This is a genomic window from Prochlorococcus sp. MIT 1306, from assembly GCF_047304515.1.
GTDB lineage: Bacteria > Cyanobacteriota > Cyanobacteriia > PCC-6307 > Cyanobiaceae > Prochlorococcus > Prochlorococcus marinus_D.
The window spans coordinates 1-57,671 of sequence record NZ_CP138959.1 but is presented as its reverse complement, the minus strand read 5'-3'; the positions used below and the strand labels follow the sequence as shown (position 1 = coordinate 57,671).

At 50.5% G+C, this 57,671-nt stretch carries 47 protein-coding genes, 2 tRNA genes, 3 rRNA genes and 1 pseudogene (1 of these 53 running past the window's edge); 32 read left to right on the top strand and 21 right to left on the bottom strand.

Annotated elements, in window-relative coordinates; genetic code table 11:
- Positions 1-998, bottom strand: partial view of a Fe-S cluster assembly protein SufB gene (gene sufB / locus SIB74_RS00265; RefSeq protein ID WP_063395261.1) — the 5' portion only. The gene continues 445 nt to the left of window position 1, outside the view; 998 of the gene's 1,443 nt are visible here — the first part of the coding sequence; the start codon lies at positions 996-998; the stop codon falls past the left edge of the window.
- A 377-nt stretch (positions 999-1,375) separates the two neighbouring features.
- On the opposite strand from sufB, the gene sufR reads away from it, so the two are divergent.
- The 10 genes and pseudogenes from sufR to SIB74_RS00215 all read left to right on the top strand — a co-directional run bounded on the left by sufR (position 1,376) and on the right by SIB74_RS00215 (position 13,916).
- On the top strand, positions 1,376-2,023 hold the full coding sequence (gene sufR, locus SIB74_RS00260) for an iron-sulfur cluster biosynthesis transcriptional regulator SufR (protein ID WP_063395263.1): 648 nt from the start codon (positions 1,376-1,378) through the stop codon (positions 2,021-2,023).
- A gap of 508 nt (positions 2,024-2,531) precedes the next feature.
- Complete coding sequence (locus SIB74_RS00255; protein ID WP_063395264.1) at positions 2,532-3,629, top strand: DUF4912 domain-containing protein; 1,098 nt, start codon at positions 2,532-2,534, stop codon at positions 3,627-3,629.
- A 16-nt stretch (positions 3,630-3,645) separates the two neighbouring features.
- Positions 3,646-3,822, top strand: a complete 177-nt coding sequence (locus SIB74_RS00250; RefSeq protein WP_197463256.1) for a hypothetical protein — start codon at positions 3,646-3,648, stop codon at positions 3,820-3,822.
- Positions 3,823-3,901: 79 nt separating this feature from the next.
- Positions 3,902-5,281 (top strand): phospholipase D-like domain-containing protein, encoded by a 1,380-nt coding sequence (locus SIB74_RS00245; RefSeq protein WP_063395265.1) that lies wholly within the window; start codon positions 3,902-3,904, stop codon positions 5,279-5,281.
- Positions 5,282-5,332: 51 nt separating this feature from the next.
- A complete protein-coding gene (locus tag SIB74_RS00240; protein ID WP_197463257.1) occupies positions 5,333-7,195 on the top strand; it encodes a tetratricopeptide repeat protein in 1,863 nt (620 codons plus the stop codon).
- A 225-nt stretch (positions 7,196-7,420) separates the two neighbouring features.
- Positions 7,421-7,873 (top strand): hypothetical protein, encoded by a 453-nt coding sequence (locus SIB74_RS00235; RefSeq protein ID WP_063395268.1) that lies wholly within the window; start codon positions 7,421-7,423, stop codon positions 7,871-7,873.
- A gap of 288 nt (positions 7,874-8,161) precedes the next feature.
- Entirely contained in the window at positions 8,162-10,402 is a 2,241-nt protein-coding gene (locus tag SIB74_RS00230; RefSeq protein WP_074159111.1) for a class I SAM-dependent methyltransferase, read from the top strand.
- Positions 10,403-10,728: 326 nt separating this feature from the next.
- A pseudogene (locus SIB74_RS00225) lies at positions 10,729-10,971 on the top strand (phospholipase D-like domain-containing protein); the annotation flags it as partial.
- Positions 10,972-11,064: 93 nt separating this feature from the next.
- Positions 11,065-13,191: a tetratricopeptide repeat protein gene (locus tag SIB74_RS00220; RefSeq protein WP_413681757.1), complete on the top strand. Its 2,127-nt coding sequence runs from the start codon at positions 11,065-11,067 to the stop codon at positions 13,189-13,191.
- A 317-nt stretch (positions 13,192-13,508) separates the two neighbouring features.
- Positions 13,509-13,916: a hypothetical protein gene (locus tag SIB74_RS00215; protein ID WP_063395272.1), complete on the top strand. Its 408-nt coding sequence runs from the start codon at positions 13,509-13,511 to the stop codon at positions 13,914-13,916.
- 173 nt (positions 13,917-14,089) lie between these two features.
- Here the strand turns inward: SIB74_RS00215 and SIB74_RS00210 are convergent, their stop codons facing one another.
- Positions 14,090-14,464, bottom strand: a complete 375-nt coding sequence (locus SIB74_RS00210) for a hypothetical protein (protein ID WP_063395273.1) — start codon at positions 14,462-14,464, stop codon at positions 14,090-14,092.
- 113 nt (positions 14,465-14,577) lie between these two features.
- Here SIB74_RS00210 and SIB74_RS00205 point away from each other — a divergent pair, with 113 nt between their 5' ends.
- Entirely contained in the window at positions 14,578-16,236 is a 1,659-nt protein-coding gene (locus SIB74_RS00205; protein ID WP_063395274.1) for an alpha-D-glucose phosphate-specific phosphoglucomutase, read from the top strand.
- Positions 16,237-16,238: 2 nt separating this feature from the next.
- Here the strand turns inward: SIB74_RS00205 and SIB74_RS00200 are convergent, their stop codons facing one another.
- Genes SIB74_RS00200 through SIB74_RS00190 form a run of 3 tightly spaced genes read right to left on the bottom strand, consistent with a single transcriptional unit; the run spans position 16,239 to position 21,102 of the window.
- Positions 16,239-16,523 (bottom strand): hypothetical protein, encoded by a 285-nt coding sequence (locus tag SIB74_RS00200; RefSeq protein ID WP_063395275.1) that lies wholly within the window; start codon positions 16,521-16,523, stop codon positions 16,239-16,241.
- Between the two features lie 4 nt (positions 16,524-16,527).
- Complete coding sequence (locus SIB74_RS00195; protein ID WP_063395276.1) at positions 16,528-19,965, bottom strand: efflux RND transporter permease subunit; 3,438 nt, start codon at positions 19,963-19,965, stop codon at positions 16,528-16,530.
- 9 nt (positions 19,966-19,974) lie between these two features.
- Entirely contained in the window at positions 19,975-21,102 is a 1,128-nt protein-coding gene (locus tag SIB74_RS00190; protein ID WP_063395277.1) for an efflux RND transporter periplasmic adaptor subunit, read from the bottom strand.
- 51 nt (positions 21,103-21,153) lie between these two features.
- Here SIB74_RS00190 and SIB74_RS00185 point away from each other — a divergent pair, with 51 nt between their 5' ends.
- Complete coding sequence (locus SIB74_RS00185; RefSeq protein ID WP_063395278.1) at positions 21,154-23,361, top strand: AAA family ATPase; 2,208 nt, start codon at positions 21,154-21,156, stop codon at positions 23,359-23,361.
- Positions 23,362-23,444: 83 nt separating this feature from the next.
- On the opposite strand, the gene SIB74_RS00180 is transcribed toward SIB74_RS00185, so the two are convergent.
- The 3 genes from SIB74_RS00180 to SIB74_RS00170 form a co-directional block, all read right to left on the bottom strand.
- Positions 23,445-24,128 (bottom strand): protein phosphatase, encoded by a 684-nt coding sequence (locus SIB74_RS00180; protein ID WP_231906000.1) that lies wholly within the window; start codon positions 24,126-24,128, stop codon positions 23,445-23,447.
- Positions 24,129-24,328: 200 nt separating this feature from the next.
- A complete protein-coding gene (locus SIB74_RS00175) occupies positions 24,329-24,832 on the bottom strand; it encodes a hypothetical protein (protein WP_063395279.1) in 504 nt (167 codons plus the stop codon).
- A 20-nt stretch (positions 24,833-24,852) separates the two neighbouring features.
- Entirely contained in the window at positions 24,853-25,506 is a 654-nt protein-coding gene (locus SIB74_RS00170) for a 4'-phosphopantetheinyl transferase family protein (RefSeq protein WP_063395280.1), read from the bottom strand.
- A gap of 2 nt (positions 25,507-25,508) precedes the next feature.
- Here SIB74_RS00170 and bcp point away from each other — a divergent pair, with 2 nt between their 5' ends.
- Positions 25,509-25,976 carry a thioredoxin-dependent thiol peroxidase gene (gene bcp, locus SIB74_RS00165; RefSeq protein ID WP_063395281.1) on the top strand — a complete coding sequence of 156 codons (468 nt, stop codon included), beginning with the start codon at positions 25,509-25,511 and terminating at the stop codon, positions 25,974-25,976.
- Here the strand turns inward: bcp and SIB74_RS00160 are convergent.
- A complete protein-coding gene (locus tag SIB74_RS00160; RefSeq protein ID WP_156486055.1) occupies positions 25,954-26,640 on the bottom strand; it encodes a type III pantothenate kinase in 687 nt (228 codons plus the stop codon). The two genes, bcp and SIB74_RS00160, sit on opposite strands and share 23 nt — an antisense overlap.
- Positions 26,641-26,850: 210 nt before the next feature.
- Here SIB74_RS00160 and SIB74_RS00155 point away from each other — a divergent pair, with 210 nt between their 5' ends.
- A complete protein-coding gene (locus SIB74_RS00155) occupies positions 26,851-28,224 on the top strand; it encodes a S1C family serine protease (RefSeq protein ID WP_082818446.1) in 1,374 nt (457 codons plus the stop codon).
- Between the two features lie 408 nt (positions 28,225-28,632).
- Here the strand turns inward: SIB74_RS00155 and SIB74_RS00150 are convergent, their stop codons facing one another.
- Positions 28,633-29,433, bottom strand: a complete 801-nt coding sequence (locus tag SIB74_RS00150; protein ID WP_063395283.1) for a phosphoadenylyl-sulfate reductase — start codon at positions 29,431-29,433, stop codon at positions 28,633-28,635.
- Between the two features lie 72 nt (positions 29,434-29,505).
- Here SIB74_RS00150 and SIB74_RS00145 point away from each other — a divergent pair, with 72 nt between their 5' ends.
- The 6 genes from SIB74_RS00145 (at position 29,506) to SIB74_RS00120 (ending at position 37,554) form a co-directional block, all read left to right on the top strand.
- Positions 29,506-30,675 (top strand): NAD(P)/FAD-dependent oxidoreductase, encoded by a 1,170-nt coding sequence (locus tag SIB74_RS00145; protein ID WP_063395284.1) that lies wholly within the window; start codon positions 29,506-29,508, stop codon positions 30,673-30,675.
- Complete coding sequence (gene hflX / locus SIB74_RS00140; protein WP_063395285.1) at positions 30,672-32,348, top strand: GTPase HflX; 1,677 nt, start codon at positions 30,672-30,674, stop codon at positions 32,346-32,348. Before SIB74_RS00145 ends, hflX begins: the two co-directional genes overlap by 4 nt.
- Before the next feature lie 2 nt (positions 32,349-32,350).
- Positions 32,351-34,171, top strand: a complete 1,821-nt coding sequence (locus SIB74_RS00135) for an SLC13 family permease (protein ID WP_063395286.1) — start codon at positions 32,351-32,353, stop codon at positions 34,169-34,171.
- Positions 34,172-34,276: 105 nt separating this feature from the next.
- Positions 34,277-35,680, top strand: coding sequence for a TrkH family potassium uptake protein (locus SIB74_RS00130; RefSeq protein ID WP_063395287.1), 1,404 nt, complete (start codon positions 34,277-34,279; stop codon positions 35,678-35,680).
- Positions 35,681-35,704: 24 nt separating this feature from the next.
- The gene (locus tag SIB74_RS00125) at positions 35,705-36,409 is read left to right on the top strand and encodes a potassium channel family protein (protein WP_011824937.1); all 705 of its coding nucleotides are present in this window, start codon (positions 35,705-35,707) and stop codon (positions 36,407-36,409) included.
- Positions 36,410-36,414: 5 nt separating this feature from the next.
- The gene (locus tag SIB74_RS00120) at positions 36,415-37,554 is read left to right on the top strand and encodes an anhydro-N-acetylmuramic acid kinase (RefSeq protein ID WP_063395288.1); all 1,140 of its coding nucleotides are present in this window, start codon (positions 36,415-36,417) and stop codon (positions 37,552-37,554) included.
- 42 nt (positions 37,555-37,596) lie between these two features.
- On the opposite strand, the gene SIB74_RS00115 is transcribed toward SIB74_RS00120, so the two are convergent.
- Complete coding sequence (locus SIB74_RS00115; protein ID WP_011130998.1) at positions 37,597-37,896, bottom strand: ribbon-helix-helix domain-containing protein; 300 nt, start codon at positions 37,894-37,896, stop codon at positions 37,597-37,599.
- A gap of 208 nt (positions 37,897-38,104) precedes the next feature.
- On the opposite strand from SIB74_RS00115, the gene SIB74_RS00110 reads away from it, so the two are divergent.
- A complete protein-coding gene (locus SIB74_RS00110) occupies positions 38,105-38,464 on the top strand; it encodes a hypothetical protein (protein WP_063395289.1) in 360 nt (119 codons plus the stop codon).
- A 61-nt stretch (positions 38,465-38,525) separates the two neighbouring features.
- Complete coding sequence (locus SIB74_RS00105) at positions 38,526-38,756, top strand: hypothetical protein (protein ID WP_063395311.1); 231 nt, start codon at positions 38,526-38,528, stop codon at positions 38,754-38,756.
- On the opposite strand, the gene SIB74_RS00100 is transcribed toward SIB74_RS00105, so the two are convergent.
- A complete protein-coding gene (locus SIB74_RS00100; protein WP_041374665.1) occupies positions 38,734-38,928 on the bottom strand; it encodes a hypothetical protein in 195 nt (64 codons plus the stop codon). The genes SIB74_RS00105 and SIB74_RS00100 overlap by 23 nt on opposite strands.
- Positions 38,929-39,007: 79 nt before the next feature.
- Here SIB74_RS00100 and SIB74_RS00095 point away from each other — a divergent pair, with 79 nt between their 5' ends.
- Together SIB74_RS00095 and SIB74_RS00090 are read left to right on the top strand one after the other, a co-directional pair.
- A complete protein-coding gene (locus SIB74_RS00095) occupies positions 39,008-40,732 on the top strand; it encodes an ATP-binding cassette domain-containing protein (RefSeq protein ID WP_063395290.1) in 1,725 nt (574 codons plus the stop codon).
- A 116-nt stretch (positions 40,733-40,848) separates the two neighbouring features.
- The gene (locus tag SIB74_RS00090) at positions 40,849-41,037 is read left to right on the top strand and encodes a hypothetical protein (RefSeq protein WP_074159112.1); all 189 of its coding nucleotides are present in this window, start codon (positions 40,849-40,851) and stop codon (positions 41,035-41,037) included.
- Between the two features lie 124 nt (positions 41,038-41,161).
- Here the strand turns inward: SIB74_RS00090 and SIB74_RS00085 are convergent, their stop codons facing one another.
- Positions 41,162-42,349, bottom strand: coding sequence for a trypsin-like peptidase domain-containing protein (locus SIB74_RS00085; RefSeq protein ID WP_063395292.1), 1,188 nt, complete (start codon positions 42,347-42,349; stop codon positions 41,162-41,164).
- A 330-nt stretch (positions 42,350-42,679) separates the two neighbouring features.
- Between SIB74_RS00085 and SIB74_RS00080 the strand changes: the two genes are divergently transcribed.
- The 8 genes from SIB74_RS00080 (at position 42,680) to SIB74_RS00045 (ending at position 49,758) form a co-directional block, all read left to right on the top strand.
- Positions 42,680-42,955, top strand: coding sequence for a DUF2973 domain-containing protein (locus SIB74_RS00080; protein WP_036911701.1), 276 nt, complete (start codon positions 42,680-42,682; stop codon positions 42,953-42,955).
- 57 nt (positions 42,956-43,012) lie between these two features.
- Entirely contained in the window at positions 43,013-43,396 is a 384-nt protein-coding gene (locus tag SIB74_RS00075; protein WP_036911765.1) for a hypothetical protein, read from the top strand.
- Positions 43,397-43,608: 212 nt separating this feature from the next.
- Positions 43,609-46,167, top strand: coding sequence for an ATP-dependent helicase HrpB (gene hrpB, locus SIB74_RS00070; RefSeq protein ID WP_063395294.1), 2,559 nt, complete (start codon positions 43,609-43,611; stop codon positions 46,165-46,167).
- A gap of 108 nt (positions 46,168-46,275) precedes the next feature.
- The gene (locus SIB74_RS00065; RefSeq protein WP_011824923.1) at positions 46,276-46,422 is read left to right on the top strand and encodes a high light inducible protein; all 147 of its coding nucleotides are present in this window, start codon (positions 46,276-46,278) and stop codon (positions 46,420-46,422) included.
- A 116-nt stretch (positions 46,423-46,538) separates the two neighbouring features.
- The gene (locus tag SIB74_RS00060; protein WP_041374662.1) at positions 46,539-46,724 is read left to right on the top strand and encodes a hypothetical protein; all 186 of its coding nucleotides are present in this window, start codon (positions 46,539-46,541) and stop codon (positions 46,722-46,724) included.
- Complete coding sequence (gene xseA / locus SIB74_RS00055; protein WP_063395295.1) at positions 46,714-47,871, top strand: exodeoxyribonuclease VII large subunit; 1,158 nt, start codon at positions 46,714-46,716, stop codon at positions 47,869-47,871. The genes SIB74_RS00060 and xseA overlap by 11 nt, the downstream gene beginning before the upstream one ends.
- Entirely contained in the window at positions 47,868-48,200 is a 333-nt protein-coding gene (xseB, locus tag SIB74_RS00050) for an exodeoxyribonuclease VII small subunit (RefSeq protein WP_063395296.1), read from the top strand. The genes xseA and xseB overlap by 4 nt, the downstream gene beginning before the upstream one ends.
- A 1,198-nt stretch (positions 48,201-49,398) precedes the next feature.
- A complete protein-coding gene (locus SIB74_RS00045; RefSeq protein ID WP_011131010.1) occupies positions 49,399-49,758 on the top strand; it encodes a DUF2834 domain-containing protein in 360 nt (119 codons plus the stop codon).
- 105 nt (positions 49,759-49,863) lie between these two features.
- Here the strand turns inward: SIB74_RS00045 and SIB74_RS00040 are convergent, their stop codons facing one another.
- The 8 genes from SIB74_RS00040 to SIB74_RS00005 all read right to left on the bottom strand — a co-directional run bounded on the left by SIB74_RS00040 (position 49,864) and on the right by SIB74_RS00005 (position 57,057).
- Entirely contained in the window at positions 49,864-50,220 is a 357-nt protein-coding gene (locus SIB74_RS00040) for a hypothetical protein (protein WP_063395299.1), read from the bottom strand.
- Position 50,221: 1 nt separating this feature from the next.
- Positions 50,222-50,458, bottom strand: a complete 237-nt coding sequence (locus SIB74_RS00035; protein WP_011131012.1) for a hypothetical protein — start codon at positions 50,456-50,458, stop codon at positions 50,222-50,224.
- A gap of 60 nt (positions 50,459-50,518) precedes the next feature.
- A complete protein-coding gene (locus tag SIB74_RS00030) occupies positions 50,519-51,463 on the bottom strand; it encodes a YihY/virulence factor BrkB family protein (RefSeq protein WP_063395300.1) in 945 nt (314 codons plus the stop codon).
- Between the two features lie 178 nt (positions 51,464-51,641).
- Positions 51,642-51,758 (bottom strand): 5S ribosomal RNA (gene rrf / locus SIB74_RS00025).
- 107 nt (positions 51,759-51,865) lie between these two features.
- Positions 51,866-54,742, bottom strand: a 23S ribosomal RNA gene (locus SIB74_RS00020).
- A 490-nt stretch (positions 54,743-55,232) separates the two neighbouring features.
- Positions 55,233-55,305, bottom strand: a tRNA-Ala gene (locus tag SIB74_RS00015).
- 9 nt (positions 55,306-55,314) lie between these two features.
- A tRNA-Ile gene (locus SIB74_RS00010) sits at positions 55,315-55,388 on the bottom strand.
- A 184-nt stretch (positions 55,389-55,572) separates the two neighbouring features.
- Positions 55,573-57,057, bottom strand: a 16S ribosomal RNA gene (locus tag SIB74_RS00005).
- Together the 16S, 23S and 5S rRNA genes with 2 tRNA genes alongside form the textbook arrangement of a ribosomal RNA operon.
- Positions 57,058-57,671 lie beyond the last annotated feature (614 nt).

Sequence of the window (57,671 nt, the reverse complement as noted above, 5' to 3'; positions counted from 1 at the left end):
AGAGCAACCGAATAAAATTCACCTACGGAATCAGCACCTTGCAAGATACAACTTGGATACTTCCAAGTAATCGCTGAACCTGTTTCTACTTGTGACCAGCTAATTTTACTGCGCTCGCCACAGCAATGCCCCCGCTTGGTGACAAAGTTGTAAATACCTCCAACGCCATTCTCATCACCGGCATACCAGTTTTGTACCGTGGAATACTTGATCGAAGCATCATCAAGTGCCACCAACTCCACAACAGCAGCATGGAGTGTATTGGTATCAAACATCGGAGCTGTACAACCCTCCAGATAGCTCACAGACGCCCCCTCTTCTGCAACAATCAAAGTCCGCTCAAATTGTCCAATATCGCCAGAATTAATACGAAAATAAGAAGATAATTCCATCGGGCATTCCACACCCCTAGGAATAAAAACAAAAGAGCCATCGCTGAAAACAGCTGAGTTCAACGCTGCAAAATAATTATCATTCGAAGGCACAACTGTGCCTAGGTATCTGCGAACCAATTCTGGATACTCATTCACAGCATCAGTAATCGAACAAAAGACCACTCCATGCTCAGCAAGCTTTTCTTTATAGGTGGTTGCAATCGAAACGCTATCAAATACTGCATCAACAGCCACATTTGACAAGCGTTTTTGTTCACTAAGTGGAATACCAAGCTTATCAAAAGTTTCCAACAAAGTAGGATCGACCTCATCAAGGCTATTTTTTTTCTCCTTCTGTTTAGGTGCCGCGTAGTAAACAATATCTTGATAATCTATCGGTGGATAACCAAGGCCTGCCCAATCAGGCGTTTGCAATTTAAGCCAGTGTCGATAGGCCCTGATCCGAAAATCAAGCAGGAACTGCGGCTCATTTTTCTTCTCCGAAATCAAGCGAACCACATCTTCATCAAGACCCTTAGGGATCTTTTCAGTTTCAATGTCAGTTACGAACCCATACTTATAAGGCTCTGAAACAAGCTGCCCAACGTGGCTTTGGCTGGTCATAATTGATAGCCGATCAGAAGGGAGTGAAGGTTTTGAAACCCTCTAGACAAAGGCCTTTGCTTGTGAAATATGGAAGACCGCATCTGGCATGACATCGAGAAGAAGGATGGGCCGATCAACGTAGGCACGACGACATGAATAAACAAGAAGCCGTTGAAGGCTCTCAGAAGAAACGAAACCTATAGGTTTCGTTTCTTCTGAGAGCCTAAGGCAAAAGGCCTTGAGGTGACTGGCCGCTTGGTGAAGCACTGTTCAAGACTCAACCAGATTGTGTCCATAGGATTGCAGCTTGAACCCTGCGTTGAACCTGATCTAACGCAACCTATGCCGCCACCTTCTGTTTCTGCGTGGCATGGTTATAGGAGCACTGACTATCCATGACCACAGAGGCGCAGGCACCTACCCGCGAAGCAACCCTCACTCTGCTATTGCGGCAGGGTGAGAGTAGTGCGGCAAACCTGGCTGCATCGTTGGGCATCTCAGTCCAAGCAATGCGACGCCATCTACGCAGCCTCGAAGACGATGGTCTGGTCGAGGCCAGCCCAACTCCCACAGGCCCAGGGCGTCCCTCGAACCTCTGGCAATTGACAGAGCAGGGACACCATCACTTCCCTGATGGCAGTGAGAATTTCGCCCTCGGCTTGATGGAGTCCATGAAAGCCGCCCTGTCTCCCGAGACATTTACATCACTACTAAGTCAACAAGCACTCAAAAAAGCCAACCTCTACCGCCATCAGCTCGGCTCAGGGTCAATCCAGGATCGCCTTGAGAAGCTGGTGGAATTACGTCGCCAAGAGGGCTATGCAACGGAATGGCAGCCAGCCCCAGATGGTATTGGCTGGTTCATCAAAGACTTTCACTGTTCCCTGCAAAGAATTGCAGAGGAGTATCCATCGGTTTGCGAGCAGGAATTACTGCTCATGAGACAAACATTCCCCGACTGCTTGATTGATCGAGTGAACTGGCGTCTGGAATACGGCAATTGCTGCGGCTTCCAAATCAAGCCAACTCAAGGTCATGACTGACCAGGAGACGTAATTAGGTGCATCCTCTCAGCCTGGAAGTCCCTTGGGCAGATCCAAGCCAGGCTCAATCAATCCGCGACAGCAAAACCTGCAAGCTGCACCTTTGCCTTCCTGATCGAGGTTTAGACCACTGCCATCGGCAGTGCCTCAGGTCATATCTTCTACCAATCCCGTGGAGGCAGACCAGCGGAGTCCTTGCCCTGGATGCACTCACAACTACCCTATGCATCTCATTAGGGGGCGGGAACGCCCCCTAATGAGATGCATAGCAAAGGTGCATTTCGCAGCATTGAGCTCTGATCCATCCCTGCTCGAGAACAGATCAACAGAAGGTCCCATTCACTGCGAAGAGCAAACCTGAATTTTTTATTTGTAGGTGCGCTCAATTGGGCATCACCTGCAGATCCCAGTGCGGTCAGTAGATGCTGACCACCAGAGTTCTAACCACCCGTAAACGACCAATTGCCCACAGAATGTGATCCCAAACAAAAACGGAGTGTTTTTAGACGTGACCCAAGCCTTATCTTCTATGGCACGTCTCACCATCCGTCAGCTCCGCCAAGTCGCCAGCGATTTGGGTGTAACCCTTTACAGCCGAAAGACCAAGGAACAATTGCTCATCGCTATTACTGTTCGTCAGGAAAAGGAAGAAAGCAGCCGACAGGGGCGAGAAGCTGAACTCAATTCCCCATCCAGACTCAAGTCCGATACTCGAGTGGTTTTCCTACCCCGAGATCCTCAATGGGCTTATGTCTTCTGGGAAATCTCCGAAACTGATCGCAAGCGAGCCCTATCGAAAGGAGCCAACCGGCTCTGCCTACGTTTAACCGACGTAACCGGCATCGATGACGACAAAGCACATCCCCACACACTCCAGGAAGTCTCTGTAGACAGCCACAGCAACGAATGGTACCTACCTGTTCCAATGTCTGATAGGGACTATCGAGTTGAACTCGGCTATCGCGTCGGTACTCTCTGGATGTCCCTGGCCTTTTCCTCTATAGCCAAGGTCCCAACACTTCACCCCAGCGAGCAAATCCTCGATCAGTTTGTTCCCTTCAGCCTTGAGGGCATCACAAGCAGTCCTGCTCCCACCGCTACACAAGCACCACAGCTAGAGGATGATCCCATTGGCGACACGATTGATAGCGGGCTACATGAGCGGCTCTATCAGAGCGCAACACAACACTTCCGCAGCAGCAGGGTCGGGTCGGAAGTCTTCCAAGAACACAACAGCTTGAATAGCGATCAACGTGGCCTGAACGATTCAGGCATCGGCCTTTGGGCCAGTGGTCGTAATGAGTCCGGACTGGGTGGAGTACCACCACGCCCAAAAACCTTCTGGCTTATTGCCGACGCTGAGCTGATGATCTACGGCGCAACAGATCCTTCTGCCCGCCTAACCATCGGTGGCGAAGACATTCCTCTCTCCAATGATGGAACCTTCCGAATCCAAGTTCCCTTCCGCGACGGAGAACAGGTCTATGCGATTGAGGCCACTGCGGCCGACGGTGAGCAGAAACGCAATATCACCTTGAACTTCCAACGGAGAACACCCACCGATAACACAAACCCAGAAGACCAGGCAGTCGCAGAATGGTTTTAAATGAGCTCCCCAGATCATGACGACGTTGCGTAGGTTTGTCGCCATCACTCCACTCGCTGGGGCGATCATCCTCCCTCTCGTTGTACCCCTCAGCATGGCCCGTCTTGGTGTCGGTGCAGGAGTCCTCATGACGCTGATGGTGTCAACTATCTGGTTCGTAACCATGCTGCGCACCGCAGAAATGCCCCACTAACAAACTGGGGCGAAATCAAGGTGGAACCCTATTAGCGGCTGGTTGAGGTCAAAAGGTGTGCAAACAAGCCTGGAAGTGGATGCTCCCCATACTTCTAGGGTGTGCAAGTTGCAGCGAAGTTGGATCTGTAAAGGACAATGCCCCTACGGAACTGCCCTTACCTGAATGGATCCAGGCGGTTTTCAACCATCGCGATGCTGCGCGATACCGCAGTCCTATTAATGATCAATGGCGCAACGGCGACAACCTTGAGAAGTTCATCATCACTGCCATAGAAAAAGCGCAGCAAGAGATTCTTGTGGCCGTGCAAGAACTCAGCTTGCCTGGAATAGCAGACGCACTCGTCGCAGCCAAGCAACGGGGCGTGACCGTGCAAATGGTGATCGAAAACAGCTTTAGCCAGCCCTGGGGTGATCTACATGAAGCAGATCTGTCCCTTCATGAACGCCGTCGAGTGGCCAATCTAAAGATGTTGGCAGATCGTAATCACGACGGGGAGCTAAGCCCCACAGAACGCTATCGCGGCGATGCGATGCAAATCCTCAGGCGTCATCAAATCCCTTGGATTGATGACAGCGAAGACGGCAGCAAAGGCAGCGGGCTTATGCATCACAAATTCTTGGTTATCGATAATCAAATAGTGATTACTGGAAGTGCAAACTTCAGCAATTCAGGCATACATGGAGATCCCGCAGCGATACAAACGCGCGGCAATGTCAACCACTTGCTGAGCTTTAACAGTACAGAACTAGCTGAACTATTCAAAAAGGAGTTCCTTTTGATGTGGGGCGATGGTCCGGGGGGTTCAAAAGACAGCCTGTTTGGGTTAGCTAAAAACGCGCCTGGCATTCAAACTGCAAAGGTTGGTGACACCCGAATTGAAGTGCTCTTCGCTCCACACGCGAAACGAAAAAAGATGAACGGCCTGAAATTCATTGCCAAGCAAATAGAAACATCAAAACAAAACATCGATATGGCCTTATTCATCTTTTCTGCACAAGGTTTAGTTAACAAGCTACGGGAGCAGGTGCAAAACGGTGTGAAGGTACGATTAATCGCTGACCCTGGCTTTGCCAGCCGTTCCTATTCAGAAGTACTGGACTTATTAGCTGTTGCCCTTCCAGATCACCATTGCAAAATAGAAGCAGGTAATAACCCATTTGATTCACCTCTTCAGGGTGTAGGTACGCCACGTCTCGCTCGAGGTGACAAGCTGCATCACAAGTTCGCGGTGATCGACAACAAAAAAGTAATCACAGGCTCATTCAATTGGAGTCCTGCTGCAGCTCACACCAACGATGAAACGCTGCTTGTGATTCATTCACCCCAACTTGCCAAACACTTCACCCTTGAGATGAATCGTCTCTGGCGTGGTGCTGAACTTGGGATCACTGCTCGGATAGAGCGCAAGCTGGAACAGCAGCGAATCAAGTGCGGGAGTGGGGTGGAGAGAAGGTGAAACCGGCTGGATCCATGGCATAAAGTCATGAGAGATCATTGCAAAAACCAAGTGGCTGGTTTTGGCGAACAAAAAGAAAAGAAGGAAAACCAACGCTTAAATAAAAGCGAGTCAAGAGGAGAAGCGCTTCACAAAGAAGCAGTAAATTTCCACATGCAAGGAGATATCAAAAATGCCGAAATTCTTTACCGGCAAGCAATCAAAATCGGATTCTTACATGAAGCTATATTTTCAAACTTAGGGGTCATTTGTAAAAACAGTGATAGACAAGAAGAAGCAATTACCCTATATGAAAAAGCAATAGAAATAAGACCTGATCACCCAGATGCCTATAGCAATCTGGGGAATTTGCACAAAGAGCTCGGAAACCTTGATCAAGCTCTCACCTCAACCCTCAAATCTCTAGAGCTCAAGCCCGACAACCCCGATGCACTCATCAACCTGGGCGGCATCTACAAAGAACTCGGAACCCTTGATCAAGCTCTCACCTCAACCCTCAAATCTCTAGAGCTCAAGCCTGATAACCCCACGGCACTCATCAACCTGGGCGGCATCTACCAAGATCTCGGCAACCTTGATCAAGCTCTTGCCTCCACCCTCAAATCTCTAGAGCTCAAACCAGACAACCCCACTGCCCACATGAACTTGGGCGGCATCTACCAAGAGCTCAACAAGCTTAATCAAGCTCTTGCCTCCACCCTCAAATCTCTAGAGCTAAAACCCAATAACCCCGATGCACTCATGAACCTGGGCAGCCTATACAAAGATCTCGGCAAACCTGAGCAAGCTCTTACCTCCACCCTTAAATCCCTAGAGCTCAAACCCAATAACCACACTGCCTACATCAACCTAGGAGTTATCTACCAAGATCTCGGCAACCTCGATCAAGCACTTGCTTCCACCCTCAAATCTCTAGAGCTCAAGCCCGGCAACCCCGATGCACACATCAACCTGGGCGGCATCTACAAAGATCTCGGCAACTTTGATCAAGCTCTTTATTTTTTAAGGGAAGCAGAAAAAAACGACGAGGTGAAAGCGAAAGCTTCAATACTTTTAGCCCAAACTTATTACTCTATAGGGCTATATAGAGAAGGCGTAAAAGCCTTAAGTGAAACCCAGAGCAAAGCAGGAAAAGGCCTTCTTCTTGCACTTTACCTGTGCCTCGAAAAGAAAGTTGAATTCAATTTATGCGCAAAAGAATTAATAGCCAAAAATTGGTACACCCAAACAAGCATCGCAGCGATAGACCATGCCAATATTTTATACAATCAAACCCTAGACAATGGGCTTAAAGGAAGCACCTTCGATTCTATAGTGAACCAGAGAATCAATAAGCATGAATTCTCGGATACACTCCTCGAGGGAATAATCATGCATCTTTCAGCCAAGATAATTCAACCACAGCACCAAGGGCTTCTAGTCAACGGGTCGCAAACATCTGGGAATATACTTGATATACCAAAGAAGCCTTTCATAGAATTAAAAAAACTCTTAATAAAAAAAATTGATGACTACAATCAATCATGCAGCATAAACACTGACAAAGATTTTAAGGCTAATTGGGGAAAAAATATGTACATCTTGAGAGGATGGGCGATCGTAATGGGAAAAGGCGGAAACCTTAAGTCTCATAATCATGAGCTTGGGTGGCTTACCGGAACCTTTTATTTGCAAATGCCAGAAAGAGAAGCCAACTCAAAAGAAGGGGCAATTGAATTCAGCCATCAAGGCCCAAAATACCCTCAAGGAAATTCGTCATTCGATACAAGAGTAATCCGACCTGAAGTCCGAGACTTAAACATCTTCTCCTCCTCTCTTTTTCACAGGACCCTGCCCTTTCAATCCAAAACGCAAAGAATCTGTATTGCATTTGACCTCCAGAAAAATGAAAAGCTTTGGGTTGACTTTAATTAGCATCCGTCAACACATTCAAGAGCTATTTTGATGCTCAAATATGTTACTTCAAAAAATGCGACATCTAACACAACAACCTCTGGGTAATCAAGTAAATTTTCTCTACTAACTCTTTTTTGCTCCCACCGCGCATTAGGTATTTCCCTGCAGGAAAGGCCCAAAAGTACCCTCATCCTAATTTGGTGTAGGGCAATACCAAACGCGAGATGATTCAACAATTCAGGCATGTATGGAGATCCCGCAGCGATACAAACGCGCGGCAATGTCAACCACTTGCTGAGCTTTAACAGTAGAGACCTAGCTGAACTATTCAAAAAGGAGTTCCTTTTGATGCGGGGCGATGGTCAGGGAGATGCAAAAGACAGCCTGTTTGGTTTAGCTAAAAACGTTCCTGGCATTCAAACTGCAAAGGTTGGTAGCACCCGAATTGAAGTGCTCTTCGGTCCACACGCGAAACGACAAAAGATGAACGGCCTGCAATTCATTGCCAAGCAAATAGAGGCATCAAAACAAAACATAGCCTTGTTTATCTTTTCTTCACAAGGCTTAGTTGACAAGCTACGCGAGCAGGTGCAAAGCGGTGTGAAGATACGATTAATTGCCGACGCTGGATTTGCCAGCCGTTCCTATTCAGAAGTTCTGGACTTATTAGCTGTTGAACTTCCAGATCATCATTGAAAGCTTGAAGTAGGCAATAAATCATTCGCAGCCCCTTTAGAAGGGGTAGGTGCAGCGAGACATCCGGCAGAGAAAAGCTGCTTTTGATTCATTCACCCCAACTTGCCAAACACTTCACCCGTGAAATGAATCGTCTGTGGCGTGGTGCTCAACTTGGAATCACGGCTCGGATGCAGCGCAAGCTGGAACAGCAACAGGCGAGTTGTGGGAGCGGCGAGCAGATGGAATGAGAAGAGGGGTTTTGAAAGCCTGAGCGCAACTTAATATGCTGAAAAGATCCAACGGCTAATGGCAGGTTTTGGGAAGCCTAAACAGAATCGAAAGATCAAACGCAAAGAGAGCTCATCAAAAATAGAAGAAGCAATAAGGCAATCACTCGTTGCATACCAACAGGGAGACCTTAGAAGCGCAAAGTCTCTGCTGGAAAAGACAATAGAAGCGCGACAAGAGAATAGCTTTGCGCTAGGGTTTCTAGCAACAATTGAAAGAGCGTTAGGCAATAACGAAAGAGCCTCACAACTTTTCGAAAAATCAATAGATATTGATCAAAACAACCCAGATATTCTCCACAACTATTCTGCTTTATTGCAAGAGAAAGACCCAATAAAAGCGGTCAAGATATCAGACAAAGCGCTAGAGATCTCTCCCGAAAACAGCAGCTATCTCGAGAGGAATGGATATTTAAAATGGAAGGCAGGGGATCTAGATAATGCACTTAAAGCGACAATAAAAGCTATAGAGTTCAAGCCAGATCTCATCGATGCCCACATCAACCTAGGTGCCATCTATAAAGATCTTGGCAACCTTGATCAAGCCCTTGATTCCACCCTTAAGACCCTCGAGCTCAAGCCTAATAACCCCGATGCCCTAATGAACCTGGGCTGGATATACAAAGATCTTGGCAACCTTGATCAAGCCCTTGATTCCACTCTCAAATCACTCAAGTTCAAACCAGACAACCCCACAGCACTGAGCAATCTAAACGTATTTATCGACCAGCTAACTCTCAGTAAAAGCAATGCGCAGAATCTCACAGAAGCATACGAATTACTGATTAATTTAGATAATATCTCACACCGAAAACTATCCAATATTTTTACTCAAGCATTCCTTCCAGCCATCCAAGAGGCTGCCAAATCTGATCCCATCATCTCAGCAGACAATAATGCTCTCAGCAATCTTGCTGCGGATTGGCGGCTAAAAAAATCCCTTACATTATTAATTCCGCCTCATCAAGCTATTGAAAACTTCCTCACACGATTAAGAAAAGAACTTTTAATACTAGCAGCCAATCAGCAAGAAATTCCAAAAAGCCTAAGCGCACTCACGGAAGTTTTAGCCATACAATGCTTCCTCAATGAATATATTTATGTGCAATCACCAGAAGAAGAAGGACTAGTCACTAGGCTCATTCAACACTCAAACGAAAACGAAGATGCGTTCAGCGAATACCTCGCCATCATTGCCTGCTACATCCCTATACATCAACTAAATCTTAACCAAGAATGGTTGAAGCATTATCCAACAAACAACCAGGGAAGAAAGACACTCATTCAGATTCAACTGGAGGAGCCACAAAAAGAAGAAAGCATAAAAGCCTCAATACAAAAGAATTTGGAGATTGCCAACGCAGTTTCATTAAAGGTCCAGGACATGTATGAGGAAAATCCATACCCTCGCTATCGCTATGCAGACCATACCGTAAAGTCACTAGAGAAAAAAATATCAGAATCCATTAGAATTGAATCAACCAAGCATAATCTTCCATTCCCAGAAGAGTTGACTACAGATCATTCATGCCCAAAAGGTCTGATTGCTGGCTGCGGGACAGGATCTCAGGTTATCTCAGCAAGCCGGTACAAGAATGCCTTGATCACCGCAATTGATCTCAGTTCTAAAAGCTTGGCATATGCTATGAGGAAGGCAGAAGAATATGGAATGGAAAATATTAGTTTTAAAATGATAGATCTTATAGATATTGCCAAGCTAAACGAGAATTTTGACATCATTGAATGCAGTGGTGTGCTTCATCACATGGCCGAGCCTGAGAAAGGGCTCTCAGAATTAAATGCACAACTTAAACCTGGTGGCTACATCAAGCTTGGTTTATATAGCGAAGTAGCCAGGCAGGACATTGTCAAAGCTCGACATCAAGTCAAGCAGCTAGGGTTGAAAAGTACAGCAGATGGCATCAGAGAGTTTCGCAAAAAAGTTCTACAAGGCGAATTCAAAGAACTTACAAATCTGCCGAGCCTTGGAGCTGACTTTTACTCACTCTCCGAATGCCGCGATCTCTGCTTTCACGTGCAAGAGCATCGATTCACAACAGAATCACTTCAAAAACTTCTACATCGCCAAGGATTGATTTTCTGTGGCTTCTTGCTGCCTGAGTCAATTCGCAAGACTTACCAAAAACAATATCCTACCGATACTGACATGACATCTCTTGAAAGCTGGGGTGAATTTGAGAAGCAACATCCATCAACCTTTAAAGGGATGTACCAGTTCTGGGCACAAAAACCTGCTTGAGATTATCCCTCTTGAACTTGCTCATAAAACTCTAGAGCTTTGTTGAGCGGATTATCCCTAAGAACCCAAGCACCTGGATTCTAATCAGGTGCTACATAAACAAAAAATCCTCTGCTATAAGCGCAACAAATCTAAGTGGGGAAATGCGCTAAACACTCCAGTTGATTCCTGCGGCAGCTCCCAGCAAAAAAGTTCCGATAGGAATCAGGTATCGACTCTTCTACAACACCCAGATCAGCCTCAAGAATTGGGCTGGCTCATCAAGCGGCTCAAGTGCCCTGAGTATCCCTGAGAACCCAGTCTGAGCATTCCTTCTCAAGCATCAGCACCACAAGTTTGCGGTGATCGACAACAAAAAAATAATCACAGACTCATTCAATTGGAGTCCTGCTGCAGCTCACACAAACGATGAAGTGCTGCTGTTGATTCATTCACCCCAACTTGCCAAACACTTCACCCGTGAAATGAATCGTCTCTGGCGTGTTGCTCAACTTGGAATCACGACTCGTATGCAGCGCAAGCTGGAACGGCAACAGGCGAGGTGTGGGAGCTGTATGAAGAGTGAATAAGCAAAGCCTGTGATTGATCTCAGGTGACTTGAGAGGCTCTGAGAGTGGCTGCGAAATCTCTGTAACCTTGTAAGTCGTATGGAGTCTGAAGGAGTGGCTGATCTGGCAACCATCAAGCAACTCACTTTCGCTGGTCGTCATCAGGAATGCCTACATGCATGCCAGGAAGCACTTAGAGAAGCTCCTGAAGAGCCTCTCTTTTACAAGCATGCGGGAAAGTCATTATTGGCTTTAGGTCAGGTGGAGCAAGCACGGCACTACCTGGTCAAAGCCCATCATCTTGATAAAAAAGACCCTGAAACAGTCAAAGACATTGGGAACTGCCTTAACGCAGTCCATAACTACGAAGAAGCAATCAAGTCATATAAGCATGCGCTTTCCATTGACCCTAATTACTCACCAGCCCTTAATAATCTTGCTATCTATGCCCGGCAGTCAGGACAGATAAAAGAGTCAATTGAACTATTCAACAAAGCGATCAGGTCTCAGCCAGAGTTTTTAGCAGCTTATTTAAATATCTCTGGAAGCTTTAGAGAGTTAGGTCAACTAGACAAAGCACTAACGGCAACACTAAAAGCAATTGAATTAAAGCCTGACCATGTAGATGCTCATATCAATCTTGGCACCATTCTCCAAGAGCAAGGACAACTAGATCAAGCTCTAGCAGCAACACTAAAAGCAATTGAATTAAAGCCTGACCATGTAGATGCTCATATCAATCTTGGCAGCATCCTCATAAGGCAAGGACAACTCGACCAAGCTCTAGCAGCAACACAAAAAGCCGTTGAACTCAACCCCAACTATGCAGATGCTCATATGAATCTTGGCAGCATCCTCATAAGGCAAGGACAACTCGACCAAGCTCTAACAGCAACACAAAAAGCCGTTGAACTCAACCCCAACTATGCAGATGCTCATATGAATCTTGGTGGCATTCTCCTAAAACAAGGAGAACTCGACCAAGCTCTAACAGCAACACTAAAGGCAATTGAGCTAAATCCTAATCTTGCGAATGCCCATATGCATCTTGGCAGCATCCTCATAAGGCAAAGACAACTCGACCAAGCTCTAACAGCAACACAAAAAGCCGTTGAACTCAACCCAAATCATACTGATGCTTACACCCTGCTAGGAATGATCCACGAGATGAAAGGAGATTTGCGAAAAGGCAAGGATCTATTCAATAAATCTTTGGAACTTAATCCATCTAATCTATGGTCATCTTATGAAATGTCAAAAAATCTTGAATCCACTGATGAGGCAATCTCCATTTTGAGCTTAATAAAGCGTGTGCCCATGATGAATCGGTCCTCAAACGATATCATTTGGTTTGGACTCGCAAGCTCTAATTGCCATCACAGGCTCAAGGATTATGGAAATAGTGCAAAATATCTTGTAGAAGCTAATAATGTCAAGATAAAATTATTCCCATCAGCCAAGAGTGAGCTGATTTCCTTGACAAAGGAACTGCTTGGGGAAGTCAATGAGCAATCCTTTGCTAGCTCAAGCTCTGGTGAAGGAAGAATATTTATTGTAGGGATTCCTCGTTGTGGCTCAACATTAACAGAGTCAATTCTTAGCATTAATCCATTAGCGTTAGGCCTTGGAGAGACAGGCGCATTGCCCCAGGCGGCGAATGAATTAAGATCTCACAATCAGAATTTGACCCCTAAAACACTAGAAGGTCTATACTTGAATATACTGAATATTTCCTTAACAGCAGACAGCATAACCCTCGACAAGAATCTTTATAATTACATGCATGCGGGAATTGTTGCATGTAACATGCCAGCAGCAAAGATCATTCACTGCCGGCGAAACCCACTTGACAATATTCTCTCGCTGTATAGATCCAATCTTCAAGGGAATAACTATACATGCTCGCTTGAAGATTCGGCAGAAGTATTGATTAGCCAAGAGCAAGCAATGCTACATTACAAGCGTCTATTCCCTGCTAGCATATATACCCTCAACTATAAGGATTTAGCCAATCATCCGCGGGATGAAATCCAGAGATTGCTTTTATGGTTAGGATGGGAATGGGATGAATGCTATCTTGAACCAAACAAGAGCACTCGGACTATTCACACTGCTAGTGTTATTCAAGCTCGCCAGCCAATTAACAATAAATCAGTTGGGGCCTGGAAAAATTACGCAGAGATGCTGGAGCCTGCAAGAAGAATTCTGATTGAAAGTGGATTGTTTGATGATGAGATCTAGTCAGATATTTTGTAACAGAAGAGAATTGCAGATTGTCCTTTGTTCAGTCTGATTTTTAGCAATTTTTTGCTTGCCTAAATCTTCTCTCGCCTAACTCTAATCAGTAGCCTAGGCAGACGATGATTCAATTCTTCTAGTCAAGTATTTAAAAAATTAATCTGTCTCACAATTACCCATCAAAGACTTCCTATTAGAAAGAAAGATTTTGGCCGCCTGTCCCAAATTCAAGAAAACTTCCTGGCTGGTCACGTTGCAAGATCAGTTCACCGATCGCAAAGCCTGAGCCACAATCAGCTCATCCAGGGCAGAATGCCACCATGAGCCCGCTCAAAATCCATCCGGCCTTGGCCATACTCGGCCTGTTTGTCATTTCTGCACCTGCTGCACGCAGCGAGGTGGAATACATTCCGTTCCCAACCAGAGAGGAGCTGCGCAGCATCCAGCTTCAGGCCTATGCCTGCTCTCGAGACAATGATGCGGAAGCCTGCAGCAGCACCCGAGAATTGATCGATCCTTTACTAGACCACCCCCGTTTGCCATCCTCTTGCAAGGATGTCGTCTGGGATTTGCTTCAGGTGGCCAACAAGGTCCCTAAAAACAGCTTCCAGCGCAGGGATGCCATCGATCAGCCCGCTAAACGACTCTCCATCATTTGCATCAATCCAGCAAAACAAACAACTCCTAAGCCTTCCCAACAAGGTGGCCTAGCCCCCCAACAAAGCTGAACCAGTAATGCATGCATCAAGCAATTGATGTGAAGATCATCATGATCACCTACTACCTCAATGAAATGCGAATCTGCTGGCCTGTTTCAGGCTGTTTAAGAGCAACCCCAAATCCTGAACATCCAGGAGATGGCTCCCAGTCATGAACCTGAAGTCATACCTAAGCTCAACAATCAAGGTTCGATAGAATCAGTGTCGAGTAAATCCAACAATGTCTCTGCTGTCGTCGTCATCTGAGCAAGACTGAACTCTCCTTCTTGAGAGGCAACTTGAGCCGCCAATTTGCACAATGAGGACGACCGACCTGTTGCGCTGCAGCTCATGGTGAGATCGAGCAGGGCATTTGTTAGCTTTCCGCGCAGGCAGCTTTCACTGCCGGACCTCACAATCACAGCCTCAGCAGCTGAACGCGTGACCTGTTCGGCTTGCGGATAAGGGATCTGACGAATTCCTTTAAACGCCATCGACGGAGTTGTTAAAAACAGCATGGCACCAGCCAAAGCCAGCCCATAGGCTTGGCGGCCCATTCCCCAACAACTGAGCTGCATCTCAGCTCCTCTCAATGATCTTTGCGAACACTAGCCGCGAGAACTGGAGGGGGCCAAAACAGAATCGATGATTGCGTTTGATTAGGTTCGATTAAGAACTGCCTTCGTCTCTGATGACCATCTCGGCCCAGACGGGACCCACACAGCGCCAGGTACATCTGAACACACCCTTCAACGACCAAAAACCAGGGACCTCCGGCCTACGCAAAAGCAGCAAGCAATTCGAACAAACCAATTACCTGGAGAGCTTCATTGAAGCAATCTTCCAAACCCTTCCTGGCGTTGAGGGGGGGACTCTGATCTTGGGGGGAGATGGTCGCTACGGCAATCAGCGCGCCATTGATGTGATCCTGCGTATGGGTGCTGCTCATCGCCTAAGCCGAGTGATCACCACCACAAACGGCATTCTCTCCACGCCGGCAGCATCCCATCTCATCCGTGCCAATAAGGCCATCGGAGGAATCATCCTTTCCGCGAGCCACAACCAAGGCGGTCCAGATGGCGACTTCGGCGTCAAAGTCAACGGTGCCAATGGTGGTCCAGCGGCCGAATCACTCACAAACGCGATCTACGCATGTAGCCAAGCTTTAGAGAGATACAGCCTTGTCGATGCAGACGTAATCCCACTTGAAACCCCCGGCCACCATGCCATCGGTGCCATGGCTGTAGATGTGATCGACGGCGTTGAAGACTATGTAGAGCTAATGCAGAAGTTGTTCGACTTCGAGCGCATCAAGGACCTCATCACAACCGACTTCCCAGTCGTGTTTGATGCCATGCATGCTGTCACTGGTCCCTATGCACAACGGCTACTGGAAGGACTTCTCGGTGCCCCAACTGGCACTGTGCGCAACGGAGTTCCGCTTGAGGATTTTGGTGGAGGCCACCCAGATCCCAACCTCACCTACGCCGCTGAACTGGCAGACCTCCTCCTCAATGGCAAGGCCTACAGCTTCGGTGCCGCCTGCGATGGTGATGGCGACCGCAACATGATCCTGGGCAGAGGTTGCTTCGTTAACCCAAGTGACAGCCTTGCAATCCTGGCTGCTAATGCCAACGTTGCACCGGCATATGCCGATGGGCTTGCTGGTGTGGCCCGCTCCATGCCCACGAGCGCCGCAGTGGATGTTGTGGCCAAAGAACTCAATATCGACTGTTTTGAAACTCCCACCGGGTGGAAGTTTTTCGGCAACCTGCTTGATGCAGGTCGAATCACCCTCTGTGGTGAAGAAAGCTTCGGCACTGGCAGCAACCACGTGCGTGAGAAGGATGGACTATGGGCAGTGCTCTTCTGGCTACAGATCCTGGCAGCGCGACGGTGCAGCGTCGCTGATGTGATGACACAGCATTGGAGTCGTTTTGGACGCCATTACTACTCCCGTCATGACTACGAGGCGATTGCTAGTAAAAATGCTCATGGTCTTTACGACCGGTTGGAGAGCATGCTTCCTCGACTAATCGGTCAACCATTCGCCGGGCGCCAAGTGAGCCAGGCGGACAATTTTAGATATAGCGATCCTGTGGATAGCTCAGAGACACAATCTCAGGGTCTACGCATCCTGCTGGAAGACGGCAGCAGAGTCGTGGTTCGACTCTCAGGCACCGGCACCAAAGGTGCCACATTACGCGTTTATCTAGAGCGCTATGAACCTAGTCATGGCAACTTAAATCAAGATCCCCAGCATGCTCTAGCCGATCTCATCAATGGCATCGATGCGCTTGCCGAAATTCAAAAGCGCACTGGGATGCAACGACCAACGGTGATCACTTGATCTCAGCGCAGCCACCACTCCCGTTGGCGGCGGTGATACTCCGCCTCGGTGCTGCTTTGTTGCAGCTGGCGCATGCTTTCAATCACCACTGCTCCAAGAGCTCCAGAGAGCGTGACCATGATGAAAAAAAGGTTCAGCCTCTGACTGTGAATGTCTACAGGAGTGTTTGAGATCACCGTACGCAAAAAGAGGGCAACAAGACCTCCGAGTAAGAACCCCACCAGCAGCGCTATCAATATCCTCGTACCGCTGAAGGGCTTGTTTCTTATTGAGCGAGAGCGGTTCATTGGTTTATCCCTGCCCAGAGGGGTCTCCCGAATTAAGTAAATTAGTGTTGCCTTGTTCTGTATCACTAAAGGTGCCTACAAGAGCTTTAACAACGACATAAAAGACAGGCACAACAAACAGCGAAAGGAAAGTGGCAACCAAAAGGCCACCGAATACAACCGTGCCAAGAGAAGCTTGGCTGCGGGCTCCTGCTCCGCTAGCCAAAACCAACGGCATAAAGCCAAAAAGAGACGAAATAGCAGTCATAATGATGGGCCTAAGTCTCGACTTGGCTGCCTGCCTTGCTGCTTCAAAGGCCGTAACTCCCTCAGCCATGCGTTGATTAGCCAAATCAACAATCAAGATCCCATTTTTGGCAGCTAGACCAATCAGCATCACAAGGCCAACCTGTGCATAAATGTTGAGAACCTCGCCACGCAATGACAGAAACAACAAGGCTCCAAGCATTGCAGTAGGAACTGTCATCAAAATAATCAGAGGGTCTGCATAACTCTCGTATTGAGCTGCAAGCACGAGATAAACCACCAGAATTCCCAATGCAAAAATCACAACAGCTAGTGCACCAGCTTTTACTTCCTCTCGAGATATTCCTGTCCAATCAAATCCGATGCTGTTAAGATTCTGAGCTGCAAAAAGCTCCTTCATACCATTAATTGCCTGCCCCGAGCTCTTACCAGCAGCAGGTGATCCTTCTATTTTTATCGATCTGTAAAGGTTAAAGTGAGAGATCACACTTGGCCCAACAGAAGGTTCAACTGTTAAAAACTCCGAGAGCTGAATCTGCTCACCCGCACGATTCTTAACGTAAATTGAAGCTAGCTTTTCAGGAGCAGACCGACCCAATTCATCGGCCTGAACATAAACACGACGAACCTTACCTTCCTGGAAGGTATCATTAACATAGGCGCCTGCAAAATTAGCGCTAAATACACGCATTGCAGAGCTGAAGTCAACATCAAGAGAGGCCATAATGTCCCTATCGACCTCAACTCGTAGCTGCGGAGATTCAGGAGAGAATAAAGTCCTTACACTGCTCAACAATGGACTTGCATTCGCCTGCTGAATAATTTGACCAGCCGAGGCAAAGAAGTTATTTAAGCCATAAGCACCTCCACTCTTGTCAAGTAATTGGAACTCAAATCCACTGCCAATGCCGTATCCAGGAATCGCAGGTGGCTCTACAACAAAAATCCTCGCGCCATCAATTGCCCCAAAGAACTTCTGATTTAGCCGTCCAACAATTGCATCAGCAGCTTGATCACGATTTTTCCTCTCATCCCAATTACGCATCCCAATAAAAAACAATCCTTTATTAGGGCTATTGCCATCAAAACTTGCTCCACTAAAAATTGCTGCTGAAGTGATATCGGGTTCGCTGCGCAATATCTCAGCAACTTGCTGATTAATCTTCTCGGTGACCTGAGTAGACACACCTTCTGGGGCCTGCAACACGCCGATGGCATAGCCCTGGTCTTCAGTAGGCACAAATCCACCTGGAATCGCTGTAAAAGCAACCCCGGTAAGCAGAACGCCTACCGCAAGAATTCCCATCACAAGAGAACGGCGGCCAAGAACCCACTCGAGCAGATCGGCATAGCGCTGCTCAAAGACGGAATAAATGCGATTGAAATGACTAAAAATCCATGGTGTATACCAACCCAAGGTCAAGCCAAGGCCAGCGAATAAAACGACTGGAAAGGGATTTGAAACTCCTGCGATGAGAAGGCCAATCACAGCCCCTGCAACAGAAAATGGCAGCCTCAACGAACGGCCAGTGAAGCGAGACAGCACAAAGCCAAGAATTGCAGCCATTGCTGTAGGGATCAAGGCCAGAGCCGCACCACCACCAACAACTAATAGTCCGTATATAAACCCAATGAATGCACCAGAAATTGCATATGTATTGCGTCCCGGAGCTGTGCCTTCCCGGCCCAAAAGCAAGGCAGAAAGCATGGGAGAAAAAGTTAAAGCATTAAAGGTAGAAATCGCGATAGCGAAAATAATCGTTGCTGCAAACTGCTTGTAGATCGAACCCGTAGCGCCAGGGAAAAACAACACTGGCAAAAAAACTGAGAAAAGAACCAATGATGTAGCAATAACTGCAGAAAAAAGATCATCCATTGTTGACTTCGCAGCTTCCAAGGCAGTCATCCCTGTTGCTTTCTTGGTTGAGGTATCTTCAATCACTGTGATTGCATCATCAACCACTAATCCTGTAGCAAGAACCAATCCAAATAAGGTGAGCTGGTTGAGCGAAAAGCCAAACCCTAAAACCAGAGAAAATGTTCCAACAAGCGCAACAGGGATGGCAATAGCAGGCACCAAAGTAGCTTTCCAATTCTGTAAAAATACAAACAGAATAAGAACCACCAAAATGATCGCATCTCTAAGCGAATTGGTCACTCCATTAATTGATGCATTAATAAAGTCTGTATTGTCATAGATTTTCTCCATATTCATGCCGACAGGCATTTTGGCGGTAAATTCTTCGAGAACATCTTTTACTCCACTGGAAACCTCAAGAGCATTGCTGCCACTCAATTGATAAACAGCCATACTCACAGAAGGGACTCCCTGCAAATCCGTAGCGCTGTTGGAATAGCTTTCACCACCAAGCACAACACGACCGACATCACTAAACCTCACTAATCCACCATCTTCTGTGGTCCTAACGACCATATTTTCAAAGTCTCGAATGCTCACAAGGCGGCCATTTAATTGCACAGGAAAAGTAAATATCTGCCCTTCTGCAGATGGTTCACCTCCTATATTCCCAGCAGGAACCAAACGGTTCTGGCTTTCAATCGCCCCCATTACATCCGCTGAAGTCAGGCCAAAGACCTCAAGCTTTTCATTGTCCAGCCAAAGCCTAAAAGCAACCTTACGGTTACCAAAGTAGGACACTTCACCTACTCCCTTAACCCGCTTAACTTCGTCCGTTAGGCCCAGATCTAGCAGCCCACTAATCGTTTCTACACTATATTCAATATTGCTTGGATCTTCACTAACAAAATTATAAAGAAGCAAGATAGAATTGGAAGCCTTATTAACACTCACCCCTGCCTTGCGCACTTCTTCCGGCAACTGTGGCTCTGCCAGCGCAACCCTGTTCTGAACATTAACTTGATTAATGTCGCTATTACTACCACTTTCGAACGCAACAGCAATCGAGCTCACCCCATCAGCCGAGCTTGAGGAAGTTAAATAGTCCATATTCTCCACACCATTAATCTGCTGCTCCAGCACACTGGTCACACCCTGCTCAACCGATTCAGCATCGGCACCGGTGTAAATTGAATTTACTTTTACTGTTGGCGGAGCAATATCCGGAAGCATTTCAACTGGCAAAATAGGGATAGATATCAGTCCCGCAATGACGATCAACAAACTGCAAACTGTTGCTAAAACAGGTCGCGTAATAAAGTTATTTGATGCAGACATCTATTTGCCTCAGTTTTTAACAGAAACAGGCATGCCATGTCTCAATTTCAAAAGATTTGTTGTGATCACCTGCTCGCCAAGTTTGAGCCCCTTTGTAACTGCATAGTGCTGCTTCTGTAATTTTCCCAACGTCACAGGGGTCTGCAAAGCAAAACGTGTGGAAAGGGGTAACTTACGAAGTTTATCAAGAGAAACATTGCCAGAAAAAGCCTCAAGCTCTTTGAAACTTCCCACTCGATAAACAAAGCTCTGGCCCGAAGTTTGTGTTACCGCAGCAAACGGAACAGACAACTCCTCTCTAGTATCCAATTGAACCCGCGTTCGCAAGCGCTGGCCATTTCGCAACGATCCATTACCATTCTCAAAGGCTGCCTTCACTAGTAAGCCCTGGGTAGTTCTATTTACAGTCGGGCTCACAGAATTAATTTCACCAGTCGCCATCACATCTGACGATCCAGTCTTGCTGAGAAAGACAGGCAAGCCAATCTTGATCCGATCAGAGAATGTGGCAGGCACCTCAACTCGAGCAAAAAGCCAGTTGTTTCTGATCAATTTGGTAAATGGATCACCAGAACGGATAACATCTCCAACCTTGACTTCAACATCAGCCACAATCCCTGAAATTGGAGAACGCAAATTGCTATATGCAAGCGTTGCTTCTGTGGCTTTTACCTTTTCTCGAGAGGCGATGTACTGGGCCTTGTATTCATCTCGATCCAATGCCGAAGCAGCTCCTTGAGGGACCAAGAATTCATATCGCTGCCAATTGAGTTTGTTCTTCTGCTCCTGAGCTTTGAAATCTGCCAATTCCGCACGGATCTGAGCTTGGTCAAGCACAACCAACATCTGACCAGGCTGAACCTGATCACCCTGATCAATCTTTAACTCAATAATTCGACCAGAAGCTTGTGCAGCAAGATGCACCTCATCCTTCGCCTCCAAGGTGCTCACCGTATCGATATCGTCCGTGAATTGAGCCGTCGTCACAGGTATCTGGCTGACGGTAATCGGCGAGAAAGGTATTTTCGCCTTGCCACAGGCGCAAAGCAACAGCACCGTAAAAACGACAAGAGCGCGCTGCTGATTCGGCACTAACGACTTGTTCAACAGCCTGATTATGGAAAGTTTCCAGCTCACGACAACAAGTCACCCCCTAGCGCAAGAATTGTCCACCAGTGCCAGAGCTCATTGGATCAAGATCTGTTCACATACCAGGGAGATCAGGAGCTAAAGCGCCATGCACCACTAGCTGATCGCCTGCGCCCTAGAACCCTGGAGGAATTTGTTGGCCAGGGTTCGATCCTGGCGGAAGGACGTCTCCTACGCCGAGCCATTGCTGCCGATCGTGTAGGCAACTTGCTGCTACATGGCCCTCCAGGTGTTGGTAAAACCACCCTGGCCAGGATTATCGCTGGCCACACCCGTGCCAACTTCAGCAGCCTCAATGCTGTTCTGGCAGGGGTTAAAGAACTTCGCCAAGAAGTAGATGCAGCCAAGCAGCGGCTAGAGCGACATGGCTTACGCACCATTCTGTTCATCGACGAAGTACACCGCTTTAACAGTGCCCAACAAGATGCCCTACTGCCCTGGGTAGAGAACGGCACCGTGACACTGATCGGTGCCACCACGGAAAACCCCTATTTCGAAGTCAACAAAGCGCTGGTAAGCCGCTCCAGGCTGTTCCGACTACAGGCCCTCGAGACTGAAGATCTTCATCGCCTCCTGAAACACGCTCTTCAAGATTGCGAGCGGGGCTATGGCGATCGTCAGGTGATGCTCAGCACAGCAGCTGCAAACCATCTCGTCAATGTCGCCAACGGCGATGCTCGCAGTCTGCTCAATGCTCTCGAACTCGCTGTGGAGAGCAGCCGTCCCAATGAACAGGGCTCAATCCATATCAACCTTGCCATCGCTGAAGAATCAATTCAGGAGCGGGCAGTTCTCTACGACAAGCATGGGGATGCCCATTTCGACACCATTAGTGCCTTCATCAAATCCCTACGAGGCTCAGATGCCGATGCAGCTCTGTTCTGGCTAGCGCGCATGGTGGAGGCTGGTGAAAACCCACGCTTCATCTTCAGACGCATGCTCATTGCCGCTGGAGAGGACATTGGCCTCGCTGATCCCCAGGCGATCGTGGTTGTAGAAGCCTGTGCTGCAGCCTTCGAGCGAATCGGCCTACCGGAGGGTCTCTACCCCCTCGCACAAGCCACCCTTTACTTGGCCTGCGCCGAAAAAAGCAACAGTGTGCTGGGTTTCTTCGAAGCCCTACGCACGGTGCGGGAGGCCCAGCATCAAGACGTCCCCAGCCATCTCCGCGATTCCCATCGTGACGGAGCAGCATTTGGAGATGGTGTCGGCTACCGCTACCCCCATGCTTTTGCGGAACACTGGGTTTCACAGCAATACCTACCCACCTCCATGCAAGGAGAAGTCTTCTGGCAACCGAGCCAAAAAGGCTGGGAAGGGCACCGGCGCCTGCTCATGCTGGAACGAAGGGCAGCACAGCTCGCCGCAGCAAGCGAATCAGCCCAGGAGAACCCATTGCTCGTTAGCAGTGGTCCAGAAACCCCTGAACTAGAGAGATGGGTGCAACGCCAGCTCAGCCAAGATGGAGAACGCCTCAACCACCTGCGCGAACGCCTCTGGTCTGGAGTGACTTGCCAACGCCACCATCGAGTTCTGATGATCGGCGGACGCTCCTTGCTCTGGGCACTCGATCCGCTTCAAGCAGTGCCTGAAGGCGGTGTCACAATCCTCTGCTCAACAGCGCAGGATCAGGCGCGCCTAATCGCTCAGCTCGATCTGCTCGACCCAATCATCCGCCCTGAACTGATCGATGGAAGCAGCGATGCACTCCAAGACTTACCAGCAGAACATCAGTTCGAATGGATTGGGGGACGTCTCTCCAGCCAAGACATTGCAGGTACAGAACAGAAGAAACTTTGGAGCCTCATCAGCCAGCGATGCACCGATGAAACCGGTCTAAGGCTCCTGATCAGCCATGCAGACATCGGGCCGGCCGAGGCCCTACTGCAATTACTAGAGAGCAAAGGAGCCAATCCTGCGGAGAGAAACCTGCTAGCACCACTCATCGCTCGCGAAAAGATCTGGCTTGAAAGTCAGCGCCTCGATTCCCTCCTTGCACAAAACCTGAAGGAGTGCGGCTGGCAGCTGACCTGGGAGAGATGGGAGGAACTCCTGACGTTGCAGGTGGATGAGGGCCTTGAGCATCGCTGGCTCAGCGAAGGGAAACCCTACCGAGACCTCGTAGCGAACAATGCATCGTTAGAGGTTCTGGAAAACCTGACGCTCATGCTCAAGCGCACGCGAGGACAACAACTACCCCAACGCCTGATCCATCAACGCATCATCGGCAGCCGCAGACTCCACTAACACTGCCAAGGCATCGGGAAGACCAACAGCAATAAAAAAAGCCCCGGCGATGCCGGGGCTTGAGAGTTGTGATCAAAAACGGATCACCAAAGGCCACGAATGGGGGACGAGCTGTAGGACGACAAATCGTTAGAAGAAGTCTGCCCTGTTGTCTTGCCGCCATAAATCCATCTGGGAGCAAGCTGATTGGCCTGCACACAAGCAGGAAGGAAAACATACCAAGACAACAGGGAGGTGCACTGAGCGTCGCCCTGGCACTTGCCATCTGCACAAACATTCTGGCTGCCGTCAAAGGTGCCACAGGTGTCGGCAAGACGGAAAGCAACAGGCAGGTTTGCCATAATCCCCTGTGAAGAGATGCTGCCATCAGCAGAATCAGCAATGATGGCTGCACGAAGGCCCTGCACAGCCGTAGCGGTCATCTTCCAGTAAGGGAAGTAGCTCTTGGTCTGATTCTTAAGGAAGACAACCCCATCATCGGAGTAGAGGAAACGAGTCACGTCGATCACGTCGACGTCATAGGTTTTGGTCATGCCCTGCTGAATTTCATCAGCAGACCAACCTGAGCGGTCAATTCCTTGGTCAAGAGCCCGATCAAGATTAGTCTCACCAGTGCTCAAGAAAGTTTCAAAGTCGTTGGAGGTCGTGGTCCAAACAGCACCACCAGAGTTCCAGCGAACGGGTGAATTGGTACCTGCCTGCGCGGGGATGGCTAGGACCGACAAAGAGGCGCCGGCAAGCAAACCGGCAGCAAGACGATTGAACACGGACGATTGAGAATAGGTATCCAAATTAAACTAGCTGCAAAAGATAGATTCGCCAACAGATCTGATTGCCCTGTTCCAAAATCACACTTTTGGCAGCACTTCAGGCCGTAATCAAACTCGTCTTGCACCAAGGCTGAAAGATCGCGAATCTCCTCGTGCCCCAATAATCAAGAATCCCAATCAAGTTGATGTCGCAATATTCAAATGTTTTTTAAAGGCAAAAATTCACTCCATCCATCTGGGCAACTACCCAAAAAGGGTTTCTTCAACCTGGAAACATTGCCTCTGCAATGAAGTCTCTCGAGCCTAGTGCCGCTGCTGTCACGACGAACAATGGCTAAATAGGCTTCCTCACCATGTTGAGGAGCCAGCCACAACATGGTGAGGTTTTTTGATCGTTGCACATGTGCGATGAGAGGTTCTCCGACAGTCAGGCCCAGCTCATCCAACGACGAGGCAAACTCACCCCAATAGAAACGTGTCATCTGAGCTCGGGTGAAAGACAACAACAACGCTTCGGCCTCGCTGCGCAGGTTGAGAGTGGCCTCCCGTTCCGCCAAGCGAGACGTCACATCTTCACCACTCGACCAAGTTCCAGAAACCATGAGCGCCTGCTCCTGATGCATCCCCAACAAACCCATCACTGCCAAAAGGACTGCGGCTACAAGCGATGGGGCTTTCTGTGAGCTCAGCATGCCGAGCATGAGCGTCTCAACAATGACCCTCAAACTAAGCAGAGCATTGGGGAATTAGACATCGCACTTAAATCACTCACCACCGCCATGCTCCAAATGTTGTGATGAATTCGATGAACATCGACCTGATGCCCCAATAGCTCATGAACAGCAAACGCAGAGTCGACCCCACAACGCCAATGAATCAGATCCGCCGCCAGGCTGCCCCGCTGCCATTTAATCGCTGCTTCTTTAATTAGCCATTGCTCAAGCACGGCATCCCGCAAAGCCGCACCCCTCAAATGGCAGAGAGCTGCCTGATCGTCAGCACAGAAATAACGACGTGCAAGCAACTCAGCAGCAATAGGACGTTCACTACGCTCCAAATCCACCCCGACCCGTTGCGGCGACCAACCCACCAGCAGTGCATCTTCACAGTGACTGAAGCTGATGTATCCCCAGCCATTTGCAAGCTCTGGAGGTTTGCCTGGAGGGGCCTGCAATGGAATCTCAAGTGCAGACACTTGCCACAGATCAGCGAGGGCATGACGTACATAGCCACGAGACTTTCTGAACTGCCTTGATCTCCGCGCAGGCAATCGCCCAGCCCATTGCTCCTCCTCCCGACTGATCGGCATCAAGGGAGCCTGCATCGGAAATAACCACAACGCCAGTACGCTTCGGCTATTGAGTTGAAGCGGCATCAATGACCCTGCAGATTGGTGATCCAGCACCAGATTTCAATCTCCCCAATCAGGACGGCACCCTCGTTCAGCTGGCATCACTAAGAGGTCAACGGGTTGTGATCTACTTCTATCCGAAGGACGACACCCCTGGGTGCACGAAGGAAGCCTGCAATTTCCGCGACCAATGGGAACGCTTCGAGGCCAATGACATCAAGGTGCTTGGTATCAGCAAAGACGCTGCTACATCCCACACCAAGTTCATCAACAAGTATCAGATTCCTTTCACCCTTCTTAGCGACACGGAACCCTGTCCAGTGGCCAGTTCCTACGAAAGCTATGGGCTCAAAAAATTCATGGGACGCGAATACATGGGCATGATGCGCCATAGCTTTGTCGTAGATCCAAAGGGCAACCTGGAACTGATTTATCTAAAGGTGAAAGCCGCAACCATGGCCGATCAAATCCTCAAAGACTTGGGGCTCGACTAATCCGATCGTGCACGTCAACCATCCCCTCCAAGACAAGATTCGGATGGTGCACAACATCAAGACCCCTCTGACTGAGTGCTTCCTTAAGAACCGAGGCATCACCTCCACATAACCAAAGAGGTAGTGCCGCCTCACGCTGAGCCTCTAGAAGAGTGCCAAGCAGTGCCTGGAGGCTGCCCCGACGCATGGCCTCTGCCGTGGCGAAAGGAAATGGTTCAGTACTAACTGAGCCAATGCCTGGATCAATAAGACCTTGGGTCCCCTGCGCCATGGCACGTAGCTGCAGACGTAAACCCGGCACCAACTGTCCACCAGCGAAATCACCAGCGGCCGTTACTCGCGTCAAGCTCAACACTGTGCCGGCATCGGCCACAAGCAAGCCTGAAGACGACATCCCGTTGGTGTGAGCTCGTCTCAGCGCACCCCAGGCCGCCAAAGCTCGATCAATGCCGAGCCATACAGGCATTCGGGTTAAGGGCACATCCCCCAACCCCAAGCGCCGGTTCGGATCCAAGACAACTCCCGCAGGGATCGGACCAACTGCAGCCCAGGCCACAAGAGGGGCCTCAAGCGTTTGAAGCTTGAGCGGACTGGGAACGCTATGGCAAAACTGCCATGCATCAGCCTGAAACGTGGCCCAATGCCAGCGACTGTTGCCAATCATCAAAAGCGATCGGCCCTGTTTTAAGTCTATGGCTTTCTTCAGATCTAGTTAAAAATATAATAACAAAATCCAAACGAACGGAGATTTTATTGCTTTACGACCAATGCCCTCAAAAAATAAGCCCTTTAATATCTATATTTCAATAATTGCATCGTTATCAAGACTTCGCTCTAACAGCGATTGACCTTTATCAATATATCTATTTACAAGATGCTAAAACTAAAATCAGGGGCAATTATTTATAGCATTCTTCTCTGTTGCTTACAATTAGCCATCCCTGCACATTCGTTCGAAATAGATTGCAGCTCATCAGTCTGGAAGAATAAAGAAGAGTGCAGAGGTAAAAACAAAAAGAATAGGGTCAAGGAAAAATATAATCCAGAATCCGGCCTAAGTGTTGTTGAATACATAAAAGATCTGGACTGGAAAAATCAAGATAGAGACAAATTGCCATGGTCTAAGATAGTGAAACTCAAGTCGAAACTAGATGGTGCATACGAGCTTGTTGTATTTGATAGAGATTTTACTGACTCCTTCAGCACAGGATCAAAAGAAGGAGTAATTACAAGATGGACAATAGATACTCTCAAGGGAATAACTTATACAGCTGGAGGTTGCGGCTTCTGGTCATGCACTTATGAGCGTAGCTACATGAATGACTTCCCTCCCTCAATAGAGCTGTTCATTAATAGTGAAAGTTTTAAACTATATGGTTCAAATGGCGAGTTCCCTATACCTCAGGCATTTATAAATCGAGTCAAAAAATCAGGAGGCAGCGCATCTGTGAACCTAAAGCTAAAGAGAAGAACTGGCTCTGCAGTAGTTCCTATAGGGGCAGGGACTGTTAGAGCCTTAAAAAGCTTATTCGATAAGACTATAAAGACTTGGGACAAGCCTTCGGTTTCAATAAGGCCCATGGACGTAAATGAGGCCAAATTGGACGTAGAAGACATTGCAAAAAACTCATTACCTTCTGTAGTTATGCTGGAGAATGACAGGAGTCAAGGAAGTGGTTTTGTTATTGATAAAAAAGGTCTAGTCCTTACCAATAGGCATGTGGTGGTAGGTCCTGATAAAAGATTCAAGGTAAGTGGACCCTCAGGATTAAAGTCAGAAGGAAAAGTTGTTTATATAGACCGAAAACTGGACTTTGCGCTCTTGCGTGTCCCTAGTACAGAGAGGATAAAGCCCTTACCACTTTGCTACTCCAGTTACCCATTCCCGGGTCAAGGTGTAGTAGCACTAGGTTCACCTCTGGGTCTTGCCGGAACAGTAACTAGAGGAATTGTTAGTGCTGTACGTCCACCAAGTGGAGACTTAGAGGGAATAACTCCAAGCTATGTGACTTTGATTCAAACTGATGCGTCTATAAGCCCCGGCAATAGCGGAGGACCTCTTCTAAATAACAAAGGCGAGGTCATTGGAGTCAACACCTGGAGCCTGCCTGGCGATGGCGGACGAGCTCAGAATATTAATTTTGCCGTATCGATAGTTGATATATTGAAAGGCCTAGAAGTCAAGCCACCATTGACAGCAGAAGGCTTGAACCAGTGCAGCAACAAGACCATCAAGAGTCAGATTTAAAGCCTATAGCAGCATTCAAGGTTCAATTAATAATTTCAAATTGTGCTGTAAATTTCCAAGGTGTCATCATTTGATTGACGCTTTCTATATAAAATAGCACCCTCAAGGGAAGCGACTCTCTTGTAATTTGTTGCCAGGAAATTGGCACTTCTCTGGCAGGCAAAAGTCTCTAAGTGGAATCAGAATAGGCTTTACCTCATGATCAGCCCAAACGCATGCAAGCTTATACCTAAGGAGGTTATTCTCTTTATTAAATGGCGGATTGGCTCCTTAAGCAGGCATCTTTAACCAAACCTTTCATCAAGCAAGATAACAGGAATTCAAAAGACAGATTTCTCTAAAGAGATTGGCATGAAATAGTTGCCTTGCTCTTGCCAATGCACCGACAACGCCTGAAAACCTCCACCTTTAGATGCCTTCGCCCAACACACCTGGGAGGTGAAGGCCGCATTCCTGCTTAAGACCTCCAAAGCGTGTCTCCCGTCCAGACGCCTCCCCCCCATCGGGAGCACTGGAATGCCAATCGCCGACCGTGGAGTAACCCTTTTCAAACAGTGGATGCTGCGGCAACTGATACTCCTGCATGTAATAGAAAACCTCCTTGGGAGTCCAGTCGAGTAAAGGCCTCAATGAAAGGCGATCACGAATCAGGTCCAAAAAAGCCATTGAGCGCCGATAGTCGGTCTGATCACTGCGCACCCCACTGGCCCAGCAATGCACATGGAGATCATCCAGAGCCTGCTCGAGGGGCTCCACCTTGCGAATACGGTGATATGTCTCCAGATCCTTCACCGAGCCTGTCTCCCAGAGCCGGCCATAAATAGCCTCCATCCGAGCGGGAGACATTGGGCTTTGAACCACCTTTAAATCCAACCCAAGCTGACGCGTGAGCTGATCGGCATAGAAATAGGTCTCAGCTGGTAGATAGCCCGTATCCACCCAGACCACAGGGACCACCGAACCACCATCAAGACCATGGAGCATGTGCAGCAGAACAGCTGATTGAATGCCGAAGCTCGTTGTCAGAACAAAGCCTTGACCAAACTGCTTCAGTGCCCACTCAAGACGGTTCTGGGCAGAAAGTTTGGCAAGGTGTATCCGAGCATCCTCCAGAGGCATCTCGAGAAGCGAGGCAACCTGCACACTCGGAGATTGGCCTGCCGCAGTAGACGTGGCAGTGGTCAACCTATTAATGGAGCCATCAGTCATCTCCCCATTCTCCAATGTCGCCGTCCACAACAGAGTGTTTAAGGTTCGAGAATCATCCCAGGCTCGTCGCGCATGATCCCCAACCCATCAAACGCCAATGCCGTGGTGGTTGTGGGAGGCGGATTTGCAGGGCTAACGACCGCGCTCGCTCTCAGCCACTGCCAACCTCGCCCCCCCATCGTGCTGATTGAACCGCGCCAGCGGTTCGTCTTTCTCCCCTTGCTTTACGAACTCTTGAGTGGAGAGCTTCAGGCTTGGGAAGTCGCACCTCCTTATCACTCTCTACTCAGTCAACGCGGTATTGCCCTTCTCGAAGACCGGGTTGAAAGCATCGACACCAAAGCAAAAACGGTCACCACCAGCTCAGGGCTCAAGCTCAACTACGCACAACTGGTACTCAGCACTGGCTCAGCTCCAACAGATTTCGACATTCCAGGGGTCCGTAAACACGCCCTGATGTTTCACCGTCTAAACGACGTTGAAGTGCTGCGACAACGAATTAAAGAACTTCAATTACGTAGAAATCCTCGTCAGGACCTTGTGATTGTTGGGGCGGGACCAACTGGCGTGGAACTGGCATGCAAGCTTGCAGATCTCCTTGACGGTGCTGCTGAACTCCACCTCATTGAGCTTGGCGAAAGGGTTCTGCCCAGTGCGAAAGCCTTCAACCAAGAACAAGCCGAGCGAGCACTCAACGAACGTGGTGTTCACGTTCATTTGCGCACGCAAGTTCGATCAATCTCGACAGACCAGGTTGAACTCCTAAGCAAACAAAAGGAACCTGCCATAAGTTCAGCAATAACGCACAGTGGTCTTGTTTGGACAGCCGGCACAAGACCAGTCATACCAGCACTCAGCCCCGACTTTGTCCTTACCGAAGCAAGACTGCCTATCGATTCGTGCCTACAAGTGATCGGACTCAGTGATGTGCTTGGCCTTGGCGATGCCACTTACAACAAAGACCACTCCTGGCCATCCACAGCCCAGGTCGCACTTCAACAAGGGGAGATCGCGGCTCGAAACGTGATGGCACTACGAGCAAGCAGTCCTCTCCAGCCTTTTGAATTTAAGGATTTTGGCGAAATGCTCAGCCTGGGAGTAGGAGAAGCCTCCCTCACCGGCATGGGTTTCACACTTGCAGGTCCTCTGGCTTTCCAAATTCGCCGGGGTGCCTATCTAACAAAACTACCTGGATTGTCTCTAGGCCTGCGCTCAGGCGGAGCCTGGCTGCTCGGACATTGAAACAAGCCCACCTAGCTGGCCGCACCAAGGGACTACGCCCTTCACAACAAAGACAATTAGAACGCCTCAGCCACCGCCGGCATCCCGAAAGGGAAGGCGCCGATCAGCTAACCCTGGAACGGCTAGCTGAACAGGTAATTGAGCTATGCCAACCACTCCATTTAGTGCTGGATAGCCGTGGATTGTGCCGCCTTCTTTGGGTCGGTCCTCTCGATGGATCCAGCCAACTTCTCGCCCATCTTCCTGAATCACCCCGTCGCAAAACCGCTGGATGGCGCTTAATCAGCTGCTCTCTAACGCTTCAGCGAAACAACCTCAGACCAGAACAACATGATGCAATCGTGGCACTCGATCTAGCACCGAACTCCTGGCTACGTTTTGCTCCCACAGCAGATCGAGGAGGTCGCAGGATTGCTGCCCTCTGGCAACCAGATCCAAAGGAGATCTCGGGATGGAGCTTGATCGAAGCCAACGGACTAAGCGAGCTCTGCCAGCACAGCCAAGGATCAACCGCCAAGCCAGAAGTCAACCCCGTACCGTCAAAGGACAGTAGGGAACGGGTCCTACTACTGACCCTTACGGGACCAGAGCAAAGCCGCAGCGAACGCGACCTTGCTGAGCTCGAGGGGTTGGTGCGCAGTGCAGGGGGGCATCCTGTGTCAGTTGTGCGACAAAAGCAGGGGGCTCCTAACCCTCAAACCCTCTGGGGCAAGGGGAAACTACAAGAGACTGCCTTGGAAGTTCGGCGACATAGCGCTTCTCTAGTGATCACAGACCGTGAGCTCAGTCCTGTTCAAGTCAGGAATCTGGAGCGATATCTCGACTGCCCTGTCATGGATCGCAGTGAATTAATCCTAGACATCTTTGCCCAGCGCGCCTCTAGTGCAGCAGGCCGCCTTCAAGTGGAACTCGCCCAACTTCGCTATCGCATGCCAAGGCTGATGGGGCGAGGTCGCAGCCTATCCCGTCAGGGAGGTGGCATCGGCACACGCGGGCCCGGCGAGACCCAACTCGAGAAAGACCGGCGTGCGATTACACGACGCATCGAGCACTTGTTACGTGAGGTACGGCAACTGCAAAACCATCGCGCCCGTCTCCGCAACCGCAGGGAAGGTCTGCCAAGGGTTGCACTCGTGGGTTATACCAATGCGGGGAAATCATCCCTACTCAATGCTCTCTGCAGTCGAAACGAGCACAGCAAAGTGCTGGCAGAGAACAAACTGTTTGCAACCTTGGATCCAACCACCCGAAGATTCTTGATTCCTCAGACAGGTGGAAAACCCCTTGAGCTTCTTATCACAGACACTGTGGGCTTCATCCGTGAACTGCCAGCGCCATTAGTGGAAGCCTTTCGGGCCACTCTGGAGGAAACTCTTGAAGCCGATCTCCTCCTAGTGGTTGTGGACTTGTCAGACACAGACTGGCAAGCCCAACTTGACACAGTGCATCAGTTGCTTAATTCCCTTGGCGCAGAATCAATCCGGCAGGTGATAGCCAATCAAATTGATCGTTGTGATAGCAGTGCACTTGAGACAATCCGCAGCATCGACCCGAAGGTGATTTATCTCTCCGCGGCCTCAGGTGCTGGGCTGCAAGGACTCAAACACTGGCTGAAGGATCAATTCTGGGGTCACAAAGCAGAATCGGCCCCTCTGCATTCTGTAAATACTTAACTATGGCTGTGCTGAGCACCGCTATTCAAAACCCCCAAGCCCTCATCACCCTGGCGGTGTTGTTGCTGGCGGTGGTGCTCTTCATCAGCGGTGCCCTTGCACCTGAACTCACTGGCCTGCTCAGCATGGCACTGCTTATGGCCACAGGGGTCCTAACTCCCCAACAAGCCCTGGCTGGATTTGGCAGGCCTGCCCTTATTACGTTAATGGGCCTGTTCGCCGTCTCTGCAGCCTTATTCCGCAGTGGTGCCCTGGATCGCGTGCGCGAACTGATCGCATCCGAGCGCATTCGCAGCCCACGCCGGTTGATTGCCTTGTTGGGCCTAGTGGTCGCTCCCATTTCAAGTGTCCTCCCAAACACACCCGTCGTCGCCTCGTTGCTACCTGTCATCGAAGCCTGGTGTCATCGACGCCGGATCTCTCCATCTAAGGTCCTGCTACCACTATCTTTCGCAGCGCTCTTCGGCAGCACACTCACACTGCTGGGGAGTTCAGTGAATTTGCTGGTCAGTGACATCAGCGAGCAACTGGGCAATGGATCTCTAGAACTGTTCAGCTTCACAGCCATCGGCGTGCCGATCTGGCTCGCCGGAACCACCTATCTCATGCTTGCCCCTCAGGCCCTGTTGCCAGACCGTGGCAGCAACAGCGATGAACTAGGAGACAACAAAGACCAGACCGGTTACTTCACAGAGGTCACCATCCCTCAGAACTCGCAACTGGTAGGACAATCCCTGCACAACAGTCGTTTACAACGTCGTTTTGATGTAGACGTGCTGGAACTGCAAAGAGGTCGAGAACGACTCCTGCCGCCCCTGGCTGATCGCAGACTTGAACCTGGCGACCGACTTCTCCTCAGGGTCACCCGCGCAGACCTACTACGTCTCCAGCAAGAACACAACGTACAGCTAGCAACAAGAGAGTCGATCGCTCCGTCATCACTTTCCCCATCTGACCTGGGCGAAGGGCAAAGAACTGTGGAAGTCCTCCTACCGGCAGGCTCAACTTTGGCTGGTGCAAGTCTGCGTGAACTGCGATTTCGACAACGCCACAACGCCACAGTTCTTGCTCTCAGGCGTGGTCAGCAAACAGTGCAAGAGCGTCTTGGACAAGCGGTACTACGCGAAGGCGATGTCTTACTGCTGCAAGCCCCACTGGACTCGATTCGTGGCCTGCAAGCCAGCAATGATTTGCTGGTCCTTGATCAGCTGGAAAACGACCTGCCCACAGTGCGCCGCAAACCACTGACCATCGCCATTGCTTTGGCCATGCTGATCATGCCGACAGTGACTGCCCTGCCACTGGTGGCAGCAGTCCTACTTGCTGCAGTCGCGATGGTGGCAGGAGGATGCCTTCGTCCAGGGGAACTTCAGCGATCAATTCGTCTCGATGTGATTCTGCTGCTGGGGTCGCTCTCCAGCTTCAGCGTGGCAATGCAGAAAACCGGCCTGGCAGATGCTCTGGCAAGCAGCTTTGAAACCTTGCTGAATGACTGGTCCAACTACATAGCCTTACTAGTCATCTTTCTGGTCACCACGCTCCTCACCCAGGTGATGAGCCCAGCCGCATCCGTTGCACTACTTGTCCCAGTGGCCATCCAACTCGCACCTGGACTAGACCTTGTACCCAATGCACTGGTCTTCACCGTGCTATTTGGTGCAAGCCAGTCTTTTCTCACACCAATGGGGCATCAGACAAACCTGATGGTGTTCGGTCCTGGACGTTATCGATTTCTGGATGTAACCCGTTACGGAGCTGGCCTAACGGCCCTGATGACCGTGATGATTCCTGGGCTGATCCTTTGGCATTTCGGCGGATCTTGAATACAGCAGAACTGTGCCAGCATTTGCAGAATCTGTTTCTATCCGTCTGGGGAGAATCCTCAGGACAACCTTTGACTCTCGTCGCGATAAAGCGGTAACCCATCGGTGCCATTTCCTAAAGCCGTCCATCGCACTCAGGATTTGTACCGTCGCCTAACGGTTCCTCAATTCACTGTGGTCACAGGTTTGCTGGTGATCATCGCTGGGACTCTGATTCTCGCCACTCCGGTCTGCTCCAACGCCAAGGTGGGATTGTGGGAAGCACTGTTCACGGCGACCTCAGCAGTGACCGTGACTGGACTTTGCATTATTGATATCGGCCAAGATCTAACCAACGTCGGCCAGGGGGTTCTTGCAGCGATGATCCTTGCCGGTGGACTTGGGCTGATGGCTATCACCACCTTCTTACAAGGTTTTGTGGTTCGCGGAACTGAACTGAGATGCAGGCTTGATCGAGGCAAAACCCTCGATGAATTCGGGGTTGGCGGCGTAGGCACGACTTTTCGCGGCATTGCCCTCACCGCAACAGTGCTGATCCTGATTGGCGCGATCGTGCTCTACATCTTTGGCTTCAATGACATCACCAACCATGGAGAGCGACTGTGGGCTGCACTTTTTCACAGCATCTCGGCCTACAACAACGCCGGCTTCGGCCTCTGGTCTGACAGCCTGGAGCACTACCGCAGCAATGCGGTAGTCAATAGCGTGATCATCGTCCTGATCGTTCTTGGTGGACTGGGATGGAGAGTCACCAGTGATCTCTGGAGCAATCGCAAACAGCTACAACGCCGCAACCTCAGCCTGCATACCCGTCTGGTCATTCGCACATCCCTGATCCTGATCCTGATCGGAACCGTGGGGCTAGTGATCACTGAATCACTAAGCCAAGACCACTTCCTCTCAAGTATCGGTTGGTCTGAGCGACTGATGAGCTCGCTATTCGGCTCTATCAGTGCCAGAACCGCTGGATTTACCACCGTGAACCTCTCTCTCGAGAGCATTTCCGATTCAGGGCTACTTCTGCTAATGGCGCTGATGTTCATTGGAGCTAGTCCCGGCGGTACTGGCGGTGGCATCAAAACCACCACCCTGGCCGCCTTAATGGCCGCCACCCGTTCAACCCTGCGTGGTCAGGACGATGTCGTCATCCGTAATCGTCAAATTTCCGACAAGGTGGTCTTGAAAGCCGTCGGCATCACAGTGGCATCCCTGCTTTTCGTGCTTGTGATGGCCTTATTGCTGGGTATGTCCAGCAGCCTGAATGGAGAGCAAGCCTTCACCTTTCTAGAGATGTTATTCACATGCATTTCAGCCTTTGCCACTGTGGGGTTCGATGTTGGCGTCACCCAGAATTTGAGTCATTTCGGACAACTCGTGCTGATCGTCGGCATGTTTGTCGGACGACTCGGCATCCTTCTGCTACTCAGCGCAATCTGGGAAGCCGTCAACAAAGATCGGCTCCACCGTCAAAATCGCATCGGCTATCCGCGAGAAGATCTTTATGTCTGAACTTTGGTTTACTGAGAAAACACAATGAAAGAGTGGTGGAACTGGTCACCCCAACAAGGCACCCCTCAGCTTGGCTTTGCGGTAGTGGGAGTAGGGCGCTTCGGGAGCGCCGTCTGTCGTGAACTCATGCAAAACGGTGCAGACGTGCTGGCGGTTGACCGTTCAGAACGATCTATCGAAGAGCTGCGACAACTGGAGCCGTCGATCGAAGCAAGAGTTGTGGACTGCACTGACGAGGAATCGATGCGAGAAGCAGGTGTGCTCGAAATGGGCACCGTTGTCGTGGGCATCAGCGAACCGATCGAAGCAAGCATCACAACCACGCTGATCGCCAAGGACAGTGAAGGCAGCAAAGTGCAACAGGTGATTGCCCGAGCCACCAGTGACCTTCACGAAAAGATGTTGAAGCGGGTTGGCGCTGATCGAGTGGTGTTCCCCTCGAGGATGCAGGGGGAGCGGCTAGGTCTTGAATTAGTACGGCCCAACCTGATGGAACGATTGGAACTTGATGACCAAACCTGCATCGAAGAAATCAAGGTTCCCGATCTGTTTGTTGGACATTCCCTACGAGACCTCAACCTACGCAAGAACTACCTGGTAAACGTTCTGGCAGCTGGCCCAACCAAGGGACTGCACGTCAACCCTCCCGCAACGTATGTGCTCGAAAAAGAGCATGTGCTTGTCGTCATGGGATTGGTTGACGACCTCAAGAAACTTCCCAAAACCTAACTTCAATGCGCGTACTGGGGCTGATGAGCGGCACCAGTGCTGATGGTGTTGATGCAGTACTCGCTGAGTTCAGTGGTTCACCATCTGAACCCAAATGGTCGCTACTGAATCTTGTCTGCACCCCCTATCCAGCGGATCTTCGCCAAACAGTTGTCAACGCAGGACAAGGCATCAGGCTCAATAGCCGTGAATGGCTCGAGCTATCTGAGTCCATCACCGAGGTTCATGCTCAAGCAGCTCTAGCCTGTGACCCCAGCGCACAAGCTGAGCTCGTGGGTTCTCACGGTCAGACTGTGTGGCATCGTCCTCCTCAAAAGAATCATCGCGGCGCCAGCTGGCAAATCCTGCAAGCGCCTCTACTGGCTGAACTGCTCAAGCGCCCTGTTGTTCATGACTTCCGAGCCGCAGACCTGGCACTAGGAGGCCAGGGAGCACCTTTGGTACCTATGGCTGATGCCGCACTGCTAGGTCGAGTAGGGGGCTGGCGTGGGGTGCTCAATCTTGGAGGGATTGCCAATCTCACCCTGATTCCTCCCCGCAGCGGTCCGGATCGCCTTGCTTCAGTTATGGGCTGGGATTGCGGCCCAGCCAACAGCCTGATAGATCTTGCTGTTGAACAGATCAGCAAAGGCAAGCTTGCCTTTGATCATGATGGAAGCATCGCTGCCAGTGGGCATCCGCATACGAACACGATCGAACGCTGGCTGAAGGAAGCCTTCTTCCAACTCCCTCCTCCCAAATCAACAGGCCGGGAGCAATTTGGGCTTGCCGATCTAGAGCAGCGCCTAAAGGAACTCCCCAAGCTGTCGAGGGCCAATCGTGTCGCCACATTGACCGCTTTCAGCGCAGCCGTAGTGGCACAGGATCTGGACAATCTGCGCATTAGAAATCTGGTTCGCCCCCTGGAACTCATTGTTGCTGGTGGAGGAAGCCGAAATCCTGTGCTGATGAACGAACTAAGACAACGCTGCCGTGGCATGCGAGTCCTCAATAGCGATGAGCTTGGCCTCAGCGCTGAAGCCAGAGAAGGTCTTGCCTTTGCATTACTGGCCTGGTGGCATTGCCTCCAGCACCCAGGCAACGCTCCTGCCATAACAGGGGCCAGGCGTGCGGCAGTTCTTGGTGTGAGAGCTGATCCAGCCTGATTCGCCAAGCAGTTCATTGAAGAACCACGAAGACCGCCAAGCTCAAGAGGGACGATAGAGACGGAGACGGCGCGGAGCGCCTCTTAAACGCCTGGGCTGTTGAGCTTCAAGAGCCGATCGAAAGCCTTCTGTACTCGCTAGCGATGGGGCTGAAACGACCGAACTCTGCTCCTGCTCGTAACGCTGAATACCCTGCTGAATAAGCACTTTGGCCATATTGCTAACGGTGCGGGACTCAAGCTCGGCAAGAGCTGTGAGGCGCACACAAAGCTCTTCAGGCAACACAACCTGGACTCTCGGAGACTTGGGCTTCCCACTGGATGAAGTTTGACGGGTAGCCACGACCCTAAAAAAGTAAGTCCTACTTACAAGTGTACAGAGGTGTGCAAGGATAGTATCCAGCACTATGCTGAGACCACAGTTCGGAATGGTCTATTCCGATGGCCCAGTTCAACAATTTCATGGTCCGTCGAAATACCCAATGCTTTTTCAGCCCTAAAACTCAAGTACCCCCCTCATTCGACTCACAGCCAGACACCAGGATTGCCCCATGGACCAACCCACACTTCCAACGTCAACTCGCTTCAATCCACCTCAACAGGCCAACAGCCCTGGCCAATCCAACAGCCCTGTCAAGCCAAACAGCCGTATCAAATCAAGCAAGGGTCGGCGTTTAAGCCGAAGCCAAGAAAATAGCGATGTGCTGGTATCAGCTGTAATCAGCAGCTATCTGCTCACACATCTCCATCAAGTCTTGCAAAGGGCGGAATACGGCGCCGCTCAGGACGGACGCGAATCCCAGGCCAAAAATTTCGCCCAACTGCGCAAAGTCCTCTGCATGGATGCCCGCAGCATGAAAGACGCATCAGCAACAGGCATGACAGAAGTTGATGTGGAGCAAGCAGCATGAACCAAGAATCAGGTCAAATCACTTCAGGCTGAATACAGTTGCAACAGACTCTTCCCTTCTGATGAGCAGCAACGCTGCAGTGCTCTACGAACGTATTCAGAACGATCCCGGACACACCAAAGCCCTATTTCGGCAGGCACTCCAAGATCCTCAGGGAGCCTTGAAGGCAATCTGCGATCTGGGGCACAGCATGGGACTCCCTGTCACGCTTGACGAAGTAAAAGCACACTTGGCCAGCCTCGATGACGATGACACCAAGCAATGGGTCGTCAAGGCCCGGGGGGGGCTTTAAGACCAGGGTCTAATTCACGCGAGCGACCTTCTTCTACTTGTGAGGGATTGGCGTTTTGCATGCCTCGACGGTCGTAACCGCCACCTCCTGCCAAACTCCAAAAAAACCAGTAACTAGGGATCGCTAGGCCAGCAGCAAGCACAACAGCCGTAATTTGTTCGAATTTCACCATGGCCGGTGATCCGGAATGGATATCCACCAGTCTGCCCGTATGCGAAGCGGGATGATGTTCTTGTGGTTGCTTTCCCTCGGTGCTGCGACTTGAGCACGTCAACAAGATCTACCCCACGCATGAAGTCCTCAAGGATGTCACCTGGGAAATCAAGCCCGGAGACCGCATCGGACTGGTAGGAGTCAATGGGGCAGGCAAGTCCACACAGCTCAAATTAATCGCGGGACTCGAAGAAGCCAGCAGTGGCCAGATTGTGCGCCAGGGGAACCCACGAATCGCCTACTTACAACAAGAATTTGATGTTGATCCCTGCCGCACAGTACGAGAAGAGCTTTTTCAAGCCTTTGGCGAGGCCGCTGCCGTTGTCCATCAACAGCGACTAATAGAAACCGCCATGGCTACAAAGCGGGCTGCAGAAGACAGCGTTTTTCTCGACAGCCTGATCAAGGACCTAAGCCGTTTCCAGAATCGCTTTGAAGCCCTGCACGGCTATGAGCTTGAGGCTCGAATCGAAAAACTACTGCCAACACTCCACTTCACATCGGAGGGGGCCGATCAGCGGGTAGGGGACTATTCCGGGGGATGGCAAATGCGAATTGCGCTCGGCAAGATCCTTCTTCAAGATCCTGATCTGCTACTACTCGACGAGCCCACAAACCATCTGGACGTGGACACCATCCAATGGTTGGAGGACTATCTGATCAAACAGACCGCCGCCATGGTTGTGATCAGCCACGACCGGACTTTCCTCGATCGGATCTGTACCCAAATCGTGATTACTGAGAGAGGCGTTTCGCGCACCTATCTCGGCAACTACACAGCCCATCTTGAGCAGAAGGCACTCGAAGAGGAAGCAACTCAAGCTGCGTTTGAACGCCAGCAGAAAGATCTCGCCTCCCAACAGGCCTATGTCGATCGATTCAGGGCAAGTGCCACGCGAAGCACCCAAGCCAAAAGCCGAGAGAAACTGCTCGAGAAAGTGGAGCGAATCGAAGCTCCAGTGAAGAGTGTCAGCGGCCCCAGCTTTCGCTTCCCAGACGCTCCACGATCCGGCCGGCAGGTGGCTGTGATCGAAGACCTCAGCCACAGCTACGGAGACAAGATTCTCTTCCTCGGCGCCCACCTGGAGGTGGAACCCGGCGATCGGATTGCTTTCATTGGTCCCAATGGCGCAGGCAAGTCAACTCTGCTGCGTCTGATCATGGGTTTGGAATCTCCAGATGACGGCAAGGCCTCCCTGGGAGAACACAACGTGATGGCTGGCTATTTCGAACAAAACCAAGCAGAAGCTCTGGACCTGCAGAAAACTGTCATCGACACAATGTTTGAAGCTGTCCCAGACTGGACCCAAACCCAGGTGCGCTCTCTACTCGGCAGTTTCTGCTTGAGTAATGATGCTGTTTTCAAAGACGTCGACAATCTGAGTGGTGGTGAAAAAGCTCGATTAGCCCTGGCCCTAATGCTGGTCCAACCCTGCAATTTGCTTGTGCTAGACGAGCCAACCAACCACCTCGACATCCCTGCCAAACAGATGCTTGAGGACGCACTGCAGGCGTACGAAGGCGCTGCCCTGCTGGTCTCTCATGATCGCTACTTCATTTCCCGTGTAGCCAATCGCATCGTGGAATTACGCGATGGCGAACTGATCCTTTACCGAGGCAACTACGCTTATTTCCAGGAAAAAAAATCAGAGGAGCAAGCCGCAGCTGCTGCGGCAATGACCCTGGCAGAACAAGAAGTCAAACGCCTCGCCAATCGCGATCGCCAAAGAAAGCGTCAAGCCAGAAAAAAAGGCGCGGCTTAAACCCAAAATCTATCCGTTTGGCAAGAAAACTTTAAAGAAGGTTAGGCAGGAAGACTCATTTTCCTTGGAGTACAGCAAATATGTGCATAAGCTGACTTCACAGCTGTGTGTACTTAATGACAAGCGTCCCTACCCAACGTGCAGAAGACCTTCATATCTCCAACTCGACTAGCGACGTAAACAATGAGCACGAGCAAACTTGGGATGCCGTTGAGACCTACTTCGAATGCATCACGACCTGCTCGCTGGATGACGGTGAATGCATCACCCGTTGCGTGGAGCAGTTGCGAGACACTGACGACTAAATAGCTTCTAGCCCCAGCAGCAAAATGAGATTGCATCCCTACCCCGCTCATGGGTTGCAGATGTCTTAGATGCTTTTGTAGAGCCTGAGCCTGGATTAGTCGGGAAGTAGTGCACATCACAGGGTCAAGGTGCCTGCATCGCCGTCAGCTCCACTGGTGTAACCGCCAGCTCAATCCGACTATCGCCCCGGATTAATCCAAGAGTGATTGGACTCCCAACTCCATGACGATCAATCGCGCTCACTACCTCCGCAGGCCCATCAATCGGTAACCCTTCAACCGAAACGATCACATCATCAACCTTCAAACCGGCACTTGCTGCAGGCCCACCCGGCACCACGGAACGAATCACAGCACCAGGAGAATTGGCTTCCCCAGAACGAGCAGATGGCACCGGCGAGAGACCTACTCCCACCATCGGATGACTGGCCCGTCCTCGCTCCACCAGCTGCTTGGCGATGGTCCTGGCCCGATTAATAGGAATAGCAAAACCCAGCCCAGCGCCTGGCCCAGAGCGAACGAGTGTATTGATACCCACCACATTGCCCTCAGAATTCAACAGCGGTCCTCCTGAGTTGCCTGGATTGATAGCAGCATCGGTCTGAATCAAATCCAACCGCTTGCCAGAGATCCCTAGCTGAGAGACGTTGCGGTTGAGGTTGCTGACGATCCCCAACGTCACCGTATTTTCAAGGCCAAAGGGGTTGCCAACGGCTATGGCCCAATCCCCGACCCGAAGCTGGTCCGAGTCTCCCAATGGAGCTGTGGGCCAAGGCCCAAAGCCATCCAACTGCACTACAGCCAGATCAGTAATCGTGTCCTGACCAACCAGTCGCCCAGACACCCTTCGACCATCTGGCAATCCCACCATCAGCTGATCGGTTTTCTCCACGACATGAGCATTGGTGAGAACCAATCCTTCCGCCGAAAAAATCACACCACTTCCCTGCCCTCGTTCTATCCGCGCGCGGGGAGCGACCCTGCCAGGTAAACCAAAGAAATGTTGGAACAGCGGGTCTGCTAACAGTCCCTGAGGCAGACCAGCCATGCCCATAGAACGGACCGTCCGACTCGTCTCAAGAGTCACCACAGCAGGGCCGCTGCGAGCCACCGCATCCGCTACAAACGACTGCCGGGATAAGGCTGTCGCAGCTGATGCCGCCTGCAGCGGTTGAGGGGAAAGTCCCGACAACACAGGCAGACAAACCAATCCAGTGCCAAGCAGAAGACCACCACGGAAAACCCTGCTCAAACCTGAAGATTGGCTGGATAACCGCAACTCTGCGGAGGATTCCTCAAGCAACGCAGACATTGGCCAAAAGACAATCAATTGATGACTTTGACCGTAGACAGAGCTGTCTCAAACAACAGTGTCAATCCTTGACAGAGCTGTGACCAAATACGCCTGAGCTCGTCTTCATGAAGCTTCATTCCCCCACGGAACCGCTCAACAAGCTCCAAACTGAATGAACTGTTGCAACAAATCTTGGGCGCTAACCAGCCCTTTGCCTGAGTTTCGTGATGTTTGAAAGGCCTGAGCTTTGCCAGAGCCTCGTGATTAGCACGATCATTCAAAGGCAAGCAATGATGAACTCAACGTGGCGACCACCCAATCGCCTTTATCGCAAACCATGAAGACGTCATGGAGAACTCCTTGTTCCCGATCCTTTACGGCGCTGCCTTCCTGATCCTGCTGTGGCAAGCCTTCCGCGTGATGGGGAAGGGTTTCGGCGCCGCCCAGCAACCAATACGTAGCCAACCAATTAGGAAGAACTCACAAGGTGATCGCACCGGTTTAGTGACCGTTCACCCTGAATTACTAGACCAGGAAGGCCGCCTCACAGAAGAAGAGCTCCTCACAGTTCGTTTCTCAGGAGACAACGAGCCACCCCAGTCAACAGAAACTCCTGCTGAATAAATTAGAGAACCAGTGTCAAAGGCCGGCACTGGATTCGACTCGATTGGGGAAGCCCTGGTGGATCAAAGAACGCGCATCGTGGCTGCAGTCATCAAAGCAGTGAAGTTGCCTCCGCGGTTTCGACTGCGGCTGGTCAAAGAAGATCCCGTTCGGCTTGAACTAAGCCTCACCCCTGCTTACGGCAAACAGCCGATCCAAGTGGGATTGGTGGAGTCTCTTGACCTGGTGGCTCGGCGCGACCGGGAAGGACGCATCCCTAGAGATTTGCAGGGAACATGGGATTGGACGGTCCGACACGGCGACGTAAGCACCGGGGGATGGAATCCCTTTCTCAAGGAAGCACTACAAACCATGTTTGAAACAGGGCTACCAGCAATCGTTTACGAAGAACTCACAGGCGAGGACTATCACCCCGTTGACGGCACCCGCCACGTGCGCTGACTGTGAAGGATGTGAAGCCCTGCGAACTACCAGGGCTACAAACAGGGACAAGGGGCTAGACCAGTACAGTTCCGGCTCTTAAGGTTTTCTTCATGAGCAGCCTGCGGCTTTCGACGGCGCCTTTAGTAAGGCTTCTCTTTGCAATAGGAGCCCTAAGCAGCCTGATGCTGCTAGCTCTTCTCAATCTGATCAGCTAACTCTTTCTTTGCAGCTTGGGAGATCTCCCGATCGACTCGCTGCTAACGCAGCTCTGCCACAGCCTTACTGCAAGTGCCACAGTGCTGCTGCAAGCGCCACCAGGGGCAGGGAAAACCACCAGAGTTCCGCTTGCGCTTCTAGGTGCCCTTGATGGTTACGCCCCTCTTCCAGGCCGAATCTGGATGCTGGAACCCCGACGATTAGCTGTCAAAGCAGCAGCCTCGCGACTAGCCGCAAGCTTGAAAGAGCCATTAGGGGAGCGCGTGGGCTTCGCTATACGACATGAACAGCTGCGCTCAAAACGAACTCAATTAGAGGTCATTACAGACGGCTTGTTTCTACGTCGCCTTCAGAGTGATCCAAGCCTAAACGGCATTGATTGCGTGATCTTTGATGAATTTCACGAACGACGGCGAGACAGCGACCTCGCCCTGGCCCTTTTGCTTGAAGCCCGACCGCTGCTCCATCCAGAGCTACGGCTTCTGCTCATGTCTGCAACTCTCAATCTTGGCGAGTTACAAGATCGCCTACCAGAAGCAACCCTGCTACAGAGCAAGGGGAAAGCCTTCCCCGTCGCCACCCATCATCAGACACCCCGCCCAGACGAACCGTTACCCCATCAGGTGATGCGGGCCATTAAGGCCCATGCCCTACCTCTCACCGAAGCAAGCGATCGCAACAGTTCACGCCCCACCGTGCTGGTGTTCCTGCCTGGACAACGTGAGATCAAACGCACCCAAGAACTACTGGCGGCTCAAGAAAGTCTTACGCATTGGAATCTTGCCTATCTTCACGGGCAACAGCCTCTGCATGTGCAAGCGCGTGCATTGCTGGGGGCTGAATCGCCTTGGATAGGCAAGATCGTCTTAGCAAGTTCTATCGCGGAGAGCTCACTCACCCTCGAAGGGGTTCGACTGGTCATCGACAGCGGCCTAAGTCGGCAAAGTCGCTTTGACCCCAACACTGGCATGGAGGGGCTTGAGACAGTGCCATCCAGCCTGGCAAGCGCCAATCAACGCCAAGGGCGAGCCGGACGCCAAGGTCCAGGCCAATGCGTTCGACTTTGGTCTCTAGCAGAACAACTGCGCAAGCCCGAACATGCAGCTCCAGAAATACTTGTTGCCGATCCCATGCCCGTGGTGCTTGAGCTAGCGACCTGGGGCGCTGGCTTAGGAGAAACCCTGCCATGGATCGACCCCCCACCTCAATCAGCGTTGCAGAAGGGAAGGCAACAGCTGATCAATCTGAACGCCCTCAACCATGACGGACGAATCACAACGCTAGGCCGCCATCTCTGCAAACTAGGCATACACCCCAGGCTAGGGATCCTGTTGCTCCAAGCCAAAGAATGGGGTTGCGAAGCCCTGGGAGCCGAACTAGCCGCTTTACTTGGTGATCGAGATCCCCTCAACAGCCATCAGGTTGGCTCAGACCTGAGGACTCGTCTGGATTGGTTACGTCAGGACGAGCGAGACATTCATCGATCTGCCAGACAAGGCCATCAACAGATGCGCCGTCTCAGTCAAAGGCTGCTTGGTCAGCTCAAGACCATTAAGCAAGACGGTCAATACAGCAAACAAGCAAATAAAGACCTCTCAGAACATGACCTCGCTGCACAACTAATTGCCACAGCCTTCCCGGAATGGTTGGCCTTGGAACGACCAGGGAAAGCCGGACACTATCGATTGCGACAAGGACGCGGCGCCATTCTCCGCCAGCATGACCCTCTCAGATCTTCTCCTGCCCTAGCAGTTGCAAGGGTGGATCTTGGCCAGGCCAACACACTCATCCAGCTCGCAATCCCCCTCTCGATGCAATGGGTAGAGACCCTGAGCCAGACAGATGGGGAATGGAGTGAATCAGTGAGCTGGGATGCAAAAAGCTCGCGAATACGAGCAGAGCGACTGTTGAAGATCGGCGAACTACTAATCCAAAGGAAACGCCTGCCACAACCCGAACCAGAACACTGCCGCAAGATCCTGCTCGATGTCTTGTGCCATCAGGGTCTAGGACAACTCCCCTGGGGCCGTCGCAGCCAACAACTGCGTGCACGCCTGGAACTCGCCCACCGCCACCTAGGCACCCCCTGGCCACCTCGCGACCTGAAATTCCTTGGCCATCAGCCAAGTTCATGGCTCAATCAACCGCTGTTGGGTTGCCATAGCTTGGATGAGCTGGGTGAAGAAGGGCTCATAGAAGCTCTCTGGGGAGAGCTCCCCTGGAAGATGCGCCAGACACTAGACATCCTGCTGCCAAACCAACTAACCATTCCCTCTGGTCGGTCTGCTGTACTCAACTATGGCGATGGAGAGGTGAAATTATCGGTGAAGCTTCAAGAAATGTTTGGCTGCGAAGACGGTCCAAAACTGATCAATGGCAAGCTTCCCGTGACCCTTGAACTGCTCTCTCCAGCAGGGCGTACTCTGCAGCTCACAAGAGATCTAGCAGGCTTCTGGAGTGATAGCTATCAGGACGTGCGCCGTGAAATGCGCGGTCGCTACCCGAAACATCCCTGGCCAGAGAACCCGCGAGAAGCCCAAGCAACCGCCCGCATCAAAAAGCACATGGCCTGACGAGATAAATACAAGGAAAAAGTTACCTAAAAAATGCCAATCTATTGCGATGGAGACGGTCAAGCCATCTCCATGCTTTGTTACATTGATGAGATCTTGGAGTTGCAAATGGCCGACAAAACTCAGCCCCGTTTCGGCTTCGTTAACTTCGCAGAAACCTGGAACGGCCGTCTCGCCATGATGGGCGTCGTCATCGGCCTCAGCACCGAACTTCTGACCGGCCAAAGCATTCTCTCTCAGATGGGCCTTGGCTGAATCTCATTGCAACCCTTCAAGCAGTAGCAGCCATATGAGGTGATCACTGTAAATCGACAAAGTTTGCGTAAAGCGCGCCCTGCAATAACGATGGTCCACAGTAGAGAAACGTTGGAGTGATTAACTTGCCCCCACTCTTCGTCAACAACCGTCGCGATGGCGCAAGGCTGCTGAGCAGCGCCCTGGTGATTTTCACAATCGCATCCACCCAACTGGATCATGCCTGGGGGCAAGCTGTTGCTGCGCTTAGCGTCGTGATCTGCCTCTACTGGGGCATGGCCTATCGACGCCTTGACCGCTGAATCCCTTCCAAACTATTCAGTCCGCGATCTCAACGCGGCTATTGGCACTCTGCTGGAACGTGGCTTTGCACCTCGCTTTCTGGTGGAAGCGTCAGTCTCCAAGCCACAGATTAAAAAAGGTCATCTCTGGCTAACTCTGACTGACGGCAACGCAAGTATCACGGCAGTGGCTTGGGCTTCCAAGCTGCAGCAACTCACCTACAGGCCTGCAGAAGGGGATGGGGTAACGGTTGTCGGCAAGCTCAACTTCTGGGCAACCCGAGCAAGCCTGGCCGTGCAGGTCATAGACCTGCGTCCGTCCCTATCGACGGTGCTGCGTCAGTTCGAAATTGTGAAAGCCCTGCTACTGAAAGAGGGCATCATCGACGAATCGAAACGGAAAGCGTTACCAAAATATCCAGAGGTTGTAGCCATCTTGACCAGCGTGCCCAGTTCCGCCCTAGCAGACATGCTGCGTACAGCAAAAGAGCGCTGGCCTCTAACTCAATTGCTGATCATTCCAATTCCAGTCCAAGGTGGTGTAGCAAAACAAATCCAATCCGTTTTACGTTCTCTGGCTAATCAGCATGATGAGCTGGGGATTGCAGCGATCGTGCTGGCCAGAGGAGGTGGCAGTCGTGAAGACCTGATGGTGTTTGATGATGAAGACCTGTGCCGTGACCTGGCCAGTTTCCCAATACCGGTGGTGACTGGACTAGGGCATGAGGATGACCAAACAGTGGCTGATCTGGTTGCTGACCATAGAGCCGCGACGCCAACAGCAGCGATGGTGGCACTGTTGCCCAGTCGGGAGTCAGCTCAAAATGTGCTGATGCAACGCCGTCATCGACTTAAAGACCACTGCAATTGGCTCATTCGCAAAGAACGTGAGCGGCTTGTAGATCGAGGCAAAGCGTTGGAGTATCAACAACCGCTGAAACAGATAGAGCTTCAGCGCATTCACTTAAGCCAGAAGCATCAGCTCCTCCAAGCTCTATCACCAGAACTCTGGTTGATGCGCGGTTTTGCCATCGTGAAGAACAAGCAAGGCAAAACTCTGCGAAGCGTGGGTGATGTATCTCGGCTGGACAATTTGACCATCCAACTCAGTGATGGCCAGATCAATGCCAGCGCAGAAGAAATTAATCAGCAAAGGCCCTCGACATGATAAAAGCCACTTCATCATCTGAGAAGACGCCGAGAGATTCCGGCTCTCAACAGCAAAAGCATGCCATCAATACTGCGCAATCAACGCTAGATAGCATGCTGAAAGAATGGCGCCAAGATGCGAAATCACTCAGCTACGAAGAATCTCTACAAGCGCTCGATTTACTCCTTACTCAATTACAGAATGACAGCGTTCCAGTAGAAGAACTCCAAAGACACTACTTACAAGGGAAGGTCTACCTTGAGCACTGTGAAGCACTGCTTAATACCGTCGAGCAAAGCGTGCTGCAGCTCGATGCGAGCAACCTAAAGCCTGATTCAGACACATAATTCAACAGAGGTTTACACTTTAGACCAGTCTTGACTCCAATTTTCTGGAGCCTACTGGCCCAAAGAACTTACAAGTCTATTGCGACCTCCCAAGAATTTTACCTTATAAATTCTGGTCCATCCACGACCCAATGGAGCTGATTCAACAGCCACAATATTACCCTTTAGAGCTATTCATCAAGCGAGCGAATAGTATGCCAGCGCCCTCTCTTATCTTCAAAGCAACTGATCCATATAAAACCTAGAGAGTCAGACGTAATGATGCTGTTTGCACCTAGCAAGAAACAGATTCTATAAAGAAAATTGTGCTCAAAATTATTTCCCTCAAAAATTCTTAAATGTCAAAATCAATAGCACCTTTAAAGGATCGCTACAATGGTTTCAGCTGAAGCAAATCAATGGGCATGTTTCTCAACTACATACTCTTGACCTTTATCAGTTGGCCATTTGTAGCACTCGTAGCAGGTTGGTGTTGCCAACCGTTATTTCCAAATAACAAGGCCTTCGACTTACAAAGGAATAGTGGCCGTACAACATTCGCCACTCGATCGCTGATCATCTCTGCTGTTCTCTCAGCAATTGCCTGCTTCATCGATTTACCGCTCATCAGCCAGCCCTCAAGCTTAGGCCTTTAAATAAACAACTTCATGCCTCTCGTTAACGACGACTGAAAATCAAAAAATTCGATCTCTGCTTTGATTGGCAACGCCACCTAAAAACATAATCATGAGGCAGCATTCGCTTTGAGCTTGGCTATGGAGAACAGACATCTGTAATCATTGAAAGTCATCTGTTTACGCTGAAAAATCATGGACCAAGAGAATCTTTCCGCCAAAATTCAACTCGAGCCATATAATGTAAGTGCCAACTTCAATTCCATAAATACAATTAACAAAAAGCATCTACCCTAACTTGATTGAAACTCCAAAACAACAAGCAGCTCTAACCACTTCAAAGTCATACATTGTGGCCACTATTTGTCAAGGTAATGAGTGAGTATCTTTGGGCACTGCTCAAGCAAAGCAAAAAAGATATTTCCAAGACTTTGCCACTTGTTCTTCAGGCCCAGCGCATTGAACAGCAGTTCGCCTCTATGAAGGCACTGGCGACACTCAGACCAGAAATCATACATATACAACTAATCATTGATTTCACATGGCTTCTTCACTAGCGTTGCAACTATCACATCACGAGTGGCATGAAAGCACCAAATAGTTTGCTGCAATGGGTCTACTTGATCCTAGCAATCACTGGAGCGATCCTTCCTACACTAGCCAACATCGACTTTATGCAGCAATACGGTCCAGACTTTGATATCAGCTTATTTGTAGCACTATCGAATGCAAATCCTGCAGCTCAATCTTTATCCCGAGATCTGATCATAGGTGCTAGTGCTATAACCATCTGGATCGTTGTAGAGAGTCGACGACTTCAAATGCGACACCTGTGGATCGTGCTTTTAAGTAGCATCACAATTGCCTTTGCATTTGCCGCACCATTATTTCTCTTCCTGCGTGAACGTCGGCTACAAGAAATGGCAAATCATGCTGAGAACTAGAAATACACTGTTGATAGCTCTAATTGATTTTTTCAACCTCTTATCCAACAAAAATACGCTCCTCAATAGGAGCGGATAAACACACTGATTAGTGTCTAAAGATCATCACCCCTCTGAACCAGCATCTTCAGCCGTAATATCAATTGTGGCCGCACTAGCAGGGGTAGAAATCTCTCCATCATCTTTAAAATCACCTAACTCTGAAGTATCAGACAGCCCTGCACCACAGACAGGACACTGATCAGAGCCGCCAAAAGTGCGCAATCCACAAGCCTGACAAGTCACCATGCGGGACTGAAGAACACGCCAACCCAACCAACCAAAGCCAGCTAGCAAAAACGGTAAGACCAAAGCGACAAGCATTAACCCACCAGCGAGATCAAGCAAAATCCGCCCGGCTGCGGTGGGCAACAGCAAGATCAGCAGAAGGGCCAACCAAATCAGAGGAGAAGGCCTGGCCATTTCAACGCTGGAAGCGGGCGTCCCGCTCCATCCAAGACTCCAAGGCTGCTAAGACTTCGATCAAAGCCCAGCTTCCAAAAAAGACTCCGGCAACCAGGGCTACCACAAATCCGATCAGCAGCATGACAGGCACGGCCAAAAGAGTAAGACCTGTAATCAGCACAACCGCACCTATCGCCATACTCAATAGAGCCATGCCTGCAAAGGCCGGCGGTAACCGGGCAGAGCGTGCTCGCATCAGAGAAGGCACAACAATCAATTAAAAATCAATTTTATGCTGACTGAAGACGTTGTGAAATCAGCTTTTTAGCGGGTTCGGTTCTCCCCATTGATGCCGACTCCTACTGGCAAGGACCACGCTCCAGCACTGCCCAAAGTAAAGGATCACACCGACCATCCAAACCCAAAAGGTGAGCACCAAAACACCACCGATGAAGCCATAAGCCTGATAACGCGTGCCCAGCGAAAGAATGCTTCGGCTAACGACCAGGTTGAGGATCGTCAAAAGCGTACCAATCAAAAAAGACCCAGGCACAAGAGGCCTAAGTGGGACACGTCTACTAGGTAGCAAAGCCTGCAACAACAACGCCATCCCAGAGAGGCCAAGTAATGGCACAACGAACTGACCTACCTGAAGCACAGGCACTCGAGACAACAAAGCGGCAAGCCATGGTGTCGTGCTAATCAGCTCATCCCAAACAGCACCTGGGATCATGCGTACATTGACGCTGATCTGATCAACAACAACAAGCAGCCCGACCAGGATTACGACCACAAAAGCCTCAATTCGAGCACGCAGGAAGCGGGTTAGCTGAACAACAAATGGTGCAGGTGTTGAAGGCAGGGGCAACAGGTCTCGCCAAAGACGATCAGCACCACGCTGCAAAGTTAAATAGGCGTTACCAGCAGTCACCATCAGAAACACAGCTCCGAGCAATCCTGCCCCAAAGCCTTGTTTGACAAGTTTCACCAATGTTGATTCCACCAAACCAACAACAGAAGGTGGGAGCACCTGCGCAGTAAAGTCAACAATTTGCTGATCAAGACCATGCTGACGGCCAAGAAACCAAGAGGCCACAGACAGCGAGATCAACAGAATTGGGAAAAATGACTGCAACGTGTAATAAGCAAAAGCAGCACTAAGATCTACACAATCACAACGCATCCAGCGAAGGTAAGCCCGCCACAAACTTGCGACCAACCATCTAGCCCAACGTTTCCAACGAAGCTCCACGCTTGGCATTCATCTACTGCTAATAACGCTAGCGCCAGCCAATCAAAGACCTCTGGTGTCTATTTGATTATCTTCTTTAAAAATCACACTGACTTGCACATCAAAAAAGCCACCCCTGCGGGTGGCTTTTTCTTGGTAAATCAACAACTCTTTCGCAAGATTGATGATCTACATAAGGAAATGTTTTACCTGGCATTGAGCTATTTTCTCAGAGGGCTACCCCCAAAATATCGTCGCCGCTGATGCGTTTCACAACCGAGTTCGAGATGGATCGGAGTGGTTCCACATCGCCATGAACACCAGGATAAAATCATTCCCAAGGAGTGAACCTTGAGAACTGCATAGGTCATCATCCTTGCGAATGATGCTCTGAATTGAATAAAACTTGTTTCTCGGGCAAGAACCAAATGGATGGTCAAGCCCTCGGTCTATTAGTACTCCTCCGCTGCATCCATTACTGGACTTCCACGTAGAGCCTATCAACGGGTGTTCTTCCCGTGACCTTACTGGCTTATGCCATGGGAACACTCATCTTGAGGTGGGCTTCCCACTTAGATGCTTTCAGCGGTTATCCACTCCGCACATGGCTACCCAGCGTTTACCGTTGGCACGATAACTGGTACACCAGAGGTGCGTTCCTCCCGGTCCTCTCGTACTAGGGAGAAATCCTCTCAATGTTCCTGCGCGTACACCGGATATGGACCGAACTGTCTCACGACGTTCTGAACCCAGCTCGCGTACCGCTTTAATGGGCGAACAGCCCAACCCTTGGGACCGACTTCAGCCCCAGGTTGCGATGAGCCGACATCGAGGTGCCAAACCTCCCCGTCGATGTGAACTCTTGGGGGAGATCAGCCTGTTATCCCTAGAGTAACTTTTATCCGTTGAGCGACGGCCCTTCCACTCAGAACCGTCGGATCACTAAGGCCGACTTTCGTCCCTGTTCGACTTGTAGGTCTCACAGTCAAGCTCCCTTCTGCCTTTGCACTCGTCGACTGATTTCCAACCAGCCTGAGGGAACCTTTGCGCGCCTCCGTTACCTTTTAGGAGGCGACCGCCCCAGTCAAACTGCCCACCTGATACTGTCCGCTCCCCGGATAACGGGTGAACGTTAGAACCCTAGCTCTGAAAGAGTGGTATCTCACCATTGACTCAGTAGCACCCACGAGCACTACTTCAACGTCTCCCACCTATCCTGCGCATTCAGAGCCCGGGCACAATACCAAGCTACAGTAAAGCTTCATAGGGTCTTTCTGTCCGGGTGTACGTAGTCCGCATCTTCACAGACAATTCTATTTCGCCGAGCCTCTCTCCGAGACAGCGCCCAGATCGTTACGCCTTTCGTGCGGGTCGGAACTTACCCGACAAGGAATTTCGCTACCTTAGGACCGTTATAGTTACGGCCGCCGTTCACCGGGGCTTCAGTCGCCAGCTTCGCTTACGCTGACCGGCTTCCTTAACCTTCCGGCACTGGGCAGGCGTCAGCCCCCATACATCGTCTTGCGACTTAGCGGAGACCTGTGTTTTTGGTAAACAGTCGCCTGGGCCTCTTCACTGCGACCAGCTCTCGCTGGCACCCCTTCTCCCGAAGTTACGGGGCCATTTTGCCGAGTTCCTTAGAGAGAGTTATCTCGCGCCCCTCAGTATTCTCTACCACCCTACCTGTGTCGGTTTCGGGTACTGGCAGTTATGCCTTAACGGGTATAGGGCTTTTCTTGGAAGCATGACATCACCAACTTCGCTGCCGTAGCAGCTCGTATTCACGCCTTAGCTCAGAACGTTTTCTCCGCTCCTCAACGCCTCGAACGCTTAAACCAGTAACCAACATCTGGCTTGGCTAGCCTTCTCCGTCCCCCTTCCCAAAACATAACCGGTACAGGAATGTTGACCTGTTATCCATCGACTACGCCTTTCGGCCTCGCCTTAGGTCCAGACTAACCCTCCGCGGACGAGCCTGCCGGAGGAACCCTTAGGGTTTCGGGGCATGGGATTCTCACCCATGTTTTCGCTACTCAAGCCGACATTCTCACTTCTATGCAGTCCACGCCCGCTTACGCTAACGCTTCGCCCCACATAGAACGCTCCCCTACCATTTAACAAGTTAAATCCGCAGCTTCGGTACAACACTTAGCCCCGTTCATTTTCGGCGCAGGATCGCTCGACCAGTGAGCTATTACGCACTCCTTTGAGGATGGCTGCTTCTAGGCAAACCTCCTGGTTGTCTGGGCAATCCCACCTCCTTTATCACTTAGTGTTGATTTGGGGACCTTAGCTGGCGGTCTGGGCTGTTTCCCTTTCGACCATGGAGCTTATCCCCCACAGTCTGACTGCCTAGTTACACACAGGGTATTCAGAGTTCATCTCGATTAGGTACCGCTCTCGCAGCCCGCACCGAAATGGTGGCTTTACCCCCCTGCTGGAGCACTAGACGCTACGCCTCAACGTATTTCGGGGAGAACCAGCTAGCTCCGGGTTCGATTGGCATTTCACCCCTAACCACAGCTCATCCGCTGATTTTTCAACATCAGTCGGTTCGGACCTCCACTTGGTATCACCCAAGCTTCATCCTGGCCATGGTTAGATCACCCGGGTTCGGGTCTATAAACACTGACGATCGCCCTATTCAGACTCGCTTTCGCTATGGCTCCACCATTTCCGGTTTAACCTGCCAGTGCCTATAAGTCGCCGGCTCATTCTTCAACAGGCACACGGTCACCCGATTTAGTCGGGCTCCCATTGCTTGTAGGCTCATGGTTTCATGTTCTATTTCACTCCCCTCCCGGGGTTCTTTTCACCTTTCCCTCGCGGTACTGTTGCGCTATCGGTCACACAGTAGTACTTAGCCTTACGAGGTGGTCCTCGCGGATTCACACGGAATTTCACGTGCTCCGTGCTACTCGGGATACAGCTAGTTCAGTTCAGTTTTCGGTTACGGGACTTTCACCCTCTGTGGTGTGCCATTCAAACACTTCTCCTAACATCCCTGATACACATTGCTGTCCCACAACCCCGATGGTCGAAACCATCGGTTTAGGCTCTTCCCCGTTCGCTCGCCGCTACTTAGGGAGTCGTTTTTACTTTCCTTTCCTCCAGCTACTAAGATGTTTCAGTTCGCTGGGTTGGCTCGCACCAGCCTATGGATTCAGCTGGCCGTACTAGGGGTTGCCCCATTCGGAAATTCCCGGATCAAAGCGTGTGTCCAGCTCCCCGAGACTTATCGCAGGTAACTACGTCCTTCATCGCCTCTGTGTGCCAAGGTATCCACCATGAGCCCTTTGTAGCTTGACCAATTAATCTCTATAACGCTTCACGTAGTTGAATACGTATTCTTAGCAATTCACCTGGCTGCAATCTCAAACTTCTCCAGTTAAACTGAATTGTTTGTCATTGAAGATGGTTTGAATGACCAATCAAACTCTCGATGCCTCGATGACATCGAAAGAACGCTATAGAGTCTCGGCTCTTGACTCAAGAATCAAACATCATTCTCGTTCATCAACCTCAGCTCTCTACTCGCGTAGATTGCATTAGCTGATTCCCAAGAATCATGCATCCATGAGATGCTTTATTCTTTCCAGACTTACCTATGCAGTTGTCAAGGTTCTGCTGAACATCTCTGCAATTCTTGCGAATTACAGTGAGCCCAGCGTCCTATCAACCTAACCTCAATTGATTGAGGCCTGGAATGATAAGAAGCTAGGGTCTTCCAGCAAACTTAAATTCTAAATCACATCACACAACGGTTCTCACCATTGGCTCGTTGTAGGAGATCAGTCAGTGGAGGTTAGCGGACTCGAACCGCTGACATCCTGCTTGCAAAGCAGGCGCTCTACCAACTGAGCTAAACCCCCAACACCGAATGGGCCATCCTGGACTTGAACCAGGGACCTCACCCTTATCAGGGGTGCGCTCTAACCACCTGAGCTAATGGCCCAGGAGTAACCCTTGCGGGGTGTGACCTAGACAAGTTTAGGAACTAAAATCAATCATCAATCTCCAAGCTGATGACTCAGCTTTTCTTTGATTCTCAACTTGAGGTACCGATCGACCTAAGGTGACAGGATTTCGGCCTAAGAATTAAAATACTCAGACATCAAAATCATTGTGTTGTCTCCCTGTTAGGAGGTGATCCATCCGCACCTTCCGGTACGGATACCTTGTTACGACTTCACCCCAGTCATCAGCCCCACCTTCGGCGTCCTCCTCCACAAGGGTTGGAGTAACGACTTCGGGCGTGGCCAACTTCCATGGTGTGACGGGCGGTGTGTACAAGGCCCGGGAACGTATTCACCGCAGTATGCTGACCTGCGATTACTAGCGATTCCTTCTTCACGTAGGCGAGTTGCAGCCTACGATCTGAACTGAGCCACGGTTTATGGGATTTGCTTGTCCTCGCGAACTTGCTGCCCTTTGTCCGTAGCATTGTAGTACGTGTGTAGCCCAGGATGTAAGGGGCATGATGACTTGACGTCATCCACACCTTCCTCCGGTTTATCACCGGCGGTCTCTCTAGAGTGCCCAACTAAATGCTGGCAACTAAAAACGTGGGTTGCGCTCGTTGCGGGACTTAACCCAACATCTCACGACACGAGCTGACGACAGCCATGCACCACCTGTCACTGCGTTCCCAAAGGCACTCTCTCGTTTCCAAGAGATTCGCAGGATGTCAAACCCTGGTAAGGTTCTTCGCGTTGCATCGAATTAAACCACATACTCCACCGCTTGTGCGGGCCCCCGTCAATTCCTTTGAGTTTCACACTTGCGTGCGTACTCCCCAGGCGGAACACTTAACGCGTTGGCTACGACACCGAGGGGGTCGATTCCCCCGACACCTAGTGTTCATCGTTTACGGCCAGGACTACAGGGGTATCTAATCCCTTTCGCTCCCCTGGCTTTCGTCCATGAGCGTCAGTTATGGCCCAGCAGAGCGCCTTCGCCACTGGTGTTCTTCCCGATATCTACGCATTTCACCGCTACACCGGGAATTCCCTCTGCCCCTACCACACTCAAGCCAATCAGTTTCCACTGCCTTGATGGAGTTAAGCTCCACGCTTTAACAGCAGACTTGAAAAGCCGCCTGCGGACGCTTTACGCCCAATAATTCCGGATAACGCTTGCCACTCCCGTATTACCGCGGCTGCTGGCACGGAATTAGCCGTGGCTTATTCCTCAAGTACCGTCAGATCTTCTTCCTTGAGAAAAGAGGTTTACAGCCCAGAGGCCTTCATCCCTCACGCGGCGTTGCTCCGTCAGGCTTGCGCCCATTGCGGAAAATTCCCCACTGCTGCCTCCCGTAGGAGTCTGGGCCGTGTCTCAGTCCCAGTGTGGCTGATCATCCTCTCAGACCAGCTACTGATCGATGCCTTGGTGAGCCATTACCTCACCAACTAGCTAATCAGACGCGGGCTCATCCTCAGGCGAAATTCATTTCACCTCTCGGCATATGGGGTATTAGCGGCCGTTTCCAACCGTTATCCCCCTCCTGAGGGCAGATTCCCACGCGTTACTCACCCGTCCGCCACTAACCCGAAGGTTCGTTCGACTTGCATGTGTTAAGCACGCCGCCAGCGTTCATCCTGAGCCAGGATCAAACTCTCCGTAGTAGATCAAACCCTCTCGCAATCAACCCTTACAGGCTCATCACTCAGTCTGATTTGCTTCACCCACTCATTCGCACTGGCGTACGACAAGCAGTTGTTGCCCCCTTCCTCTGACAGAAGGATTACAAGAGTGCACTTCAGAATCTCTTCCTTCTGTGACTTTCCAGGATCTCAGATCCGGTCGTTGCTTTCACCTGTCACACCTTTGACATCAATCCTCGCCCGTGAAAGCAAAAATTGATGCTGTAACAGGTTTCTGCAACTCATTTCTTTTGACGGGACCTCACACTCTCGTCGCATATCTGCTCAAACCTTTTGATCAGCTTTTGATCGCTGCTCATAGGGCCTAAACGCGACAAAAGCGTCAGTTCCTAAACTCTTAAGTTGTCCAGGTTCTGCTCCTCCACTCCCTTGTAAGGAGTGTCAGGCGCTGCGATCTTGCGATCGCTTCTAAAACCTACAACACCAGCGGATCGCTCCTCTGATCTTGTAAGCGCCCACTGACACCTCGAGCTTTCGCCATCAGCATCGCGTGGCCTGCGCTACAGGGCTCAGCCCTTCGCGCAGTCCAAAAACATAGCCCATTTCATACCCCGTACGCAATCTTTTCTCAATCC

Bases quoted from the DNA above. Each gene is read 5' to 3' on its own strand.
- SIB74_RS00215 (WP_063395272.1), top strand. From the start codon at position 13,509: ATGAGCCCGCTCAAAATCCATCCGGCCTTGGCCATACTCGGCCTGTTT.
- SIB74_RS00160 (WP_156486055.1), bottom strand. From the start codon at position 26,640: ATGATTGGCAACAGTCGCTGGCATTGGGCCACGTTTCAGGCTGATGCA.
- SIB74_RS00245 (WP_063395265.1), top strand. From the start codon at position 3,902: ATGCTCCCCATACTTCTAGGGTGTGCAAGTTGCAGCGAAGTTGGATCT.
- SIB74_RS00175 (WP_063395279.1), bottom strand. From the start codon at position 24,832: ATGCTCGGCATGCTGAGCTCACAGAAAGCCCCATCGCTTGTAGCCGCA.
- SIB74_RS00170 (WP_063395280.1), bottom strand. From the start codon at position 25,506: ATGCCGCTTCAACTCAATAGCCGAAGCGTACTGGCGTTGTGGTTATTT.
- SIB74_RS00030 (WP_063395300.1), bottom strand. From the start codon at position 51,463: ATGCCAAGCGTGGAGCTTCGTTGGAAACGTTGGGCTAGATGGTTGGTC.
- SIB74_RS00150 (WP_063395283.1), bottom strand. From the start codon at position 29,433: ATGACTGATGGCTCCATTAATAGGTTGACCACTGCCACGTCTACTGCG.
- SIB74_RS00090 (WP_074159112.1), top strand. From the start codon at position 40,849: ATGACAAGCGTCCCTACCCAACGTGCAGAAGACCTTCATATCTCCAAC.
- SIB74_RS00135 (WP_063395286.1), top strand. From the start codon at position 32,351: ATGGCTGTGCTGAGCACCGCTATTCAAAACCCCCAAGCCCTCATCACC.
- SIB74_RS00210 (WP_063395273.1), bottom strand. From the start codon at position 14,464: ATGCAGCTCAGTTGTTGGGGAATGGGCCGCCAAGCCTATGGGCTGGCT.
- SIB74_RS00145 (WP_063395284.1), top strand. From the start codon at position 29,506: ATGATCCCCAACCCATCAAACGCCAATGCCGTGGTGGTTGTGGGAGGC.
- SIB74_RS00195 (WP_063395276.1), bottom strand. From the start codon at position 19,965: ATGTCTGCATCAAATAACTTTATTACGCGACCTGTTTTAGCAACAGTT.
- SIB74_RS00110 (WP_063395289.1), top strand. From the start codon at position 38,105: ATGGACCAACCCACACTTCCAACGTCAACTCGCTTCAATCCACCTCAA.
- SIB74_RS00100 (WP_041374665.1), bottom strand. From the start codon at position 38,928: ATGGTGAAATTCGAACAAATTACGGCTGTTGTGCTTGCTGCTGGCCTA.
- SIB74_RS00035 (WP_011131012.1), bottom strand. From the start codon at position 50,458: ATGCGAGCACGCTCTGCCCGGTTACCGCCGGCCTTTGCAGGCATGGCT.
- SIB74_RS00040 (WP_063395299.1), bottom strand. From the start codon at position 50,220: ATGGCCAGGCCTTCTCCTCTGATTTGGTTGGCCCTTCTGCTGATCTTG.
- SIB74_RS00105 (WP_063395311.1), top strand. From the start codon at position 38,526: ATGAGCAGCAACGCTGCAGTGCTCTACGAACGTATTCAGAACGATCCC.
- xseB (WP_063395296.1), top strand. From the start codon at position 47,868: ATGATAAAAGCCACTTCATCATCTGAGAAGACGCCGAGAGATTCCGGC.
- SIB74_RS00205 (WP_063395274.1), top strand. From the start codon at position 14,578: ATGACCATCTCGGCCCAGACGGGACCCACACAGCGCCAGGTACATCTG.
- sufR (WP_063395263.1), top strand. From the start codon at position 1,376: ATGACCACAGAGGCGCAGGCACCTACCCGCGAAGCAACCCTCACTCTG.
- SIB74_RS00155 (WP_082818446.1), top strand. From the start codon at position 26,851: ATGCTAAAACTAAAATCAGGGGCAATTATTTATAGCATTCTTCTCTGT.
- SIB74_RS00065 (WP_011824923.1), top strand. From the start codon at position 46,276: ATGGCCGACAAAACTCAGCCCCGTTTCGGCTTCGTTAACTTCGCAGAA.
- SIB74_RS00230 (WP_074159111.1), top strand. From the start codon at position 8,162: ATGGCAGGTTTTGGGAAGCCTAAACAGAATCGAAAGATCAAACGCAAA.
- SIB74_RS00080 (WP_036911701.1), top strand. From the start codon at position 42,680: ATGGAGAACTCCTTGTTCCCGATCCTTTACGGCGCTGCCTTCCTGATC.
- SIB74_RS00235 (WP_063395268.1), top strand. From the start codon at position 7,421: ATGTATGGAGATCCCGCAGCGATACAAACGCGCGGCAATGTCAACCAC.
- bcp (WP_063395281.1), top strand. From the start codon at position 25,509: ATGACCCTGCAGATTGGTGATCCAGCACCAGATTTCAATCTCCCCAAT.
- SIB74_RS00120 (WP_063395288.1), top strand. From the start codon at position 36,415: ATGCGCGTACTGGGGCTGATGAGCGGCACCAGTGCTGATGGTGTTGAT.
- SIB74_RS00125 (WP_011824937.1), top strand. From the start codon at position 35,705: ATGAAAGAGTGGTGGAACTGGTCACCCCAACAAGGCACCCCTCAGCTT.
- SIB74_RS00200 (WP_063395275.1), bottom strand. From the start codon at position 16,523: ATGAACCGCTCTCGCTCAATAAGAAACAAGCCCTTCAGCGGTACGAGG.
- SIB74_RS00045 (WP_011131010.1), top strand. From the start codon at position 49,399: ATGAAAGCACCAAATAGTTTGCTGCAATGGGTCTACTTGATCCTAGCA.
- SIB74_RS00250 (WP_197463256.1), top strand. From the start codon at position 3,646: ATGACGACGTTGCGTAGGTTTGTCGCCATCACTCCACTCGCTGGGGCG.
- SIB74_RS00085 (WP_063395292.1), bottom strand. From the start codon at position 42,349: ATGTCTGCGTTGCTTGAGGAATCCTCCGCAGAGTTGCGGTTATCCAGC.